The sequence below is a fragment of the Arthrobacter sp. YAF16 genome (genome assembly GCF_052113385.1).
GTDB lineage: Bacteria > Actinomycetota > Actinomycetes > Actinomycetales > Micrococcaceae > Arthrobacter.
On the sequence record NZ_JBFRDC010000002.1, the window covers coordinates 55,298 to 111,347 of the forward strand.

Annotated in this window: 51 protein-coding genes, 3 tRNA genes and 1 pseudogene (2 of these 55 cut by a window edge); 30 read left to right on the forward strand and 25 right to left on the reverse strand. The window is 68.2% G+C overall.

From position 1 onward, the window contains the following. From AB4Y91_RS07885 to AB4Y91_RS07920, 8 genes and pseudogenes are all read left to right on the forward strand, one after another. Positions 1-309, forward strand: partial view of a CoA transferase subunit A gene (locus AB4Y91_RS07885; RefSeq protein WP_441417938.1) — the final stretch only. 438 nt of this gene lie to the left of the window's left edge; the window shows 309 of its 747 coding nt (coding positions 439-747); its start codon lies beyond the left edge, outside the window; it ends in the stop codon at positions 307-309. A 43-nt stretch (positions 310-352) separates the two neighbouring features. Next, positions 353-1,054, forward strand: coding sequence for a CoA transferase subunit B (locus AB4Y91_RS07890; protein ID WP_441417939.1), 702 nt, complete (start codon positions 353-355; stop codon positions 1,052-1,054). Next, a complete protein-coding gene (locus AB4Y91_RS07895; protein ID WP_441417940.1) occupies positions 1,051-2,247 on the forward strand; it encodes an acetyl-CoA acetyltransferase in 1,197 nt (398 codons plus the stop codon). The genes AB4Y91_RS07890 and AB4Y91_RS07895 overlap by 4 nt, the downstream gene beginning before the upstream one ends. After that, positions 2,234-2,470 carry a hypothetical protein gene (locus AB4Y91_RS07900; protein ID WP_441417941.1) on the forward strand — a complete coding sequence of 79 codons (237 nt, stop codon included), beginning with the start codon at positions 2,234-2,236 and terminating at the stop codon, positions 2,468-2,470. Before AB4Y91_RS07895 ends, AB4Y91_RS07900 begins: the two co-directional genes overlap by 14 nt. Continuing rightward, positions 2,463-3,620: a PucR family transcriptional regulator gene (locus AB4Y91_RS07905; RefSeq protein WP_441417942.1), complete on the forward strand. Its 1,158-nt coding sequence runs from the start codon at positions 2,463-2,465 to the stop codon at positions 3,618-3,620. Before AB4Y91_RS07900 ends, AB4Y91_RS07905 begins: the two co-directional genes overlap by 8 nt. A gap of 169 nt (positions 3,621-3,789) precedes the next feature. Continuing rightward, positions 3,790-4,713: pseudogene (locus tag AB4Y91_RS07910) on the forward strand (MFS transporter); the annotation flags it as partial. Between the two features lie 43 nt (positions 4,714-4,756). After that, positions 4,757-6,289 (forward strand): class I adenylate-forming enzyme family protein, encoded by a 1,533-nt coding sequence (locus AB4Y91_RS07915; protein ID WP_441417943.1) that lies wholly within the window; start codon positions 4,757-4,759, stop codon positions 6,287-6,289. A 10-nt stretch (positions 6,290-6,299) separates the two neighbouring features. Further along, positions 6,300-7,103, forward strand: coding sequence for an SDR family NAD(P)-dependent oxidoreductase (locus tag AB4Y91_RS07920; RefSeq protein ID WP_441417944.1), 804 nt, complete (start codon positions 6,300-6,302; stop codon positions 7,101-7,103). 23 nt (positions 7,104-7,126) lie between these two features. On the opposite strand, the gene AB4Y91_RS07925 is transcribed toward AB4Y91_RS07920, so the two are convergent. Both AB4Y91_RS07925 and AB4Y91_RS07930 read right to left on the reverse strand, forming a co-directional pair. Further along, positions 7,127-7,987, reverse strand: a complete 861-nt coding sequence (locus AB4Y91_RS07925; protein ID WP_441417945.1) for a 3-hydroxyacyl-CoA dehydrogenase family protein — start codon at positions 7,985-7,987, stop codon at positions 7,127-7,129. 11 nt (positions 7,988-7,998) lie between these two features. After that, positions 7,999-9,213 (reverse strand): MFS transporter, encoded by a 1,215-nt coding sequence (locus tag AB4Y91_RS07930; protein ID WP_441417946.1) that lies wholly within the window; start codon positions 9,211-9,213, stop codon positions 7,999-8,001. A gap of 108 nt (positions 9,214-9,321) precedes the next feature. Between AB4Y91_RS07930 and AB4Y91_RS07935 the strand changes: the two genes are divergently transcribed. From AB4Y91_RS07935 to AB4Y91_RS07960, 6 genes are all read left to right on the forward strand, one after another. Continuing rightward, positions 9,322-9,894, forward strand: coding sequence for a TetR/AcrR family transcriptional regulator C-terminal ligand-binding domain-containing protein (locus AB4Y91_RS07935; protein WP_441417947.1), 573 nt, complete (start codon positions 9,322-9,324; stop codon positions 9,892-9,894). Between the two features lie 40 nt (positions 9,895-9,934). Further along, positions 9,935-10,990: a zinc-dependent alcohol dehydrogenase family protein gene (locus tag AB4Y91_RS07940; RefSeq protein ID WP_441417948.1), complete on the forward strand. Its 1,056-nt coding sequence runs from the start codon at positions 9,935-9,937 to the stop codon at positions 10,988-10,990. 93 nt (positions 10,991-11,083) lie between these two features. Beyond that, positions 11,084-11,398: a hypothetical protein gene (locus AB4Y91_RS07945; protein WP_441417949.1), complete on the forward strand. Its 315-nt coding sequence runs from the start codon at positions 11,084-11,086 to the stop codon at positions 11,396-11,398. 11 nt (positions 11,399-11,409) lie between these two features. After that, positions 11,410-14,145, forward strand: a complete 2,736-nt coding sequence (locus AB4Y91_RS07950) for a PEP/pyruvate-binding domain-containing protein (RefSeq protein WP_441417950.1) — start codon at positions 11,410-11,412, stop codon at positions 14,143-14,145. A gap of 103 nt (positions 14,146-14,248) precedes the next feature. Further along, positions 14,249-15,319 (forward strand): alpha/beta hydrolase, encoded by a 1,071-nt coding sequence (locus tag AB4Y91_RS07955; RefSeq protein WP_441417951.1) that lies wholly within the window; start codon positions 14,249-14,251, stop codon positions 15,317-15,319. A 58-nt stretch (positions 15,320-15,377) separates the two neighbouring features. Further along, the gene (locus tag AB4Y91_RS07960; protein WP_441417952.1) at positions 15,378-16,343 is read left to right on the forward strand and encodes an alpha/beta fold hydrolase; all 966 of its coding nucleotides are present in this window, start codon (positions 15,378-15,380) and stop codon (positions 16,341-16,343) included. On the opposite strand, the gene AB4Y91_RS07965 is transcribed toward AB4Y91_RS07960, so the two are convergent. Further along, positions 16,340-17,083: a glycosyltransferase family 2 protein gene (locus AB4Y91_RS07965; RefSeq protein ID WP_441417953.1), complete on the reverse strand. Its 744-nt coding sequence runs from the start codon at positions 17,081-17,083 to the stop codon at positions 16,340-16,342. The genes AB4Y91_RS07960 and AB4Y91_RS07965 overlap by 4 nt on opposite strands. 160 nt (positions 17,084-17,243) lie before the next feature. Here AB4Y91_RS07965 and AB4Y91_RS07970 point away from each other — a divergent pair, with 160 nt between their 5' ends. Continuing rightward, a complete protein-coding gene (locus AB4Y91_RS07970) occupies positions 17,244-17,447 on the forward strand; it encodes a cold-shock protein (RefSeq protein WP_013599688.1) in 204 nt (67 codons plus the stop codon). Between the two features lie 172 nt (positions 17,448-17,619). After that, positions 17,620-18,255, forward strand: coding sequence for a PAS and ANTAR domain-containing protein (locus AB4Y91_RS07975; RefSeq protein WP_441417954.1), 636 nt, complete (start codon positions 17,620-17,622; stop codon positions 18,253-18,255). A gap of 35 nt (positions 18,256-18,290) precedes the next feature. Here the strand turns inward: AB4Y91_RS07975 and AB4Y91_RS07980 are convergent, their stop codons facing one another. After that, entirely contained in the window at positions 18,291-20,267 is a 1,977-nt protein-coding gene (locus tag AB4Y91_RS07980) for an amino acid transporter (protein ID WP_441417955.1), read from the reverse strand. A gap of 169 nt (positions 20,268-20,436) precedes the next feature. On the opposite strand from AB4Y91_RS07980, the gene AB4Y91_RS07985 reads away from it, so the two are divergent. Genes AB4Y91_RS07985 through AB4Y91_RS08000 form a run of 4 tightly spaced genes read left to right on the forward strand, consistent with a single transcriptional unit; the run spans position 20,437 to position 26,208 of the window. Next, positions 20,437-23,121 carry a DUF4118 domain-containing protein gene (locus tag AB4Y91_RS07985; protein WP_441417956.1) on the forward strand — a complete coding sequence of 895 codons (2,685 nt, stop codon included), beginning with the start codon at positions 20,437-20,439 and terminating at the stop codon, positions 23,119-23,121. Next, positions 23,118-23,792 carry a response regulator gene (locus tag AB4Y91_RS07990; protein ID WP_441417957.1) on the forward strand — a complete coding sequence of 225 codons (675 nt, stop codon included), beginning with the start codon at positions 23,118-23,120 and terminating at the stop codon, positions 23,790-23,792. The genes AB4Y91_RS07985 and AB4Y91_RS07990 overlap by 4 nt, the downstream gene beginning before the upstream one ends. 29 nt (positions 23,793-23,821) lie before the next feature. Beyond that, positions 23,822-24,436 (forward strand): DinB family protein, encoded by a 615-nt coding sequence (locus tag AB4Y91_RS07995; protein WP_441417958.1) that lies wholly within the window; start codon positions 23,822-23,824, stop codon positions 24,434-24,436. Positions 24,437-24,447: 11 nt separating this feature from the next. Further along, positions 24,448-26,208, forward strand: a complete 1,761-nt coding sequence (locus AB4Y91_RS08000; RefSeq protein ID WP_441417959.1) for a sensor domain-containing diguanylate cyclase — start codon at positions 24,448-24,450, stop codon at positions 26,206-26,208. 51 nt (positions 26,209-26,259) lie between these two features. Here the strand turns inward: AB4Y91_RS08000 and AB4Y91_RS08005 are convergent, their stop codons facing one another. After that, positions 26,260-27,393, reverse strand: coding sequence for an acyl-CoA dehydrogenase family protein (locus AB4Y91_RS08005; RefSeq protein WP_441418173.1), 1,134 nt, complete (start codon positions 27,391-27,393; stop codon positions 26,260-26,262). Between the two features lie 292 nt (positions 27,394-27,685). On the opposite strand from AB4Y91_RS08005, the gene AB4Y91_RS08010 reads away from it, so the two are divergent. The 4 genes from AB4Y91_RS08010 to AB4Y91_RS08025 all read left to right on the forward strand — a co-directional run bounded on the left by AB4Y91_RS08010 (position 27,686) and on the right by AB4Y91_RS08025 (position 31,164). Then, entirely contained in the window at positions 27,686-29,419 is a 1,734-nt protein-coding gene (locus AB4Y91_RS08010) for an AMP-binding protein (RefSeq protein WP_441417960.1), read from the forward strand. A gap of 2 nt (positions 29,420-29,421) precedes the next feature. Further along, positions 29,422-29,928: a MarR family winged helix-turn-helix transcriptional regulator gene (locus tag AB4Y91_RS08015; RefSeq protein ID WP_441417961.1), complete on the forward strand. Its 507-nt coding sequence runs from the start codon at positions 29,422-29,424 to the stop codon at positions 29,926-29,928. Between the two features lie 57 nt (positions 29,929-29,985). Further along, positions 29,986-30,414, forward strand: a complete 429-nt coding sequence (locus tag AB4Y91_RS08020; protein WP_441417962.1) for a DUF1761 domain-containing protein — start codon at positions 29,986-29,988, stop codon at positions 30,412-30,414. Between the two features lie 117 nt (positions 30,415-30,531). Beyond that, the gene (locus AB4Y91_RS08025) at positions 30,532-31,164 is read left to right on the forward strand and encodes a class I SAM-dependent methyltransferase (protein ID WP_441417963.1); all 633 of its coding nucleotides are present in this window, start codon (positions 30,532-30,534) and stop codon (positions 31,162-31,164) included. A 10-nt stretch (positions 31,165-31,174) separates the two neighbouring features. Here the strand turns inward: AB4Y91_RS08025 and AB4Y91_RS08030 are convergent, their stop codons facing one another. From AB4Y91_RS08030 to AB4Y91_RS08050, 5 genes are read right to left on the reverse strand one after another with little or no spacing between them, the layout of a single operon-like run. Continuing rightward, the gene (locus AB4Y91_RS08030) at positions 31,175-31,729 is read right to left on the reverse strand and encodes a hypothetical protein (protein WP_441417964.1); all 555 of its coding nucleotides are present in this window, start codon (positions 31,727-31,729) and stop codon (positions 31,175-31,177) included. A 47-nt stretch (positions 31,730-31,776) separates the two neighbouring features. Next, the gene (locus tag AB4Y91_RS08035; RefSeq protein ID WP_441417965.1) at positions 31,777-32,553 is read right to left on the reverse strand and encodes an enoyl-CoA hydratase; all 777 of its coding nucleotides are present in this window, start codon (positions 32,551-32,553) and stop codon (positions 31,777-31,779) included. Then, entirely contained in the window at positions 32,550-33,530 is a 981-nt protein-coding gene (mmsB, locus tag AB4Y91_RS08040) for a 3-hydroxyisobutyrate dehydrogenase (RefSeq protein ID WP_441417966.1), read from the reverse strand. The genes AB4Y91_RS08035 and mmsB overlap by 4 nt, the downstream gene beginning before the upstream one ends. After that, the gene (locus tag AB4Y91_RS08045; RefSeq protein WP_441417967.1) at positions 33,523-34,629 is read right to left on the reverse strand and encodes an enoyl-CoA hydratase/isomerase family protein; all 1,107 of its coding nucleotides are present in this window, start codon (positions 34,627-34,629) and stop codon (positions 33,523-33,525) included. The genes mmsB and AB4Y91_RS08045 overlap by 8 nt, the downstream gene beginning before the upstream one ends. Then, a complete protein-coding gene (locus tag AB4Y91_RS08050) occupies positions 34,629-36,128 on the reverse strand; it encodes a CoA-acylating methylmalonate-semialdehyde dehydrogenase (RefSeq protein WP_441417968.1) in 1,500 nt (499 codons plus the stop codon). The genes AB4Y91_RS08045 and AB4Y91_RS08050 overlap by 1 nt, the downstream gene beginning before the upstream one ends. 157 nt (positions 36,129-36,285) lie before the next feature. Here AB4Y91_RS08050 and AB4Y91_RS08055 point away from each other — a divergent pair, with 157 nt between their 5' ends. After that, positions 36,286-37,092, forward strand: coding sequence for an exodeoxyribonuclease III (locus AB4Y91_RS08055; protein ID WP_441417969.1), 807 nt, complete (start codon positions 36,286-36,288; stop codon positions 37,090-37,092). 31 nt (positions 37,093-37,123) lie between these two features. Then, entirely contained in the window at positions 37,124-38,035 is a 912-nt protein-coding gene (locus AB4Y91_RS08060) for a hypothetical protein (RefSeq protein WP_441417970.1), read from the forward strand. Positions 38,036-38,092: 57 nt separating this feature from the next. Here the strand turns inward: AB4Y91_RS08060 and AB4Y91_RS08065 are convergent, their stop codons facing one another. From AB4Y91_RS08065 to AB4Y91_RS08115, 11 genes are all read right to left on the reverse strand, one after another. Further along, the gene (locus tag AB4Y91_RS08065; RefSeq protein ID WP_441417971.1) at positions 38,093-39,190 is read right to left on the reverse strand and encodes a LacI family DNA-binding transcriptional regulator; all 1,098 of its coding nucleotides are present in this window, start codon (positions 39,188-39,190) and stop codon (positions 38,093-38,095) included. Between the two features lie 96 nt (positions 39,191-39,286). After that, complete coding sequence (locus AB4Y91_RS08070) at positions 39,287-39,541, reverse strand: hypothetical protein (protein WP_441417972.1); 255 nt, start codon at positions 39,539-39,541, stop codon at positions 39,287-39,289. Between the two features lie 24 nt (positions 39,542-39,565). Continuing rightward, on the reverse strand, positions 39,566-40,456 hold the full coding sequence (locus AB4Y91_RS08075; protein ID WP_441417973.1) for a carbohydrate ABC transporter permease: 891 nt from the start codon (positions 40,454-40,456) through the stop codon (positions 39,566-39,568). Beyond that, a complete protein-coding gene (locus AB4Y91_RS08080; protein WP_441417974.1) occupies positions 40,453-41,490 on the reverse strand; it encodes a carbohydrate ABC transporter permease in 1,038 nt (345 codons plus the stop codon). The genes AB4Y91_RS08075 and AB4Y91_RS08080 overlap by 4 nt, the downstream gene beginning before the upstream one ends. Before the next feature lie 6 nt (positions 41,491-41,496). Next, positions 41,497-42,786 (reverse strand): ABC transporter substrate-binding protein, encoded by a 1,290-nt coding sequence (locus AB4Y91_RS08085; RefSeq protein ID WP_441417975.1) that lies wholly within the window; start codon positions 42,784-42,786, stop codon positions 41,497-41,499. A gap of 251 nt (positions 42,787-43,037) precedes the next feature. Further along, positions 43,038-43,649, reverse strand: coding sequence for a hypothetical protein (locus tag AB4Y91_RS08090; RefSeq protein ID WP_441417976.1), 612 nt, complete (start codon positions 43,647-43,649; stop codon positions 43,038-43,040). After that, the gene (locus tag AB4Y91_RS08095; protein WP_441417977.1) at positions 43,646-44,332 is read right to left on the reverse strand and encodes a hypothetical protein; all 687 of its coding nucleotides are present in this window, start codon (positions 44,330-44,332) and stop codon (positions 43,646-43,648) included. Before AB4Y91_RS08095 ends, AB4Y91_RS08090 begins: the two co-directional genes overlap by 4 nt. After that, positions 44,329-44,697, reverse strand: coding sequence for a hypothetical protein (locus tag AB4Y91_RS08100; RefSeq protein WP_441417978.1), 369 nt, complete (start codon positions 44,695-44,697; stop codon positions 44,329-44,331). The genes AB4Y91_RS08095 and AB4Y91_RS08100 overlap by 4 nt, the downstream gene beginning before the upstream one ends. Further along, on the reverse strand, positions 44,694-44,885 hold the full coding sequence (locus AB4Y91_RS08105) for a hypothetical protein (protein WP_441417979.1): 192 nt from the start codon (positions 44,883-44,885) through the stop codon (positions 44,694-44,696). The genes AB4Y91_RS08100 and AB4Y91_RS08105 overlap by 4 nt, the downstream gene beginning before the upstream one ends. Beyond that, entirely contained in the window at positions 44,882-45,340 is a 459-nt protein-coding gene (locus tag AB4Y91_RS08110) for an Asp23/Gls24 family envelope stress response protein (RefSeq protein WP_441417980.1), read from the reverse strand. The genes AB4Y91_RS08105 and AB4Y91_RS08110 overlap by 4 nt, the downstream gene beginning before the upstream one ends. A 111-nt stretch (positions 45,341-45,451) precedes the next feature. Next, positions 45,452-45,898, reverse strand: coding sequence for a hypothetical protein (locus tag AB4Y91_RS08115; RefSeq protein WP_441417981.1), 447 nt, complete (start codon positions 45,896-45,898; stop codon positions 45,452-45,454). Between the two features lie 722 nt (positions 45,899-46,620). Here AB4Y91_RS08115 and AB4Y91_RS08120 point away from each other — a divergent pair. From AB4Y91_RS08120 to AB4Y91_RS08130, 3 genes are all read left to right on the forward strand, one after another. Continuing rightward, complete coding sequence (locus AB4Y91_RS08120) at positions 46,621-48,039, forward strand: diguanylate cyclase domain-containing protein (protein WP_441417982.1); 1,419 nt, start codon at positions 46,621-46,623, stop codon at positions 48,037-48,039. Positions 48,040-48,473: 434 nt separating this feature from the next. Beyond that, the gene (locus AB4Y91_RS08125; protein WP_441417983.1) at positions 48,474-50,951 is read left to right on the forward strand and encodes a putative bifunctional diguanylate cyclase/phosphodiesterase; all 2,478 of its coding nucleotides are present in this window, start codon (positions 48,474-48,476) and stop codon (positions 50,949-50,951) included. 151 nt (positions 50,952-51,102) lie between these two features. Then, positions 51,103-51,789 (forward strand): hypothetical protein, encoded by a 687-nt coding sequence (locus AB4Y91_RS08130; RefSeq protein ID WP_441417984.1) that lies wholly within the window; start codon positions 51,103-51,105, stop codon positions 51,787-51,789. A 238-nt stretch (positions 51,790-52,027) separates the two neighbouring features. Here AB4Y91_RS08130 and AB4Y91_RS08135 read toward each other — a convergent pair whose 3' ends face one another. From AB4Y91_RS08135 to AB4Y91_RS08150, 4 genes are all read right to left on the reverse strand, one after another. Next, complete coding sequence (locus AB4Y91_RS08135; RefSeq protein WP_441417985.1) at positions 52,028-54,784, reverse strand: ABC transporter transmembrane domain-containing protein; 2,757 nt, start codon at positions 54,782-54,784, stop codon at positions 52,028-52,030. A gap of 370 nt (positions 54,785-55,154) precedes the next feature. Beyond that, positions 55,155-55,230 (reverse strand) — tRNA-Phe (locus AB4Y91_RS08140). Between the two features lie 48 nt (positions 55,231-55,278). Beyond that, positions 55,279-55,352 (reverse strand) — tRNA-Asp (locus tag AB4Y91_RS08145). 114 nt (positions 55,353-55,466) lie between these two features. Then, positions 55,467-55,539: transfer RNA gene (locus AB4Y91_RS08150), tRNA-Glu, on the reverse strand. Between the two features lie 195 nt (positions 55,540-55,734). On the opposite strand from AB4Y91_RS08150, the gene AB4Y91_RS08155 reads away from it, so the two are divergent. Next, a protein-coding gene (locus AB4Y91_RS08155) for a PHP domain-containing protein (protein WP_441417986.1) crosses the window boundary here: on the forward strand, positions 55,735-56,050 show its start. 728 nt of this gene lie beyond the right edge of the window; 316 of the gene's 1,044 nt are visible here — the first part of the coding sequence; it begins with the start codon at positions 55,735-55,737; its stop codon lies beyond the right edge, outside the window.

Consider the following 56,050-nt stretch of genomic DNA (forward strand, 5'->3'; position numbering starts at 1 on the left):
GCCATCAAGGCCGACGTCTCCCTGGTCCACGCGCACACCGCGGACACGGACGGCAACCTGATCTACCGCTACACCGCGCAGAACTTCAATCCCGTGGTCGCCACGGCCGGCATCGTCACCGTTGCGGAGGCCGAGGTGATCGTCGAACCCGGCGCACTCGATCCCAACCACATCGTCACCCCCGGCGTCTTCGTGCAGCGCCTGGTGCAGGCCAGCTACCGGGCCAAGGACATCGAGCAGCGCACCGTCCGGCCCCGCGCCGAAGCGGCCGAGACGGACAACGCTGCCGCCTCCGCCGTCACCGTCTAATCCGGCCTGAGCGCCGCCACCCACACTTTTCAGGAGAAACACCATGGCTTGGACCCGGAACGAAATGGCCGCCATCGCGGCCGAAGAACTCAATGACGGCGATTACGTCAACCTCGGCATCGGCATCCCCACGCTCGTCGCCAACAACCTGCGCGAGGGCGTCCGCGTGGTGCTGCAGAGCGAGAACGGCCTGCTCGGCATGGGTCCGTTCCCCTACGAGGGCGAGGAGGACGCGGACCTGATCAATGCCGGCAAGCAGACGGTCACCGTCCTGCCCGGCGGCAGCATCTTCGACTCGGCCACCTCCTTCGGCATGATCCGCGGCGGCCACGTCAAGGTCGCCATCCTCGGCGCCATGCAGGTCTCCGGCGCCGGCGACCTGGCCAACTGGACCATCCCCGGCAAGATGGTCAAGGGCATGGGCGGCGCCATGGACCTCGTGGCCGGCACCCCGCGCGTCGTGGTCCTCACCGAACACAACGCCAAGGACGGCACCGCCAAGATCGTGAAGGAATGCACCCTGCCGCTCACCGGGCTGAGCTGCGTGGACCGCATCATCAGCGACCTCGCAGTGTTTGACCTGGTGAAAAATGCAGAAACGGGCGTTCGCCAGCTCACGCTCACCCGCCTCGCCCCCGGCGCCACCGTGCCGGAGATCCGCGAAAAGACCGAAGCCGAGTTCGACGTCGATCCCTCCCTCGACGTCACCCGTGAAGCCGGCAGCCTGGAAGGAGCCACGGCATGAGCCTCAAGGACCAGTTCGGCAAGGATGTCCTGCTCACCGGCTGGGGCCACAGCCGCTTCGGCAAGCTCACGGAGGAGACCCTCGAGTCCCTGATCGTCCAGGTTGCCACCGAGGCGATCGGCAACGCGGGCATCGAGCCCGGCCAGATCGACGAGATCTACCTGGGCCAGTTCAACTCCGGGATGATGCCGCTGGCGTTCCCGTCCTCGCTCGCACTGCAGGTCTCGGAGCAGCTCGCCAACGTGCCGTCGACGCGGGTGGAGAACGCGTGCGCCTCGGGCTCGGCCGCGTTCCAGCAGGGCACCAAGTCGCTGCTGGCGGGTACCGCCAAGACGGTCCTGGTGATCGGGGCCGAAAAGATGACCCAGGCCGGCGCCGACGTCGTGGGCGCCGCCCTGCTCGGTGCGGACTACGACATGGCCGGCAAGCCCTCCAGCACCGGCTTCACGGGGCTCTTCGCCGAAGTGGCCAAGCACTACGAGAAGCGCTACGGCGCCAGCGCAGGGAACCTCTCCGACGTGCTCGGCACGATCGCCGCGAAGAACCACCGCAACGGCGTGGACAACCCCTACGCCCAGCTCCGCAAGGACCTCGGCGAGGAGTTCTGCCAGACCGTCTCGGACAAGAACCCGATGGTCGCCGACCCGCTGCGCCGCACCGACTGCTCCCCCGTCTCCGACGGCGCCGCCGCCGTCGTGCTCAGCGTTGCACCCACCGGCGGCGCCACCGCGCCGGTCCGGCTGGCCGGCTTCGGCCAGGCGAACGATTTCTTCCCGACCGACCGCCGCGACCCCACCGCCTTTGCCGCGACCCGCGCCTCCTGGCAGCGGGCCCTGGGCATGGCCGGCGTCGGGCTGGAGGACCTGGACTTCGCGGAGGTGCACGACTGCTTCACCATCGCCGAGCTGCTGATGTACGAGGCCATGGGCCTGACCGAGCCGGGCCAGGGCGCCCGCGCGGTCAAGGAAGGCTGGGTCTTCAAGGACGGCAAGCTGCCGGTCAACGTCTCGGGCGGACTCAAGGCCAAGGGCCACCCGGTCGGGGCCACCGGCGTCTCGCAGCATGTCATCGCGGCGATGCAGCTCACCGGCACCGCCGGGGACATGCAGCTGGCCGCCCCGCGACGTGCCGCGGTTCAGAATATGGGCGGCGTGGGCATTGCGAACTACGTCAGCGTGCTTGAAGCCGTCTGAGGCGCCGCCCGCGGACCTGGTACGGGTCACCAACTGGCTTGGCCTGGCGGCCGGCGCACCCGTGATGGTGCGCCGGCCCGGCCGTGTCCCGGCCGCCGCAACGGTGGAGCTCGCGACCCCGGACGGAAAGATCCTCTGGGTCAGGTACTGGACCTCGGCCGAGCGCGCCATGCTCCATAAGGCCGACGGGACCCAAGTGTGGTGTGAGGCGAACCTTGGCTGAGTCCAGCATTGAAAACGTGGCCGACCTGCTCTTCCGGGACCTGCAGTACCTGAAGGCCAGCAGCGTGGAGCGCTGCGTCACCGACGTGGCCGGGTACCGGGGCGTGGCCGAGACGGACATCAGCTCCTCGGTGGAACAAAACCTTCGGATGGCCATCCAGGCGGTGAAATCCGGGACCGTGCCGGAGTCATCGCAGCTCAGCCTCGAAGCCAGGGTGGCGCAGGTCCGGTTTCATCAGGGCCTGCGGATCGAGGACGTGCTGCGCGGTTACCGCCTCTCCATGGCCGTGATCCAGGACCGCTTCCTCGACATCGCCCAGGAGCTACGGCTCGGCGACCGGGAAGTCCTCGCCGCGCACCGGGTGCTCTGGGGCGTCAGCGATTCCTACACGGCGGCCCTGGTGCATTCCTACCGCGAAAGCAGCGTCCGGCAGGCCGTGCGCGACCACGAACTCCGGCAGGGCTACCTGCGCGCCGTGCTGGCCGGCACCCTCGCCGGCGCCGAACTGGTGTCCCGTTCCGCCGACTTCGGGATCGATCCGCGGCGCGAATTCCGCGCCCTGCGCGCACGTGCCAGGCCGGGGACGTCCCCGGACGAGCTTCTCGGCGAGCTGGTGGCGCCGCTGCGCAGCGGCGACGGGGTGTTGACCGTCCTGGCCGGCGACGTCGTCGGTTTCCTCGCCGCCAAACCCGCTGCCGGCAGCGCGGCAGCGACCGTCGCCGTCGGACCCCCGCGGCCCCTCACCGCCCTGGCTCAGTCCGACGCCGTCGCCGACCGCGTTTTTGCTGCCGCGTGGCGGCGGGCGGACCGGGGCTCCTATTGCCTGGAGGACCTGACCTGGCGCACCGCGGCCGGCGATCCGGACGTCACCGAGGTACTGCGCCGGCGTTACCTGGCGCCTTTCGCCGACGACGCCGAATTCGGCCGGATCGTGCTGGACTCGGTGCGGTCCTACCTGGCCAGCGACCGCCGGATATCCGCAGCCGCGCGGGCACTGTCCGTGCATGAGAACACGCTGCGTTACCGGCTGCAGAAGTTCGAGCAGCTCACCGGCACCCGGCTCGACGCGACCGGGACCCTCGTGGAGCTCTGCTGGGCATTCGAGGCCTGCCAGGACGGCCCAGACAGGCCCGTCGACGGCCCGTTGTAGGAATCCACAACCCCCGGTCCGTTCCCTTTGAGCTGGCTCCATGTTCGGGGCCGCGGCGCATCCGTAGCGTGGTCTGCATCACAGCCGGACGAACTGCTGACCCCTGTGCCCGACGGGCCGGACGATGCGGCACCCTTCGTCCGGGCCCATCGGATCTGGGAGTCACCGGATGAGCGTCATCACCGCAGCACCACCCGTCAGCAGGACCCGTCAACTCGCGGCCGCAACGGTCGGCAACATCGTCGAATGGTTCGACTGGTACGTCTATTCCATGCTGGCGCTGTACTTTTCCAGCCAGTTCTTTCCCAAGACCGGCGACCCCGTGGTCCCGCTGCTCAGCGCCATGGCGATCTTCGCCGTCGGCTTCTTCATGCGGCCGCTCGGCGGCCTGCTGGGCGGCATGGTGGCGGACCGCCTGGGACGGAAGAAGGCGCTAACCGCGACCGTCATGTTGATGGGCGTCGGCAGCCTGCTGGTGGCCGTGGCACCCACCTACGACCAGGTCGGCGTGCTCTCGCCGATCCTGCTGGTGGTGGCCAGGCTCCTGCAGGGCCTCTCCACCGGCGGCGAATTTGCTGCCTCCTCGACGTTCCTGGTCGAGTCGGCTCCGGAGGGCCGCCGCGGCTTCTTCTCCAGCTTCCTCTACATCGGCGCGACGCTCGGCAACGTGGTGGCGATCGGCTCCGTGGCGCTCCTCGTGGCCGGGCTCCCGGACGACGCCATGCACGAATGGGGCTGGCGCGTGCCGTTCGCCATCGGAACCCTCGGCGCGGTGGCCGGCCTGTTCATCCGCCGCTTCGCCGAAGAAACGCTGGCGCTCGACGACGCCGCCGATCCGTCCGTCCCGCCCGGTGCCAGGGCCGCCCGGCCCTCGGCCTTCGAGTTCATGCGCACCCACCCCAAGGAATGCCTGCTGGTGTTTGGCATCAACGCCGCGCCGACCCTGTTCTTCTACGTCTTCTCCTCCTACCTGCCTACTTACGCGCACATCACGGTGGGCTTCGACATGAAGAACGCACTTTTCGTTGGCCTGATCTCGCTGAGCTACTTCGCGGTCCTGCAGCCGCTGATGGGCATCCTCTCGGACCGGATCGGACGCAAGCGGCTGGAGCTGCAACCCGAATGGCGTCGCCTACGTGCAGGAAGAAACCGCCTTCACCTTCACCGAGGCCGGCGAACTGTCCTGCCGGATCGCCAACGCACTGCTGGACTCGGGCCTCTCCCCCGATGCCAAGATCGCGGTGCTCTCCCCGAACGATCCCCTCGCGTGGATCTGTGTGCTCGGCGTCTGGCGGGCGGGACTGACCTGGATCCCGGCCAACCCGGCGAGCCCGACCGGTGAAACGGCGCAGCTGCTGGCCGGATTCGACGCGGAACTGGTGATCTTCCATGCCGGCCTGGACGAGCCGGTCCGGCAGCTCCAGGACGGGCTGCCCGGGGTCCGTCACTGGATCCGGTTCGGGCCGGACGCCGCCGCCGAGGCCGCGGGTTCCGCCGCACCCGGGACGCCCGGGACAACCCCCTTCAGCCAGTGGATCGCGGCCCAGCCGGCGACCAAGCCGGCCGTCGACGCGGCCCCGGAGGACGTGGTCTCACTGGCCCCCACCGGCGGCACCACGGGTTTGCCGAAGGGCGTCATGAACACCAACCGGAGCCTGTCCGCGTTTGTGGCGCACCTGATGATGGCGGCCCACTACGGCTCGGAGGATGCCGTGGTGAACCTCGCCGCCGCGCCGATGACGCACACCGCGGGCCTGCTGAGCCTGGCCGCCACGGCCCGCGGCGGGACCGTGGTGGTCCTGCCCAAGGCGAACCCCCGCGCAGTCCTCGACGCGATCGAGGGGTACGCGGTGACGGACCTGTTCCTGCCTCCCACCGTGATCTACCGGCTCCTGGAGGTCCTCAAGGAACAACCACGGGACCTCTCCTCGCTGCACTACCTGATCTACGGCGCGGCCCCGATGTCGGTCGAGAAGCTGCGCCAGGCACTGACGGCGATCGGTCCGGTGATGATGGAACTCTACGGACAGATGGAGGCGCCGGCGTCGGTGACCTTCCTGCGCCCGGATGAGCACTTCGTGGCCGGCGCGATCGCCCCGGACTCCCGGCTCTCCTCCTGCGGCCGGCCGTATCCGCTGGTCGAGGTCGAGATCCGCGACGACGACGGCCAGGCGCTTCCGGCCGGGACCCCCGGCGAGATCTGCGTCCGCGGCGACCTGGTCATGAAGGGCTACTACAAGAACCCGGATCAAACGGCGCAGGCGCTGCGCGACGGCTGGCTGCACACCGGCGACATCGGCGTCTTCGACGAGGCGGGCTACCTGCACCTGACCGACCGGCGGCGGGACCTGATCATCTCCGGCGGCTTCAACGTCTACCCGAGCGAAGTCGAGCAGGTGATCTGGAGCCACCCGGCCGTGCGCGACTGCGCGGTCGTCGGCTCCCCGCACCCTGATTGGGGCGAGGCGGTGACCGCCGTCGTCGAACTGAACGAGGGCTGCACCGTCACAGAGGCGGAAGTCATCGCCCTGTGCAAGCAGGAACTGGGCAGCATCCGGGCACCGAAAGCCGTACACCTGGTCCCCGCGCTGCCGCGCAGTGTCAACGGCAAAGTCCTGAAGAAGAACATCCGCGAAACTTTTTGGCGCAACGAGAAATCCAAAATCTAGGAGAACACTGATGACGAAGAGACTGCAGGGAAAGATTGCCCTCGTGGTGGGCGCCGGTTCGAGCGCCCCGGGAATGGGCAACGGCAAGGCCACGGCCATCGCGTTTGCCCGCGAGGGCGCCACGGTGGTGTGCGCGGACGTCAACGAGGCGGCAGCGAAGGAGACGGAGGGCCTGATCCTGGCCGAGGGCGGCCAGGCACGGCATCTCGCCTTCGATGTGACGGACTCGGCCGCGGTGGGCCGCGCCGTCGCGTCCGTCATCGAAGAATTCGGCCGGATCGACGTCCTCGACAACAACGTCGGCATCGCCAAGGTAGGCGGCGTGGTTGAACTCGACGAGGCCGAGTGGGACCGGGTCCACGCGATCAACCTGAAGGGCCCGTTCCTGACCATGAAGCACGTCATCCCGCACATGGTTGCCCAGGGCGGCGGCTCCATCATCAACATTTCCTCGCTGGCGGGCATCCGCTGGACCGGCGTCCCGTACGCCACCTACTACTCCTCCAAGGCGGCGCTGAACCACCTGAGCCGCACCACCGCGGCGGAGTACGCGGCGAAGCACGTGCGGGTCAACGCCATCCTGCCGGGGCTGATGGAAACGCCCATGGTGACCGAATCCGCCGAGTTGGCCGGCGCCTACGCGGACGGGCAGCGCGAGGAGATGCTGAAGAAGCGGCACGCCCAGGTGCCCATGGGCCACATGGGCACCGCCTGGGACGTCGCCAATGCCGCAGTCTTCCTGGCCAGCGACGAGTCCGCCTACGTCACCGGGATCGAACTGCGGGTCGACGGCGGCATCTCACTGGGCTTCTAGGGCAACGATTAGGGCAACAAAGGTCAGGAGTAGTCGTTGTAGAAACCGCGGCCGCTCTTGACCCCCAGCCAGCCCTTTTCGATGTAGTCCTGCAACAGCGGCGCCGACTTGTTCTCCACGCCGGCCAGCCCGCAGTAGTGGTTTTCGATGTCGAGAACCACGTCCAGGCCCACCTGGTCCATGAAGCGGAACGGTGCGGTGTCGGCCTTGAACACGTCGAGGAACAAGGCGTCGACGTCTTCGGGTTCGGCAACCCCCTCCGCCACAACCAGCAGGGACTCGCGCTTGATCGCGGCCCAGACGCGGTTGAAGATGAAGCCGGTGCTCTGCTTGCGGACCAGGTGCGGGGTCAGCGCGTATTTCGGCAGCTCGGCCATCAGCAGCTCAATGATCGCCGGATCGGTGCGGCCGCTGGACATCAGCTCCACCGAGCGCACCGCCGGCGGCATGTAAAAGTGCAGGTTCAGGACGCGTTCCGGCGCGTCCACCCCGTCGATGAATTCGGCCGAAGCGAACGAGGAGGAATTGCTCGCCAGCACGGCGTCGGGCGCGGCCAGCCGGTCAAGATCAGCGAAGATCTTCTTCTTGAGTTCGAGCTTTTCCGGCACCGCCTCGACAACGAGCCAGGCGTCCCGGAGGGCTGCGGCAAGGTCATCGCCGGCCGTGAACCGCCCCTCGGCAGTGCCGCCGAACTCATCCGCGACGCCGGGACGCTCGGTTCCGATGTAGTCGACGGCGGCCTGGGCCACGGCAAGGTTCGTGTCGAAGACGCGCACCTCGGCGCCCCGGAGCGAGAGCATCAGCGCGATGCGGCGGCCCAGCGTGCCGCCGCCGATCACGGTGATGGGTCGGCCTGCAATGTCGGCCGGAAGGGTGAAGCTCATGTCAGTTCCTTTCAGGAGGCTGCTGACGGTCCAGCAACCGGGTTGATGGGGTTGTTGCGGGTCGTCGCCTTGGCGGTCAGCACCAGGGCGGGGACGGCGGCCAGCACCAGCGCGGCACCATAGATCAGCGTCGTCCCCTTCATCCCTGCCACGGCGACCAGCAGCCCGGCGGCCACGGCCGGGACGCTGAAGCCGAGGTAACAAATCAGGTAGATGCTGGAGAGCATCCCGATGCGCTCGTGCGGCCCGCACAGCGGCAGCGTCATCCGCATCGCGCCGAAGTAGCCGCTGCCGAATCCGACGCCGGCCACCATGGTGCCGGTGAAGTAGAGCGGCGCGGACCCCAGCTGCACGGCGAGGACTGTCAGGGATATCCCGGCGATCAGGGAGACGACGCCGGTCAGGAGCGTGTTCCGGTCGGACCAGCGGCGGACGACGAGGATTGCCAGCGCCCCCGGGACGAAGAGGGCGAACAGGGCCAGCCCGCCCACCAGCACGGAACTGTCCTTCGTGATCGAATGCGCAAGGGCAGGGCCGAGGGAGAGGTAGAAGCCTGCGAGCGCCCAGGTCGCGGCCGCCACCGGCATGGTCGCAGCCATTGTCTTGCGCGCGGAACTGGGGACCTTCGCCTCGGGAACCAGGGAACGGAGCCAGCCGGGGGCTTTCCGCCCCGCGCTCGGCAGCCACAGCAGGGCGGTCCCGAGAACCAGCAGCAGGGCCGCGAGGAAAAAGTACACGGTCTTGGTCGGTTCCGGCAGGAACCGGACAAGGGACGCCGAGCCGAGCGCGCCGATGGAGAGCCCGACCGGCGAAGCGGCACTGTTCACGAGGGAACCACGGCCCCGGCGGCCGGCGCCTTCGAAGGCCAGCAGAGCGGCGCCGGCCGCGCCCATGGCCGCGCCGGTAGCGACACCCTGCAGGGCCCTCGCCGCAAGGAGCATTTCCGGACCGGGAGCGAAGGCGAAGGTCATCATGGCCCCGATCTGCAGCGCCACGGCCCCCAGCAGCACGGGCCGCGTGCCGAGATGGTCCGCCAGCGACCCGACCACCAGCAGCGTCAGCAGCACGGCCACCGCGTACACCGCGAAGACGACCGTCACAGCGGCGGAGCCGAGCCCCCATTCCCGAGCGTAAAACTCGTACAACGGCGACGGCGCCGACGAGGCCCCGATAAAGACCGTCAGGAGCGCCGCGTGAAGCCAGAACGCGGTACCGGTGTTCTTCAATGCTTTCCCTGCCTGCCAACCAGATAACTAACGCACAATCTGTGCATTAAGAGACTAGCACCGGACGCCGCCACTAAAGCAGAAGTTGTGCCTTAGCATGGTGTGATGATGGCTACAGCGACTCCGCGACCCGGCGGCCGCAGCGCCCGCGTCCAGCAGGCAGTGCACCAGGCGGTCCGGGCGCTGCTGGAGGAGAACGACGGCGACCGCTCGGCCCTGTCGGTGCCGCTGGTGGCGGAACGCGCCGGCGTGAACTCCTCGACCATCTATCGGCGGTGGGGGGACCTGCCGCGGCTGCTCGCCGCCGTCGCGTCCAACCGGATGCTGCCCGAGCAGGTGGAGGACACCGGGTCGCTCAGGGGGGACATGGAGGCCTGGTTCGTCCCCTACGTCGAGGAATTTTCCTCCCCGCTGGGGCGGCAGGTGCTGCGGGACATGCTCGCGGACGGCGCCGTGACCCGGGACTACTTCGCTCTTATGCAGGGCCATGTCGAGGAGCTCCGGAGGCTGGCCGAAGCCCGCGGCGAAACCGCGCCGGCGGCCCGGGAGATTATCGACACCGTGGTGGCGCCGGTCATCTACCGCATCCTGTTCAACCATGAGTCCGCCCCGGAATTGAGGGTCCAGGACCGGATCAGCCGGCTGCTCCGCCCCGGGACCGCCACCGACGTCCAGGACTAGACTCGTTTCCACCCCATCCACGACCAGGCGAGGAGCCCCCATGCGCGCCACCATCATCCACGGCCCCGGCGACATCCGGGTTGAAGACCGCGACTACCCCACCGTCCAGCAGCCCACCGACGCCGTCGTCAAGGTCACCGCCTCCTGCGTCTGCGGCTCCGATCTGTGGCCGTACCGCGGCGTGCGGCCCACGCACGAGCCGCGTGCGATCGGCCATGAGTTCATCGGCCTGGTCGAAAGCATCGGCGACGCGGTGACCGATCTGGCCGTGGGGGACCTGGTGATCGCGCCGTTCGTGGTCAGCTGCGGCAAGTGCCCGCAGTGCCTCAACGGTGTCTCGGTCGCCTGCGACCACCTGGCCGGCTGGGGCGGCAAGGATGACGCCGGGCTGGCCATCGACGGAGGCCAGGGCCAGGCAGTCCGGGTCCCGCTCGCCGACGCCACCCTCGTCAAGGTTCCTGGCATCACCGAGCCCGACGACGCGCTGCGCGCCAGCCTGCTGACCCTCTCCGACGTCATGGCCACCGGCCACCACGCAGCCCTCGCGGCAAAAGCGGGACCGGGCCGGACCGTCGTCGTGGTGGGCGACGGCGCCGTGGGCCTCTGTGGAGTCCTGGCCGCCAAGCGGCTGGGCGCGGAACGGATCATCGCCATGTCCCGGCACGCCGACCGGCAAGCCATCGCCCGGGAGTTCGGCGCCACGGACATCGTCGCGGAGCGCGGGGACGACGGCGTCGCGAAGGTCCGCGAACTGCTCGGCGGAGTGCTGGCCGATTCCGTGCTGGAATGCGTCGGCACCAAGGAATCCATGGAGCAGGCGCTGCACAGCATCCGCCCGGGCGGCGCCCTCGGCTTCGTGGGCGTGCCGACCGGCGGCGCCCAGATTCCGCTGCGCTACCTGTTCGACACCAACATCTCGATCGGCGGCGGGATGGCTCCCGCCCGGACCTACATTCCGGAACTGCTCGCCGACGTGCTGGACGGCAGCATCAACCCCGGCCGGGTGTTCGACGTCGTCATGCCGCTGGAGGAGGCGCCGGAGGCCTACCGCGCCATGGACGAACGGCGCGCCATCAAGGTCCTGCTGACGCCCTAGCCGAACGGGCAGGGGATCGTGCGGCCCTTGCACTGCCGGGACGGCGGGTCTAGCGTGATGCGCATCAGCACCCGCAGCCGTCAAGGAGCCGTCATGGCCAGGTTTGTGCAGATCATCGAATACCAGTCGTCCCGCATTGAGGAGATCGAAGCGCTCGGCAGGCCCTCCCGGACCGAGGGTGAAACCGCCCCGACCTTCCGTCGGATCCTGAACACCGCGGACCGTGACCGGCCCGGCACGTACCTCACCATCGTCGAGTTCGATTCCTACGAGTCGGCGATGGAGAATTCCCGGCGGCCGGAAACCTCCGAATTCGCGGCGCGCATGGCGGCCCTGTGCGATTCGCCGCCGGTGTTCCGCAACCTGGACGTCCAGTGGGAGGACGCCGGCGACCCGGCGAGCGACTAGGCGCGCAAGCCATGCGCTCCGAAGCGGACGACGGTGAGCCGGACGCCGCTGCGCCGGACGAGTTCGTGCTGGACCTTGGCCGGACCGCCTCCGCTCCCCTGCGGTCGGTCGGCGGTAAGGCGCTGAACCTTGGCAGGCTCACCGCCGCGGACTTTCCGGTGCCGCGCGGCTTCTGCCTCACCACCGACGCCTACCGCCTCGCGGCCCCGCCCGCGCTGGCAGCCCTGGCCGCCCGGCTCGACGCGGCTGCCGACGGCGCGCCCGCCGACAGCGCTACCGGCGCAGCGGCTGGCCAGGCGGCCGGTCCGGGGCCGGCGGAACTGGACCGCCTGGCGGCCAGCGCCCGAGAGCTGATCCTGTCAGCGCCGGTTCCGCCCGGCGTCGACGCGGCGCTGCGGGAGGCCTACGGCTTGCTGGGCGCGCAGCCGGCCGTCGCGGTGCGGTCCTCGGCCACGGCCGAGGACCTGCCCTTTGCAAGCTTCGCCGGCCAGCAGGACTCGTTCACCGGCGTCAGCGGCGCCGACGCCGTCGTCGACGCCGTGCGGCGCTGCTGGGCTTCGCTATGGACCGACCGGGCGGTGGCCTACCGGTCCGCCAACGGGATCAGCCACCGCGAGGTGGGGCTCGCCGTCGTCGTCCAGCTCATGGTCGACGCCGCCACTGCAGGCGTGATGTTCACCGCCAACCCGGTGACCGGAACCCGGACCGAGACGGTGATCAACGCCAGCCCCGGCGCGGGGCAGGCTGTGGTGTCGGGCGCCGTAAATCCTGACCAGTTCACCGTGGACACCGCGACGGCGGCGGTCCTGGCCCGGGTTCCGGGCGACGGCGGTCCCGCACGCGGCTGGAGCCTGGCGGACGCCGAACTCACCGAACTGACCCGCCTGGGCGACGCAGTCCAGCGTCTCTTCGGCGCGCCGCAGGATGTGGAGTGGGTCATCGACGCCGCGGGCAAGGCCTGGCTGACGCAGTCCCGTCCGATCACCACGCTGTATCCGCTGGAGGATCCGTTCTCCAACACCCCGACCCCCATTGATCCGCCCTCGGCCGGGGCGCGCGTCTACCTCTGCGGCACCCTGTTCCAGGGGCTCACCCGACCGATCACGCCGATCGGGCTCGCGGCCCTCGGCCTGATGCGGAACCGCAAGGGCCCCTGGCGGTACGTCAACCCCGGGCTGCGAATGTACGTGGACCTCACCGCGATTGTGCAGAACAAGTGGGGCCGCCGCTACCTGACGCGGGTGCTGCCGCTGGCGGACGGCAGATCGGCCGCGATCTTCCCCGAACTGCTGGCGGATCCGCGATTCGCGCTCAGGCAACGCCCCCGGAAGGCCCTCCCCCGGCCCGCCCGGGCCACCGGCGGTGGGCAGGTCCAAGGCGCCGAGGCCAGCACCACCCTGGCCATGCTCCTCGGCCTGATCCCGGCGCTGTTTGGCGCCGCCCTCCGGCCTGAGGCCGAACTTCGCCGGGCCGAGGCCTACGGAAAACGCCTCGAAGCGGAGCTGGTGCTGCCCGAGCCCGCCACCGCCGTGCAGCGGCTCGACTACACCGAACTGATCACCAATCGGACCATTGACGGGCTGATCCGCGCCACCCTGCCCGGGCCATCCGTGGGCTACATCATGCTGGCCGTGGCACGGCGGCTGCTTCGCGGCATCGCCCCGCCGCGCGAGCTGGAGGCGGTACTGCGCGGGCTGCCGCACAATGTGACCACCGAGATGGACCTGGAACTCTGGCAACTGGCCGTCGGGATCGGCGCCGATCCCGACTCGCGGGACGTCTTCCTGGCGCAGGACCCGGCGCGGCTCGCGGCGGCATACCGCGCCGGCTCGCTTCCCGCGCCGGCGCAGGCCGGGGTCCGTGACTTCCTGGTCCGGTACGGCCACCGGGCGGTGGCCGAGATCGATCTGGGCATGCCGCGCTGGTCGGACCAGCCGGACCACATCCTGGGAATGATCTCCAACTACCTGCGCGTCGAGGACCCCGAGCAGGCCCCGAACCGGCAATTCCGCCGGGCCGCCGAGCACGCGGAGGAGAGGATCCGCAGTCTCGTGGAGCGCGCCGGCGCCCGGGGCCAGTGGCGGGCCCGGCTGCTCGAGCTGTGCCTGCGCCGGGTCCGGGAGCTGTCCGGCCTGCGCGAGCTGCCCAAGTTCCACATCGTCAAGATCCTCGGCGAAATGCACCGGCAGCTGTTGCTGGTTGGCGAAGAGCTGGTGCGTGCCGGGGTTATCGCGGCGCCCGACGATGTGTTCTTCCTGGACTTCGCCGAGCTCCGGGTGGCCCTGCGGGGTGCCGGAATGCAGCCTCTCGTCGCGAGCCGCCGCCGCCTGTACGACGTCGAACTGCGCCGCCGCCACATCCCGCGGGTGTTGCTCTCGGACGGGACCGACGTGGAGGCCGCCGTGATGGCGAAGCGTCCGGCCACCGGCGCCCTGTCCGGGACCCCGGCATCGGCCGGCACCGCCACCGGGCTGGTCAGGGTGATCCTGGACCCGGTAGGCGCCCGCCTCGAGCCCGGCGAAATCCTGGTGGCCCCTTCGACCGACCCCGGCTGGACCCCGCTCTTCATGACGGCCGGTGCCCTGGTCATGGAGATGGGCGGCGTCATCTCGCACGGGGCCGTGGTCGCCCGTGAGTACGGGATCCCGGCGGTGGTGGGCGTGCCGGATGCCACCACGAGGCTGCACACCGGCCAGCGGGTCACCGTGGACGGCGCCGCCGGCACGGTCCAGGAACTGCCGGACTGAGCTCAGCCGCACCCAGGCTGAGGCCCGGGGCGTAGCCCCGGGTGCCGCCGGGAACAGGCTGTCCTCACCGTGGTAGCACAGCCGTGCCAGCTAGAATGGCAGCATGACCCCGGCGGTCCAGCCCCCACCCCAGCAACCCTTCCCGCAGCAGCCCGTGCAATACCCTGCACAGCGGGCCGGCGGCGCCTTCGGCCTCGCACGCCGCGCGCGCGGCGTGCTCCGCCGGGTTCCGGTGTGGGCCTGGCGGGTCCTGATGCACTCGCTGGGCCCGAGCGAAAAGGCCCGCTTCAACGCCGACCCCGTCACCGGCGTCGACTACTTCCACGACATTGACTTCGTGGGCGACGGCATCAGGGCTCACCGCCTGGACGTCATCACCCCGTCCGCCGCTGGGGCCGCTCCTGCGGACGGCGCCGGGCCGCAGCCGGTCTATGTCTACTTCCACGGCGGAGGCTGGACCTCGGGCGACAAGGCCTCGCTGACCAAGTACTGCGCCAGCCAAGCGGAGGGCGGGATGGTCGCCGTCAACGTGAACTACCGCCGGGCCCCGCGCTTCCACATGGCCCACGTCCTCCAGGACGCCAACGCTGCGCTGGCCTGGGTCCGCGACAACATCGCGGGCTTCGGCGGCGACCCCGCCAGGATTGTCCTCGGCGGCGACTCCGCCGGCGGCCAGATCGCCGCTCTCCTTGCCGCTGCCAGCTTCCGTCCCGAACTGGCCGGCCATTACGCGCTGGCGCCGGCAACCCCCGCCTCAAGCCTGCGCGGGCTGGTGCAGCATTGCAGCGTCGTGGACTTCTCCGTGTTCTTCGACAAGGGCTTCGTCCTCAGCCTGGACTTCGTCCGGATGCTCCTGCCCCGGGCAGCGCGCCGCCCTGGCCGACGCCGCATCGCGGAGCTGCGCAGGGCGGCCGGCTTCCTGTCCCCGATCGAGTGGCTCGACGCCCGGTTCCCGCCGGTCTTCGTGACCACCTCGGAACGCGACTTCTTCTACGCCGCCAACCTGAACTTCATAGAGCGCCTGCGGAAGCACGAGGTGCACGTTGACACCCTGATTTACGGCTGGGACTCCCCAAACACCGAACACACGTGGCAGCAAGACTTCCGTTACCCGGAGTCGCAGGAGGTCTACCGCCGCCTGCACGCGTTCGTGCGCAGGGTGGCCGGCGCCTGAGGACCCCGGCGGACCGCCGTCCGGGAACCGCCCCCGCGCCGGGGGCAATGTTTAGTCCATGGCGTCAACAGGCCGCAACCTTCCGGGCACACCGGAACCGGACCCCGGGGTCTTCGGCTCGGGGCTCATCGACGAGGCCGCCCGGCTGGACGCCGCCCTGCCCGACGTCGACTGGTTCGCCCCGCCGTCGGGCTCTGTCCGCGGGACCTTCCATGCGCCGAGCGGTGAGCTGGCGACCTTGTCCATGGGCAACCCGGCCCATCCACGGGTGCTGATGGTCCCGGGCGCGACGGGGTCCAAGGAAGACTTCTCGCTGATGCTGCCCCGGCTCGCGGCCGCCGGCTACTTTGTGCTCAGCTGCGACATCGCGGGCCAGTATGAGTCCGCCGACGCCGGCCCCGAGCACCTCGACCCGCCGCGGGAGCACTACGACTACCAGCTCTTCACCGACGACCTGATCGCCCTGCTGGAGGACGGGGAGGGCGCCGCGCACGTCGTCGGCTACTCCTTCGCCGCGATCGTCGCGCAGGTGGCGTTCGCGCAACGGCCGGAGCTGTTCCGCAGCCTCACGCTGCTCAGCTGCCCACCCGAGCCCGGCAACAGCTTCCGGGGGGTCCAGCGGATCGGCCGGTTCAGCGGCTGGGCCAGCGCCAGGGTCGGCGCGGCGCTGATGATCGCGGGCATCCGCAGCAACGTGGTCCGCGTGGGGCAGAACCGGATCCGTTTCGTGAGATACCGCTTCCGCTTCACCCGCCGGAAGGCTGTGAACGACATTTTCGGGCTGATGCAGCACGCCCCGGACCTCCGGCCGGTCCTGGCCGCGGCGGCGCTGCCGAAGTTCGTCGCCGTCGGCGAACACGACCTCTGGCCGCTCGCACTGCACCGCCGCTTTGCGCAGGCGATCGGCGCGAAGATCTCCGTCTACCGCGGCGGCCACAGCCCCAGCGAAACGTCGCCGCACCAGATGAGCCGGGACCTGATCGCGCTCTACGCCGACGCCGACGGGGCGCCGCCAGGCAGCTAGCGCCGGTGGGCGCGTTCCCACCGCTTGCGGCGGCGGCGCCGGCGCAGCGGGCGCTCGGACCTGAACTCGACGCCGAACGTCGTCCACGCCATCGACAGCCGGCGCCCGACGGCGTGCCGGCTTTCGAACGGCCGGGCCGAGACGCCTACCCGCAGCGCCGGCTCCCAGAGCACGGACACCTCCGGCGGGATCTGGTAGGAAATGTCGAGGTCGTCGTGCACCGGCGGCCTGCCCCGGTGGACCGTGCCGCGGATCTTTTCCCAGACGTCGGCCCGCAGGGCGAAATTTGAGCCAAACAGCGGCGGATGCCCCAGCAGGAGACCGATGGCCCAGAAGTAACCGGCAATCCAGATGTTCCGGCCCACCCAGCGCGCAAACCGCGTCCCGCCGTAGAAGTTCCCGGGCCCGCTCACCGCGGTCAGCGGACCGGCCTTGTCCAGGATGGCTTCGACACGTTCCAGCCAGTCGGCGGGCGGGACGGAGTCGGCATCCAGGCGCGCGATGATTTCCGAGTCCGCCTCGTCGAATCCGCGGGCGGTAGCCGCCGCGATTCCGGGCAGGTCAACGACGATCCGCCGCGCCCCGGCGGCCGTGCAGACCGCGGCAGTGTTGTCGGTGCTGCCGTTGTCCACCACGATCACCTCGTCGGCGCGGCGGCTCTGCCTGCCGAGTGCCGCCAGGCACGCGGCGAGCATCTGCGCATCGTTCCGGGTGGGAATGACCACCGAGATTGTTGTCATGGTGAGCCGACTATAGCTCCAGCCCGGGATTAACTCCCGCACTCAGCCTCTTGCACCGCGGCCCTGCGCCCCGTACGTTGGGGACAGCGGACGAATGTCTCCGCAGCCGTTGGCCTTCCGTGGCCGCCGGAGATCAGCAGCATTTCAGAAGGATAAAGGCATGGCTACAGGCACAGTTAAATGGTTCAACGCCGAAAAGGGTTTTGGCTTCATTGCCCCGGATGACGGGTCGGCCGACGTTTTCGCCCACTACTCGGCAATCGCTTCCAGCGGCTACCGCTCGCTGGACGAGAACCAGAAGGTCGAGTTCGACGTCACCCAGGGTCCGAAGGGCCCCCAGGCTGAGAACATCCGCCCGCTCTAAGCTTTCAGGAAGGCCCGGCCTGCCGGAACACTTCTCCTAGAAAACATGAAGCCCCTCCGGAGTCACTCCGGAGGGGCTTTGTTTCGTTGTCAGACAGTGGCCCTGCGATATTCTGGACCTTTCAGGCCCAGACGCAGGAACGCCGGGCGCAGTACGTCGAACGGCCCGGCCCATGACATCAAAGAGCAAATATCCGGGGTCAGTCCCTGACCGGGCCCCCAACGACGACTTCCTCGACTGCCCCACCGGGCTGGTCGAGTACTACTTCGCCGACGGCGTTTTCCGCTGGTCTGACGGCCTCTACCGAATCTACGGGTATGAACGGGGCGAAGTGGTCCCGTCCATGGAAATGGTCTTCCCCCACCTCGAGCCCGAAGACCGGCCAAAAGTCCAGGCCTACTGGGAACGCGTGGCGGCCGTGGGCGGGCCATCGTCCATCTACGTCTCAATCCGCGACAAAAAGAACCGGCAGCACAAGTTGCTCTTCTCCGCGGACTACATCCTCGAAGGCAATACACCCGTCGGTGTCTGGGGCGTCATCGTGGACCTCACCCAATCAATCCATACTGACCGCCATCAACTCGCCACAGAAGCCGTCGCGGCATCCGCCCGCAACCGGGCGGTTATCGAACAGGCGAAAGGCATCCTCATGGGGCGCACGGGGGTCAACGCAGATGAAGCATTCGGGCTCATCAGCCAGTTGAGCGCCGACACGAACCGCAAGGTCACCGCCATTGCCAGCGAAATCGTCGAGCGCGCCACGGCCACGCCCAGGGAGGCGAAGAGCCAGGATCTTCCTACCCTGTAGCGCCCCCAGCCCGAGCCACTGGTTGCCGCCCAGTCCTAGCCGACGTGCACCCAGGGCCGCCGTGTGACATCGGGTTCGGCCTCGCGCAGCACCTCGCGGGTGACCGGCGCGATTTCTCCTTCGCCGAACGCGAGGAAGCGCAGCAGGTTGGTGAGCGGGTTCCCCTCGGTCCAGCGGAAATAGATGTGCGGCATCAGCCCGGTCACATCCCGGATGTGCAGCAGCACCGAGGCGATCGTGTTGGGCACCACGGGGCCGTGCACTTCAAGGATCCGGTAGCCGTGCCGGGTGATTCCGCGGACCTCCAGTTCGGTTTCGAAGTCCGAGGAATCATCCACGATGACCTCCAGGAACAGCGCCCGGTAGTCCAGCGGCAGGTGGCTGACCTCAATCGCGGACTCGAGTTTTTGCCGGTACGCCTCCGCGCTGAGGCGCAGCGGCTCGTGGGCGACGATCCGGAGCGGCCCTTCCAGCTCGTCGGACATGAACTCCAGCGCCTGCCGGTCCAGATGGACGTGCGTGGCATGCAGCTCGAAGGACCGGCGGGCGCGGGAGAGCAGGGAAATCACGATGATGCCCAGGATGAAGATCGACGCGATCCGGATGCCTTCGGGGCGTTCGATGATGTTGGCCACGGTGGTGTAGATGAACACGACGGCAATGACGCCGAAGCCCACGGTGCGCTTGCGTTGCCGCTGGCGGCGGGCCGAAAGGGTCACGGCCACGGCCGCCGAGGTCATCAGCACCAGCACGCCGGTGGCGTAGGCGCCGCCCTGCGCGTCGACGTCGGCGTCGAAGAGCCAGGTGATCAGGAACCCGATGAGGGTGAAGACCAGGACCAGGGGACGCACGGCCCGGGCCCAGCCGGGGGCCATCCCGTAGCGGGGCAGGTAGCGCGGCACGAGGTTGAGCAGCCCGGCCATGGCGGAGGCGCCGGCGAACCAGAGGATGGCGATCGTGGAGATGTCGTAGACGGTGCCGAAGCCCACGCCGAGGTGTTCGTGGGCCAGGAAGGCCAGGGCGCGCCCGTTGGCCTGGCCGCCGGGCTGGAACTCCTGCTCCGGAATCAGCACCACGGTGGTGAAGCTGCTGACGATCAGGAAGGTGCTCATGATCAGGGCGGCGGTGGTCAGCAGTTTGCGCGCGCCCTGGATCCGGCCGGCCGGGTACTCTTCGGTATCGTCGGCATGGCCCTTGATCTGCGGCATTACGGCGACGCCGGTTTCGAACCCGGAGAGGCCCAGGGCGAGCTTGGGGAAGACCAGCAGCGCGAACCCGACCGCCAGCAGCGGGTTTCCGTGCGAGGTGGAGATGGCCTGCCACCAGTTGTCCACGGCCAGCGGATGGCTCAGCACCTCCCAGAGCGACGCGGCGACGACCACGACGTTCAGGCCCAGATAGAGTCCGACGATCACGACGGCGACGCCGATCGCTTCCTTGAAGCCGCGCAGGAACACCGCTCCGAGGAGGGCCAGCAGGATCAGGGTGACGGGGACGTTTTGTCCCTGCAGCCAACCGGGCGCCACCGGGTTCTGGACCAGGTGGGCGGTGGCGTCAGCGGCGGACAGCGTCATCGTGATCATGAAGTCAGTCGCGGCGAAGCCGAGCAGGACCAGGACGAAGAGCTTTCCGCCCCAGCGCGGCATCAGCCGTTCCAGCATGGCGATGGACCCTTCGCCGCGGTGGCTCTCGCCGGCGACGCGGCGGTAGACCGGCAGCGCGCCGAGCAGCGTAATCGCCACCAGGACGAGCGTCGCGAGCGGCGAAATCACCCCCGCGGCGAGCGCGGCGATGGCCGGCTGGTAGCCCAGGGTGGAGAAGTAGTCGACGCCGGTCAGGCACATGACCTGCCACCAGGTGTGCTTCTTCTCCTGGGCCGTGGGCACGCCGCCGGGGCCCTGGTGCGCGCCCTTGCTGTCCTGCAGCCCCACCAGCAGCCAATTCCGCAGGATGGTCCGGCGGGCGGGCTTCGGCGCCGACGGGTCTACCGGCGGCCTGCTCAGGGTGGTCATCTCGTCCTTTCCTCACGGCGCCTCTCTCACGGGCGGGCGCCGCATTCTGCCCCTCAGTTGCGAAGCTAGCAGCGGCCGGGACTCCGGCAGCCCCCCTGGCGCGGATCTTGATGAATCCTTTACGCCGCGCTCCTCCGCCGGGGCTTGGTCGGAATGGAAGAATGGCTGCATGGCACGTGGAACGCTGCGCATCTTCCTGGGGTCCGCCCCGGGCGTGGGCAAGACCTACGCCATGCTCCGGGAAGGGCACCGGCTCCAGGGCGCCGGCGAGGATGTGGTCGTCGCCTTCGCCCGCGACCGGGGCCGCCGCGAGACCCGCGCACTGCTGGCGGGTCTCGAAGTGCTTGGGCCAAGCCGGGTGCCCATTGGCCGGCTCGACGTCGAGGAACTGGACCTGGACGCCGTCCTGCTCCGGGCGCCGGCCACCGCCCTGGTGGACGAGTACGCCCACTCCAACGCCCCCGGCAGCAGGAACCGGCACCGCTGGCAGGACATCGACGAACTGTTGGCGGCCGGGATCAACGTCCTGTCCACCCTCGACATCCACCAGCTTGCCTCCCTGGCCGACGTCGTCAGTGCGATCACCCAGGGCCGTCCCGCGGAAACCGTCCCCGACGGGGTCGTCCGGCGGGCCGACCAGCTCCAACTCGTGGACCTCTCCCCCGACCTCCTGCGGCAGCGTGTGGCGGCCGGCAAAATTGTGCCGCCGGACCGGGTGGACGCGGCACTGTCCAACTACTTCCGCCCCGGGAACCTGGCGGCCCTGCGCGAACTCGCGCTGTTGTGGCTGGCCGACCGGGTGGACGAGGGCTTGGCCAGCTACCGGGAGGGTAAGCGGATCAGCAACAGCTGGCCGGCCCGGGAACGGGTCGTGGTCGGACTGGCCGGGGGCACCGAGGGCGAGGCGCTGATCCGCCGCGGCGCCCGGTTGCTCCACCGCGTCAGCGGCATCGACCTGCTGGCCGTCCATGTCAGGGCCTCCGAAGGGATCGCGGACGAGTCGCCGCAGGCCCTTGAAGGGCAGCGGCAGCTGGTCCAGGACCTTGGCGGCAGCTACCACGTGGTCACCGGCGAGGATCCGGCTGAGGCGCTGCTGGAGTTCGCGCGCAGCGTCAATGCCTCCCAGCTGGTCCTTGGCGTCTCCCGCAAGGACCCTGCAGCCCGCCTGATGGCGGGCCTCCGTGGCGGGGGCACCACCGCCAGGGTGCTCCGCGCTTCCGCCGGCATCGATGTCCATCTCGTGCCGCAGGAGCGTGCCCCAAGCGGTGTGCGCCGGAACCGGCACAGGGACCTGGGCAGGCTCCGCGTCAGCGTCGGCTTCGGCCTCGCTGTTGTTGTTCCTGCGCTGCTCCAGCTGCTGCTGGCGGTCAATCCGGACAAGAACCTGGCCACGTCCATGCTGGTGCAGCTGACGGGTTCCGTGGCTGTGGCGCTGGTCGGAGGGCTGTGGCCTGCGATCTTCGCCGCGCTGTGGAGCAGCCTGCTGGTGAACTACTTCTCCACCCCACCGTTGGGCAACCTGACCATCAGCGACGCCCAGAATGTTCTCGCCCTGCTGGTCTTTGTGGGCGTGTCCGCCGCCGTCGCCGTCGTCGTCGACCTCTCCGCGCGGCGCTCCAAGGAGGCCGCCCGGGCCAGGGCCGAAGCAACTACGCTGGCCGAGTTGTCACGCGGCGCAGCGGGTTCCGAAGACACCGTCACGGGCCTGCTGGAACAGGCTCTGGACGTCTTCCAGGTCCGCGGCGCCGCCCTGTTCGGCCTGGCTGGCGGCGACGTCGACGCCGAGCCGGGACCAGCGCAGTGGCGGCTGCTGGCCGGCGTCGGCGACTTTCCACCCGTGGCAGCCCGCCAGGGCGGGGGCCCGTCGACCACTGACGGACCGTCCGGGGACAACGTCGAACAGATCAATGCCACCACCCGGCTGGTCCTTTCCGGGCGGGTGCTTCCGGCCAGCGACCGGCGTCTGCTTGGAGCGTTTGGCGTGCACCTGCTGGCCCAGCTGGAGAACCAGCAACTGCAGGCCAGCCGGAGCCAGCTGGCCCGCCTTGCTGAAAGCAACACGGTACGCACCTCGCTGCTCCGCGCCGTCTCGCATGACCTCCGCACCCCATTGGCCGGCATTAAGCTCGCGGTCGGGGGCTTGCGTCAGCCCGGTGTCCGCTACAGCCGGGAAGAGGAACAGGAGCTGCTGGCGACCATCGACGAGTGCTCCGACCGGCTCGATAGCCTGGTGGGAAACTTGCTGGACATGTCCCGGATCACCTCCGATTCCGTCACCCCCATGCTCCGGCCCGTGCGCTGGTACGAGGTGGTGGGCGGCGGCCTGCACGGAATCCCGGCCGGACGGGTCCGGGTGGAGCTGCCGGCGAACATGCCGGAGGTGGAGGCGGATCCCGGAATGCTTGAGCGTGTCATCGCGAACATCGTGGAAAATGCCGTGAAGTACGCCCCGGATTCGGACATTGTGCTCACGGGCAGCAGCGGCGGACTCAGTCCCGCAATGGTGGGTGGCCGGCCCGCCGGGGAGATGCGGATCATCGACCACGGCACGGGAGTCCCGGCGGAGAAGGTCGTGGAGATGTTCCGTCCCTTCCAGCGTCTGGATGACGCGAGCCGGGCCAGCGGCGTCGGCCTCGGCCTGGCCGTGGCTAAAGGGTTCACCGAGGCCATGGGCGGCCGGCTCAGCGCGGAGGCCACGCCGGGAGGCGGCCTGACCATGGTCATCAGCCTGCCGATCTCCGAGGGTGCACCCTTCCGGGAGGACCCGGACCAGGCGCCGCTGGAGCCCCAGTCCGCGCTGGCCCGGCGCCACCATGCACCGCCGATCCTCTCTTCCCCCACGGACGTGCCATGACCGCAGTGCTGGTGGTCGACGACGACCCCTACCTGTTGCGCGCCCTGCGGATCACGCTGCGGGCCCACGGCTATGACGTCATTGCGGCGTCGGATGGCCGGTCCGCGCTCCTGGCTGCGGCCCGAATCCCGCCCGCGCTGATCGTCTTGGACCTTGGCCTCCCGGACATGGACGGCACCGAAGTCCTCGCGAAACTGCGCAGCTGGAGCCAGGTTCCCGTGCTGGTGCTGTCCGCCCGCCATGGCTCGGACGACAAAGTCCAGGCCCTCGACGCCGGCGCCGACGACTACATCACCAAGCCGTTCGGGCTGGACGAGCTGCTGGCCCGGCTGCGCGCGCTGCTGCGCCGCAGCGCCGATCCGGAGCACGAACCGGTGGTCACAACCGACGCTTTCACCGTGGACCTCGGCAAGCGCCGGGTCACCCGCGACGGCGAGGACGTCCGCCTGACCCCAACGGAGTGGAAAATGCTGGAAGTGCTGGTCCGTAACCCGGAGAAGCTCATCACCCAGCAACAGCTGCTGTCCGAGGTATGGGGTCCGGCCTACGCGAAGGAGACCAACTACCTCCGGGTGTACATGGCCCAGCTCCGCCGCAAGCTGGAACCGGATGCCGCCGCACCCCGGCACCTGCTCACCGAGGCCGGGATCGGCTACCGCTTCCAGCCCTGAAGCGGGGGCGGCCCGGTAGGATTCCGGGCATGGACGAGAAGGAGATTCTGCACCGGTACCTGCGCCTGCGCCGCGCCGAACTGCTGGCCAAGCTGGACGGTCTGGATGAGTACGACGTCCGCCGGCCCGTGACGCCCACCGGAACCAACCTCCTGGGCCTGGTCAAGCACGTGGCCAGCGTCGAGATCGGCTACTTCGGCGAAGTGTTCGGCCGCCCCCACGCCCAGCCCCTGCCCTGGCTGGAAGAGGGTGCCGAACCGGATGCCGACTTGTGGGCGACCCCGGACGAGACCCGGGACCAGATTGTGGAACTGCACCACGCCGCCGCTGCCCACAGCGATGCCACCATCGAGGCCCTTCCGCTGGACGCCCCGGGCGAGGTTCCATGGTGGGCCGAGGACCGCCGACACGTCACGCTGCAGCAGATCCTGGTCCACTTGTGCGTTGAAACGGCGCAGCATCTGGGCCATGCGGACATCCTCCGCGAACTCATCGACGGGACGGCCGGGAAAGGACCCGGCGACCCAAACCTGACGCTGCGTACCGGCGAGGATTGGGCGGCCCACCGGAACAGGATAGAGACGGCCGCCCGGGCGGCCGCGCGGGCGGCAGCCCCGGTTTTCCGTCGGGAGCCGCCGCAATAGATACTGGGGCAATGAATATTCACAGCGCTCTCGCCCGGGAGAACGCACGGCAGCCGCCGCTGCCGGAGGTACCCGCCCAGCTGCGGGCCGTGCTCAACGGCATTCCGGCGATGGTGGGCTACTGGGACGCCGAGCTGCGCAACCGGCTGGCCAACGACGCGTACCGCGAGTGGTTCGGGGTCTCCCCCGAGGAACTGCACGGCATCCACATCCGGGATTTGCTCAGCGACGCTGTGTACGAGGCCAACTACCCCCACATTTCCAAGGTGCTCGACGGCGAGCCGCAGCTTTTCAAGCGCACGCTCACGGATGCCGCAGGTGCGACGCGTTTCGCCGAGGTCTCCTACATGCCGGACCTGAGCGACGGCGGGGTTCAGGGTTTCTTCGTGATGGTCACGGACATCACCGAGCGGGTGCTCGCCGAGCGCCGCCAGCAGCGCGACACCGACCGCTACCGGGCACTGGCGCGCAGTGTCCCCGGCGTCTTTGTCCTGCTCTTCGATTCGGAACTGCGCTACCTGATCGCCGAGGGCCAGGAGCTGGAGGCCTTCGGCTACCGCTCCGCCGAGCTCGAGGGCCGGCGGATCCACGATGTGCTCGACGGCGCCCTCGCCAACGAACTGGAACCCCGCTACCGCGCCGCGCTGTCCGGCCAGGAGGTTTCCTGGACCCGGCAGATCGGGCCCCGCACCTACCGGCTGAAGGCCGGCCCCGTTTACTCCGACGACGACGCCGCCACCGCCGGCATGGTGGTGGCGGTCGACGTCACCGATCGGCTCCGGCAGGAACAGACGTGGGCCGCGCTGCACGAGATCGCCACCGCCGTCGCCCGCAACGCCGCCCCGGCGGCCATCTCGGAGCAGGTCGCTTTCATTGTGCGGGACCTCTTCCAGGTGGACTCGGCCGCCGTCGTCCGTTTCACCGGCGCACTGTCAGCGGAAATCGTGGCGATGGCGCCGGCGTTGCCGCCCACCCTGAGCCGCACGCACGTTTTTTCGCCGACCGACATCTCGGCCACCGTCCGCGTCGCCGTAACCGGCAGGCCCGCCCTGGTGGTCTACGGCCCGGAAGGGGGCCCCGCCGCCGAGCAGATGCGGGCCGGAGGTTTCCAGTCCGCGGCGGGCGCCCCGATCAGGGTCCACGGCAGTTTGTGGGGCGTGGTTAACCTGACCTCGAAGTCCAGCACGGGCGTCACCGAGGTGATGCTGGAACGGCTGGCCCAGTTCGCCGAACTGGTGGAAATTGCCATCGGCAACACCGAGGCCCGGGCCAGCCTGGAGTTGCAGGCCACCACCGACCAGCTCAGCGGCCTGCCCAACCGGCGTGCCCTCGAGCAGCACCTCTCGCACGAGATTGAACTGGCGGCCACCCGCGGCACCAGCCTCAGCGCCGTCGTCCTCGACATCGACCACTTCAAGAAGGTCAACGACACCTTCGGCCACATCATCGGCGATGTGGTGCTCGCGGATGTCGCGGCCCGGCTCCGCGGCGTCGCCCGCCAGGATGAGATCGTGGCCCGCTTCGGCGGTGAGGAATTCGTCTGGCTGCTGCCGGGGACGGACGGCGCCGAGGCCCTGCTCGCGGCGGAACGGGCCCGTAAGGCGATCGAGTCGGAGCCGTTCGGCGAGGTCGGCTCCCTCACGGTTTCGGCCGGCGTCTGCGAACTCCGCGACGCCGGCAGCCACAGCCTGCTGGCCTGCGCGGACCGGGCGCTGTACGCGGCCAAGCACGCCGGCCGCAACCGCAGCGAACGCTACGGCGCCTCCCGCTAGGGCGTTCCCGGCTCGCGGCCGCGGCCGGCCGGAGCGCGGACGCGTCGGACTCTAGACGAAAGCGGACTTCCCGGTAACGGCCCGCGCCACGATCAGGGAGTTGATCTCGTAGCTCCCCTCGTAGGTGTAGAGGATCTCGGCGTCGCCGAAGAGCTTGCCCATCTCATAGTCGGTGCTGATCCCGTTGCCGCCCAACAGCGAGCGTCCCATCGCGACGGAGGCCCGCGCCAGCCGGGTGGTGGTGGACTTCGCCATGGCGGCCTGCACCATGTCCAGCTTGCCCTCCTGCTGGATCCGCGCCAGCTGCGCCATCAGCGCCAGCGAGACGCTGGCGTTGCCGAGGATCTCGGCCAGCTGCTGCTGCACGAGCTGGAAGCGCGCCAGCTCCTTGCCGAACTGCTTGCGTTCCAGCGAGTAGGCCCGGGCGACGTCGAACGCGGCCAGCTGGATGCCGGCGGCCTGCCAGCCTACCCAGGCGCGCGAGTCCCGCAGCAGCTCGTTGGCCCGCGAGAAGTCCGTGGCACCGGGCAGCAGGTTGGATTCCGGGATGCGGACCTCGTCCAGGACGATGTCAGCGTTCTGCATGATCCGCAGGCCGATCTTGTTCGCGATCTTGGTGGCGGTGTAGCCGGGCCGGTCCGTCTCGACGATGAAGCCCTTGATCTGCTGGTCCGCGACGTCGCGGGCCCAGACCAGGGCGAAGTCGGCGATGGTGCCGGCGCCGATCCAGCGTTTGGCTCCGGTGATCACCCATTCGCCGTTCTCCAGCCGCGCCGTGGTGGACAGTCCGCCGGCGATGTCCGAGCCGTGGTCCGGCTCGGTCAGGGCGAACGCGCCGAGCTGGGTGAAGGCGGTGAGCCCCGGGAGCCAGCGGGCCTTCTGCTCCTCCGAGCCGAGCTCGTCGATCATGCCGACGATCAGCTCATTGTGGATCCCCACCAGCGCCGAGAGCGAGACGTCGGCGCGCGCCACCTCGACATACATCAGCCCCTTGAAGAGCTTGGAGCTGCCGTCCGTCTGCAGGCCGCCGAGGCCGTGCTTGCCCAGCTCGGCGAGCAGGCCGAAGGGGAACTCCTCGCGGTTCCAGTAGTCGATCGATGCGGCGCGGATCCGGGCCTGCAGGAAATCCCGGATCCCCTGGTAGCGCTCCCGCTCGTCCGCGGGCAGGAGGTCCACGATGTACATCAGGTCTGCGTCCGGGAACGGCGGAGTTGCCGGGGCCTGGGCCGAACTTTCCGCGGCGCCGCCGCGGCTTGCCGTTGCCTGGCCTGCCATTGCCTGGACGGCGGTCTGTCCGCCGGCACTTCCTTGTGACTGCACGGGCACATATCCCTTCGTAATGTGCCGCGCATCGGCAGCAACATCGGCTCTTCCAAACCCTTGGATGTCCTAGTATATTGCACAGTGATGTGGATCACTAGGCCAGCGGCGGCCGCCACCGGACCGCCTGGCTGCGACCGGCTGCGAAAGGTGCACCATGACCGTCACTGAGGAATTCCGCGCCGCGAGGGACAGGCTGCTGGCCCTGCGCGGGGACTACGCCGCCGCCCGGCAGGAATTCAAATGGCCGCGCTTCCAGGAGTTCAATTTCGCCCTGGACTGGTTCGACCAGATCGCCGCCGATCCGGCCAAGGCGGACAAGCCCGCCCTGGTGATCGTGGAGCAGGACGGCACGGCCACGCGGCGCAGCTTCGCTGACCTTTCGGCGCGCTCCGCGCAGGTGGCCAACTGGCTCCGGGCCCAGGGCGTGCGCCGCGGGGACCGGATGATCATCATGCTCGGCAACCAGGTGGAGCTGTGGGAGCTGATGCTGGCCGGCATCAAGCTCGGGATCGTGATGATCCCCACCACCACGCTGATGGGTCCGGCCGACCTGCAGGACCGGGTGGAACGCGGCGGGGCCAGCTGGGCCGCCGTCGGAAGCGCCAACATCGACAAGTTCACCGGCGTCCCGGGTGACTACCGCCTGATCGAAATTGGCGCCGCCGGCAACGCCGAAACCAACACAGCGGCACTTCAGTACAGCGAGGCCGCGGGCGCGGCGGAAGACTTCAGCCCGGACGCGCCGACCCTGGCCGACGAGACCCTGCTGCTCTACTTCACCTCCGGCACCACCTCGAAGGCCAAGCTCGTGGAGCACACCCACACTTCCTACCCGGTGGGCCACCTGTCCACCATGTTCTGGATCGGGATGGAGCCGGGCGATGTGCACCTGAACGTCGCCTCACCAGGCTGGGCCAAGCACGCCTGGTCCAACGTGTTCACGCCCTGGATCGCCGAGGCCTGCGTGTTCATCTACAACTACGAGCGTTTCGACGCGAAGGCGCTGATGGAGCAGATGGACCGCGAGCGGGTGACGAGCTTCTGCGCCCCGCCCACGGTCTGGCGGATGTTGATCCAGGCCGACCTGACCCTGCTCAAGAACCCGCCCACGAAGGTGGTTTCCGCCGGCGAGCCGCTCAACGCCGAAGTGATCGACCAGGTCCACCGCGCCTGGGGCCAGACCATCCGGGACGGCTTCGGACAGACCGAGTCCACCGTGCAGATCGCCAACACCCCGGGCCAGCCGATCAAGATCGGCGCGATGGGCCGGCCGCTGCCCGGCTACGACGTCGTCCTCGTGGACCCGGCCACCGGGGAGGAGTCCGACGACGGCGAGCTGTGCCTGCGCCTGGACCCGCGGCCCGTCGGGCTGATGAAGGCCTACTACGGGGACCCGGAAAAGACGGCCGAGGCCTTCCGCGACGGCTACTACCACACCGGTGACATGGCCAGCCGGGACGAACGCGGCATCATCACCTACGTGGGCCGGGGCGACGACGTCTTCAAGTCCTCCGACTACCGGCTCTCCCCGTTCGAGCTGGAGAGCGTGCTGATCGAGCACCCGGCGGTGGCGGAGGCCGCCGTCGTCCCCTCCCCCGACGCGCTCAAACTGTCCGTGCCCAAGGCCTTCGTGGTCCTGGCGGCCGGCCACGAACCCGGGCCCGAGCTGGCCGAGGACATCCTGCGCTACTGCCGCGAGCACCTGGCGCCGTTCAAACGGATCCGCCGGCTGGAGTTCGCCGAGCTGCCCAAGACCATTTCCGGCAAGATCCGGCGGGTGGAGCTTCGGCACAGCGAGGAACTGCGGCATGGGGCCGGCGGCGTGCCGGAGGGCCTCGGCACAGAGTACTCGGAGGCGGACTTCCCCGGGCTGAAAGGGCAGGGCTAGGCATGGGCACCCCGCTGCCGCGTGATCCGATCGCCGACGCCCAGCGGAACTGGGAACGGCACGGCTGGGCCGACGTCGCCGCCCCGATGGCTGCCATCACGGCCGTCATGCGGACCCAGCAGATCCTGCTGGCACGGATCGAAAGCGCGCTCAAGCCTTTCGGGCTGACGTTCGCGCGCTACGAACTGCTGGCCCTGCTCAGCTTTGCCCGCAGCGGGGCGCTCCCTATGAACAAGGCGAGCGCCCTGCTCCAGGTCCACCCTACGTCCGTGACCAACGCCGTCGACCGGCTGCAGGAAGCCGGGCTGGTGCTCCGCTCCCCGCACCCCACCGACGGACGGACCACGCTGATCGAGCTCACCTCGGAGGGGCGCACCCTGGCCAAGCGGGCGACGGCGGTGCTGAACTCGGAGGTCTTCGGCCAATCCGGCTTCGAGGAGCAGGATGTGGAGCAGCTGATCCGGATCCTCGGTAACTTCCGGCGCAATGCCGGGGACTTCAGCGGCTAAGCCGTACACTTCGTTTGCGGGCCGTCGGCCGGACGGCCAGGAGGTGAGGAGAGCCCCATGATTCCGGAGATCAACATCTGGGCGGTACTGCTGGCCACGCTGTCCAGCATGGTGGTCGGGTCCGTCTGGTACACGCCCAAAGTGTTCGGCAACTACTGGATGCGCATCGCCAAGGTCAGCCCCAGCGGGGACGCCAGGGACGCCGTCAAGCCCATCCTGATCACCTTGGTGGTCAGCTTTGTCAGCGCCTGGGTGCTGGCTGGCTCCGCCGCCATCTCGCAGCATTTCTACGGCGGAAACTTCCTCGCCAACACCCTGGTTACCGCCCTGATCCTGTGGGCCGGGTTCACGGCCGCCCGCTTCATCACGCACGACGCGTTCGAGGGCCGCCCCGTTGGCCTGACCGTGCTGAACTGCGCCCATGAGCTCGTAACCCTGATGGTGATGGCTCTGATCATCGGTTTGTTCGGGATCAGCGCCGCGTAGCCTTTCAGCAGCGGCAGGCGCTGCCATTCCGCGCCGCCCCGGGGACGGGCGGGCGTGCCTAGACTGGATAGGCGGCAGGCGCCCTGCCGCACGGCACGGGCACCGGAGGAGAGCTGCATGGAATTCGACGAATCGTTCTGGGACGAACGGTACCGCCAGCACGGCCAGCACGGCTCAGTGTGGAGCGGGCAACCGAACCCCCAGTTGGTCGCCGAGGTGGCGGACCTGGCGGCCGGTTCCGCCCTCGACGTCGGCGCCGGAGAAGGCGCCGACGCCGCCTGGCTTGCCCGGCGCGGCTGGCGGGTGACGGCGGTGGACATCTCGTCCGTGGCCCTGGCCCGGGCGGCCGCCGCCCTCGAAGACGACCCGGAGACCGCCGCCCGCATCACGTGGCAGCACCAGGACCTCACGGCCTCGCCGCCGCCGGCCGGGACCTTCGACCTGGTCTCCGCCCAGTACCTGCACCTGCCCGCCCCGCAGCGCGACAGCGTCTACAGCCGGCTCGCCGCGTCGGTGGCACCGGGCGGGACGCTGCTGATCGTCGGCCACCACCCCTCGGACCTGGAGACCAGCGTGCGCCGGCCCTCCGCCCCGGGGTTGCTCTTCACCGCCGAGCAGCTCGCGGCGGAGCTCGATCCGCACGAGTGGGAGATCGTCACCTGCACGTCCCGGCCGCGGGCCACCGCAGATTCCGACGGCGCACCGGTGACGGTCCGGGATTCGGTGCTCCGCGCCAAGCGCAAGGCCTAGCGCGGCCGCGTCACCCCCGGGTGCCCAGCCTTTCCCGCAGCCCGGCCGCGAGTCCGGCGATGGTCAGGAGATCGAACAGGCCCCCGCCGAGTTCCACGAGTCGTCGGCGTCTAACGCCGGCGAGCCGGAGCCGCAGGTGCACCCGAGTCCCGGTTGCCGCGCCCGACGACGGTCGCAGCACTATCGCCCAGCTGATGGTGAGCGCACCGCGCTGCGAGCGGTGCACCAGCGCCCTTGGCGGGTCCACCTCGACGATTTCGAAGCTGGCATTGGGGCCGCCCCAATCAGCAATGACGTCCCCGGCGCTGAGGTCCTGGAGTGCGGGATCAATGGTCCGCAGGGCGCGGCGCCGGGCCGGAATGAGGGCTTCCGCCCAGCCAGGCAGGTACCAACCCGAACGTTCCTTGCCCAGCTGGACGATCCACGGCCAGACGGCGTCGGGCGGGGCCGGCAGCCCGAAGCCCCGGTCCATCACCACATCCGGGACCGGGACCAGCCCGTCGCCGGGAAGCACGGCCCGGACCTCCTCCGGCGTCGCCCCTACCCCCAGAAAGCCTGCGTGCATGGCCGCCTCGCTGTCGGAACTGGATCGCTGCGGCAAGCAGGCGCCGCTTAGCGGTGGGTGAAGTCGGGTTGCCGCTTTTCGCTGAAGGCCGCCATGCCTTCCTTCTGGTCCTCGGTGGCGAAGAGCGAGTGGAACACCCGGCGTTCGAACAGCACGCCCTGGGCCAGCCCGGTTTCGAAGGCCGCGTTGACTGCTTCCTTGGCCACCATGGCCACCGGTTTGGACTTGGAGGCAATCACCTCGGCGGCCTTGACGGCTTCCTCCACGACGTCGGCGGCCGGAACCACGCGGGACACGAGCCCCGCGCGCTCGGCTTCCGCGGCGTCCATGAAGCGGCCGGTGAGGATCATGTCCATCGCCTTGGCCTTGCCCACCGCGCGGGTGAGCCGCTGCGAGCCGCCCATGCCGGGGAGCACGCCGAGGTTGATTTCGGGCTGGCCGAACTTGGCGTTGTCCCCCGCAATGATGAAGTCGCACATCATCGCCAGTTCGCAGCCGCCGCCCAGGGCGAAGCCGGAAACCGCCGCCACCACGGGAATGCGGAGCCGGGTGAAGTCCTCCCAGCCGCGGAACCAGTCGGCCGCGTACATTTCCATGTAGCCCTTGGACTGCATCTCCTTGATGTCCGCGCCGGCAGCGAAGGCCTTGGCCGAGCCAGTCACCACGACGGCGCCGACCCCGGGGTCGGCGTCCATCGCGGACACGGCGGCCACGAGTTCGTCCATGGTGGCTTTGTTCAGGGCGTTCAGCGCCTCTGGCCGGTTGAGCGTCACGAGCCCCACGCGGCCGCGGCGGTCCACCAGAATGTTTGCGTAGTCGGTCATGCCTGTCCCCTCGGCTGATGTTCGGATTTGTCCCGGATGTCGGTGATGATGCCGGAGAAGTCCCGGCCGGCACCGCCTTCCGCGGCAAAGGTATCGTAAATTTCGGAGGCCAGCGGGCCCAGCCGGGCGGCGACGCCGGTGCTTTCGAGCGCGTTGAGCGCGAGCTTCAGGTCCTTGGCCATCAGCGCCCCGGCGAACCCCGGCTGGTAGTCGCGGTTGGCGGGACTGGTGGGGACCGGGCCGGGCACGGGGCAGTTGGTGGTCAGCGCCCAGCACTGCCCCGACGCGGCGGAGGCGACGTCGAAGAGCGCCTGGTGTGTCAGCCCGAGCTTCTCGCCGAGCACGAAGGCCTCGCTGACGGCGATCATCGAGACGCCCAGGATCATGTTGTTGCAGATCTTGGCCGCCTGCCCGGCGCCGTGCCCGCCGCAGTGGACCACGCGTTTACCCATCACCTCAAGCATCGGTTTGACGGCCTCGAAGTCCTCCTCCAGCGCGCCAACCATAAACGTCAGCGTTCCGGCTTCGGCTCCGACCACGCCGCCGGAAACCGGGGCGTCGACGGCCCGGTGGCCGGCCGCCACCGCCAGGGCCGAGGCCTCGCGGGCCTCGTCCACGTTGATGGTCGAGCAGTCCAGGAACATGGTCCCCGGCGCCGCGGCAGCCAGCAGGCCCGGCTGTCTGTGCTGTCCCGGCTCGCCGGGGGTGCCGCGGTAGGCGTCCAGCAGGTGTTTGCCGCTGGGCAGCATGGTCAGCACGACGGCGGCGCCCGCGACGGCTTCGGCGGCCGTGTCCGCGGTCGCGATCCCGTGGGCCCGCGCGGCTTCCAGCGCCGCCGGCACCACGTCGTAGCCGGTCACCGTGTAGCCGGCCTTGACCAGGTTGACGGCCATCGGGCCGCCCATGTGGCCCAGGCCGAGGAAGGCGATGGCGCCAAGGGCGGGTGCAGCGGTTTCCGGCGCAGCGGTCTCAGACATTGTTCTTCTCCATGTTCGTCTCTGAACTCTTCGCCTGCGGCGACAGCTGCAGTTCACGCTCCCCCAGCGGCGCGAAGTAGGCCTCGACGTCGTCGCCGCTGACCTCGGCCAGGCTGGCCGGCTGCCAGTGCGGCGTCCGGTCCTTGTCCACGACCTGGGCGCGGATGCCTTCGCGGAAGTCGGGCCCGGCGAGGAACCGCAGGCCCACCCGGTACTCCTGTTCCAGGGCTTCGGCCAGGCTCAGGCCGTGGGCGCGGCGCAGCGAGGCGAGCGCCACCTTCACGGCGGTGGGGGACTTGCCCGTGATGGTCTCGGCGACGTCGGCGGCCTCGCCGCCCACGGTGCGGAGCCGGTCCAGGATCTCTTCGGCGTCGTCGGACGAGTAGCAGGCGTCAATCCATTCCTGCTGCGCGGCGAGGACCGACGGGGGTGCTTCCCCGGCGAAGCGTGCGACGGCGGCGTCCACGGGTTCGGTTTCCAGCGCCGCGGCCAGTTCAGCGAGCTCTGCAGAGGGCACGAAGGTGTCCGCGAGGCCCAGGAACAACGCGTCGGCGCCGCTCAGATGCGCCCCGGTGAGGGCCGCGTGGGTGCCGGTCTCGCCGGGCGAGCGGGACAGCAGGAGCGTCCCGCCGACGTCGGGCACGAAGCCGATGGTGGTTTCCGGCATGCCCATCCGGGTGCGTTCGGTGACGATCCGGACCGAGCCGTGCGCGGAGATTCCCACCCCGCCGCCCAGGACCAGTCCGTCCATGAACGCCACGTAGGGCTTGGGGTAGTCCGAGATCAGCAGGTTCAGCCGGTACTCGACGGCCCAGAAATCCGCCGTCGCGTCGCCGCCGTCGAGCATGTCCCGGTAGATCGCCACGATGTCCCCGCCCGCGCACAGCCCCCGTTCGCCGGCGCCGCGGACCAACACGGCGGCGACGGCGTCGTCGTCGGCCCAGAGGGTGAGCTGGTCCAGCATCGCCGCCGCCATGCCGGCGGTCAGCGCGTTGACGGCCTTGGGCCGGTTCAGCGTGATGACGCCGAGCCGGCCGCGGCGCTCAAAGAGGACCTCGGCGGATTCTTCGGCGGTCTCATCGGAGGGCCGGGCCGCCATCAGCTGCCTTCCGGCATCACGAAGCTGGCGCCCTGGCGGATGCCGGAGGGCCAGCGGGTGGTGACCGTCTTGGTCTTGGTGTAGAAGCGGAAGGCGTCGGCGCCGTGCTGGTTGAGGTCGCCGAAACCGGAGGCCTTCCAGCCGCCGAAGGTGTAGTAGGCGATCGGCACCGGGATCGGGACGTTGATACCCACCATGCCCACCTGGACGCGGCTGGCGAAGTCGCGGGCGGCGTCACCCTCGCGGGTGAAGATCGCCACACCGTTGCCGAATTCGTGTTCGCTGCAGAGTCGCAGGGCCTCGTCGTAGTCCTCGGCGCGGAGCACGCTGAGCACCGGGCCGAAGATCTCCTCCTGGTAGATCTTCATGTCCTTGGTGACGTTGTCGAAGAGGGTCGGGCCTACCCAGAACCCGCCGTCGTAGCCCTCCACCTTGAGGCCGCGGCCGTCCGTAAGCAGGCTGGCGCCTTCCTCGACGCCGGAGGCGATGTAGCCCTCGATCCGTTCCTTGGCGGAGGCGGCCACGACCGGCCCGAAGTCCGAGTCCTTGGCGAGGCTGTGGCCCACCTTGAGGTCCGCGATCCGTTCCTGCAGCTTTGCGACGAGTGCGTCGCCGGTGGCCTTGCCCACCGGGACGGCCACCGAGATCGCCATGCAGCGTTCGCCGGCGGAGCCGAATCCGGCGCCGATCAGGGCGTCCGCGGCCATGTCCAGGTCCGCGTCCGGCATGATCACCATGTGGTTCTTGGCGCCGCCGAAGCACTGGGCGCGTTTGCCGTGCGCGGCGGCGGTGGCGTAGATGTACTGCGCGATCGGGGTGGAACCGACGAAGCCGATGGCCTGGACGCGGGGGTCCTCCAGCAGCGCGTCCACGGCCTCCTTGTCGCCGTTGACCACGTTGAACACGCCGTCCGGCAGCCCGGCCTCGGTGAACAGCTCGGCCAGCCGCAGCGGCACGGAGGGGTCCCGCTCGGAGGGCTTGAGGATGAAGGAGTTGCCGGCGGCCAGGGCCGGACCGGACTTCCAGAGCGGGATCATGGCCGGGAAGTTGAACGGCGTGATGCCGGCGACGACGCCGAGCGGCTGCCGCATCGAGTGGACGTCGACGCCGGTCCCGGCACTGTCGGAGAACTCGCCCTTGAGCAGGTGCGGGGCACCGGCGGCAAACTCGACCACTTCGATGCCGCGCTGGATGTCGCCCTTGGCATCCAGGAAGGTTTTGCCGTGCTCGGAGGACAGCAGGGTGGCGAGCTCGTCCATGTTCTGGTTGACCAGGTCCACGAACTTCAGCAGGACCCGGCCGCGGCGCTGAGGGTTCATCGCAGCCCATTCCAGCTGGCCCTTCTCCGCATTGGCGACCACGTTTCGGACTTCTTCGGCGCTGGCCAGGGGAAGCCTCGCCTGGACCTCGCCGGTGCAGGGATCGTAGACGTCGCTGAAGCGCCCCGAGGTGCCCTCCACGTGTTGTCCTCCGACGTAATGGGAAAGCTCACGAACCATGATGGAATGCTCCTTTGCATGTGACCTAGATCATCTCTGCACCCGAATATACTCGGACTTCCTACTAATCTCCAGAGTGCCCGGCCGCAGCGGCCTGCCCTGTCCGGCGCGTACTTGCCGCACCGCCGCCGGGCCAAGGAACGGTAAGTTAGGAACTGTGAAGATTGCTACCTGGAATGTGAACTCGCTCCGTGCCCGTGCCGACCGCGTTGAGGCCTGGCTGCAGCGCACCGACTGTGACGTCCTGGCCATCCAGGAAACCAAGTGCAAGGACGACAACTTTCCCTGGGAATTGTTCGAGCGGATGGGCTACGAGGTCGCACACTTCGGCCTGAGCCAGTGGAACGGGGTGGCCATCGCCTCTCGGGTGGGGCTCGACGACGTCGAGCGCACCTTCATGAACCAGCCCGTCTTTGGCAAGGGCGGTAAGGACGAAGTGCAGGAAGCCCGCGCGATCGGTGCGACCTGCGGCGGGATCCGGGTCTGGAGCCTCTACGTCCCTAACGGCCGGGCGCTCGATGATGAGCACATGCCGTACAAGCTCAGCTGGCTGGACACGCTCCGCGCCCACGCCGAGGGCTGGGTCCGGGCCGACCCGGAGGCGCAGATCGCGCTGATGGGTGACTGGAACATCGCCCCGCGGGACGAGGACGTGTGGGACATCGACTACTTCCGCGCCGAGGGCCTGACGCATGTGAGCGAACCGGAACGCGCGGCCTTCCACGCCTTCGAAGACGCCGGGTTCACCGACGTCGTCCGCCCGCACGCGCCCGGGCCGGGCGTGTACACGTACTGGGACTACACCCAGCTGCGTTTCCCGAAGAAGGAGGGGATGCGGATCGACTTCGTCCTCGCCTCCCCCGCGCTGGCTGCCCGGGTCTCGGGGGCCTCGATCGACCGCGAGGAGCGCAAGGGCAAGGGCGCCTCGGACCACGCCCCGGTCATCGTGGAGCTGGCCGACTGATGGACGCCCGCCAGGGAAGCGCAGGCCCGCGATGACGGGCAACCTCTACCGTGGCCAGGCCGGATTGCCGTTCTCCTCCACGCTCCGGGTCTACGAGCCGCTGGAGGCCTTCCCGGCCGAGCAACAGGCGGCCCTGCGGACCGCCGGTGCCCGCGCGGAGTCCCGCGCCGCGGTGGAGAACGCCGAGCTGCTGGCCTCCCTGGGCCGCATCACCCGCCCCGGCGGGGATCCCTTCCCCACCGGACAGACCGACCTGGTGCGTGTGCTGGCCGTCAGCGGTTCCGCCGCCGCCCGCAACGACGCTGCCGGCAAGGGGGAGGAAATCGGCGACGGCGAAGTCCTGCCGGCCAGGCTGCTGTACTGCCCAAGCCAGCTGGTGCTCCGCGCCGGTCTGGCCGCCAACGCGTTGATGGAGGGGATCCACGGCCCGCTGGCGCAGCTGCTGATCCCCGAGGAGCAGCGGGACCGGCACCAGGAACGCATCGACCAGGTGAAGGCGCGCGAGGGGCTTGGCCGGGTGCACACCCGCGCGTCGACCTGGGGCATTCCGTTCAGCTGGTTCTGCCTCTTCCAGGAATCCGATCCCACGGACGTGGTGGAGTCCGACGGCCGGATCGTCACCGTGCGCATCCGGGCAACGATCGCCGCCGCACTGGAACGGGTCCGGCATGCCGTCGCGCATCTTGCCCTCGCTGCCCCGGACCTGGACATGCTGGAGGACCTGACCCAGCTCACCGAGTGGCTCGAACTCTTCCACCCCGAGTCGGTCGTGGAGCTTGATTACGGCGCGGTGGCGGACAAGGTCTACCCGGACGAGTCCCCGATGGACGTGCGGCTGGGGATCGAGTGCCTTGCCGAGGGTGACATGACCGGAGCGGCGGCCGCCTACCGGCGTCTTGCATCCCGCTGGATTCCGATCCGGCAGCTGGCCCGCGCCTCCTGAGCCCGTACCGCCGGCGCCGAAGCCCGTACCGCCGGCGCCGAAGCCTGGTCCCGCCGCCTAAACCCGCCGGGATCCCTGGCCGGAAGCCGGGGCGAGCGGCACGGCAAGCAACGGGGCCGCCGTCGTGTCCCGCACGATCAGCCGGTGCGGAGCCACCGTGGAACGCACGGCCCCGGCAATCCCGTCGAGCTCATCGAGTAGCATCTTGGTACCGAGCTCGGCCTGCTCGTCGGGGCGCTGGCCGACGGTGGTGAGGCCGACGGCGGCGGAGAATTCGTGGTCATCGATCCCCACCACGGACAGGTCCTCCGGTATCCGGACGCCCGCCCGGCGGGCTTCGAACAGGACCCCCATGGCCATCTCGTCCGAGGCGCAGAAGATCGCGGTGGGCTTCGGTCCGGGCCGGTCCCAGAGCCGCTTGAACGCGTCCTGGCCGCTGCGGACGGTAAAGTCGCCCCACTCGTCCCATTCGGGCCGGACATCCAGCCCGGACTGGGCCATGACATCCTGGAACGCCTTGATGCGTACCCGCGGAACGTCGAAGTTCAGGTCTGTTTCGTCGTCGCCGTGCAGCAGCGCGATGTCCTTGTGGCCCAGGCCGATGAGGTGGCGCACCGCGGTGGAGGCCGCCTCGTAGTCGTCGATCCCGATGTAGGCGCAGCCCTCGACGTGGCCGCCCACCACGACGAGCGGGATGTCGATTTTTTGCAGGTGCTCGAGTTCCTCGCGGCTCAGGGCCATGCAGAGGACCAGGAGCGCATCGATCTGCTTGTAGACCATGGTCTTGCTGAACAGCCGCTCGCGGTGGCTCCCGTGACCGCCCAGGTTGAAGAGCGAGAGGTTGTACTGGCGGCCGTGCAGCTCCCGGTCCGCGCCTTCAATGGCCTTGGAAAAGAACCAGCGGCTCACGAACGGGGCCAGCACCCCGATGGTCCGGGTGCGGCCGGTGGCCAGGCCCGACGCCGAGGAGGAGGCCACGTAGCCCAGGGCCTCGGCGATTTCGAGGATCTTTTCCCGGGTCGCGGGAGAGACCCTGGGCAGCCCCCGGACGGCCCGGGAGACGGTGGCGGTGGAGACGCCCGCGGCGGCCGCCACATCCTCGATGCTGACGCCGGAGTGGCCGCCGCGTTGCGCCCTGTCTGTTGTCCGTGCCACCGTATCCCCTTGTCGGCTACCCGCAGAAGCGCGGCTAGCGTGCCGCCCCCACGGCGCCGGTCCTTCCTAGTTTCCGATCCGCCCCAGCGCGCGCCCTCAGCGCCGCCGGGTGGCCGTCCGGCCGGGCAAACGCCGCCGGAGCCGGATCATTCCGTACAGGGCCAGCAGCGTCGCCAGCAGCCCGAGCGCCCAGCCGACGGCCGGCTGGGCGGTCACCTCCATCCAGACGGTGACCGCCAGCAGGACCAGCGCCCAGAAGCCCAGGAACCCGATGATGATGTCGAAGTCCTCGCCCGAACGCACCCTGCGGTGCGTGGGGTGGATTTCGCCCTGGTTCTGTCCGCGTGCCATCAGTAATCCGCCATCAGGAAACCGTCACTTGACGGCGCCGGCCGTCAGCCCGGCCACGATCTTGCGCTGGAACACCAGCACCAGGACCACGAGCGGGATGGTCACGATGGTGCCAGCCGCCATGATCGCCGTGTAGGGAATCTGGTTGGGCTGTGCGCCGGCGAAGCTCGCGATGGCGACGGTGACCGGCTGGGTCGCGTCGGACGAGAGCTGGCTGGCGATCAGGAATTCATTCCACGAGGAGATGAACGCCAGGATGGCCGTGGTGAAGATGGCGGGAGCCGCGAGCGGCATGATCACCTTCCGGAAGGCCTGGCCCTGCGTGCAGCCGTCCACCCGCGCCGATTCCTCGAGCTCCCACGGCATTTCGCGGAAGAACGACGTCATCGTGTAGACGGTCAGCGGCAGCACGAACGAGATGTTCGGGATGATCAGGGCCTGGTAGGTACCCATCCAGCCGATGTTGGTGAACAGCTGGAACAGCGGGGTGATGAGGGCGACGCCCGGGAACATCGAGGCCCCCAGGATGAAGCCCAGCACAAGGAACTTGAACCGGAAGTTCAACCGGGCCAGGGCGTAGGCCGCGAAGACGCCGATCAGCAGCGAGACCACGGTCACCACGACGCCGATGAACACACTGTTCAGCAGCGCCTGGCCGAAGTGGTTCCCGAAGGACGTATCGAACGCGGTGTTGAAGTTGTCCAGCGTGACGTGCGTCGGCAGGATCGAGGTGTCGTAGGTGAACCCGACGTCGCGGAAGGCGGTCACCACCATCCAGTAGGCCGGGGCGAGGCACCAGATGAGGATCACCAGGGCACTGATGTAGGTCCGGCCCTGGGCCCACTTTTCCCGGTTCTGGGCGACCTTGCGCCCCCGGTCCTGCTGCGCGCGCAGCTCGGTCGCGGCGGTGGTCATTTCTTCCCCTTACTAGCGCCGGTCTGCTGCTCCACCACGTTCGCGCCAAGGAAGCGCACGAAGATGAAGGCGACAAGGAAAATGATGATGAACGTAATGGTGGACAGTGCCGCCGCCACATTGAAGCCCTGCCTGATCTGGTTGATCACCAGGATGGACAGCGTGGTGGTGTTGTTGGCCCCGCCGGTCAGGATGTACGGCAGGTCGAACATGCGCAGCGCGTCGAGGGTGCGGAAGAGGATGGCCACCATGAGCGCCGGCTTCACCAGCGGCAGGGTGATCATCCGGAACCGCTGCCAGGCCGAAGCGCCGTCAACCTTGGCTGCCTCGTACACCTCGGCAGGAATCATCTGCAGGCCGGCCAGGATCAGCAGCGCCATGAACGGCGTCGTTTTCCAGACGTCGGCGATGATGACCGCCCACTTGGCCGGCCACTCGCTGCCGGTCCACAGGATGGTCGTGTTGAAGAGCTTGTTGGCGATGCCCTCAAACGCGAAGATGAACAGCCACAGCTTGGCAGTGACGGCGGTGGGGATGGCCCACGGCACCAGCACTGCGGCGCGGACCAGGCTGCGTCCCTTGAAGGTGCGGGCCATGATCATGGCCATCCAGAAGCCGAGCACGGTCTCCAGGGCCACGGTCACAACGGTAAAGAAGAACGTCGTGGCGGTCGCGGACCAGAACTGGGAACCCAGGGTCCCCGGCGGGCAGGCGACTGTGCCGCCGTCCGGCGACGTGCACTGCTGGGCGATCCAGTTGACGTAGTTAGAGAAGCCGGCCGGGCCGCCCTCGGTGAAGAGGCCGGTGGCCGGATCCAGGCCGGCGTCGGCCTGGAAGGACATCACGATGGCGCTGATAATCGGGTAAACGATAACGACAGCCAGCGCGATGATGGTGGGGGCAAGCAGCCAGGACGCCCACCTGCCCTGGCTGGCGATCACGTTGTCCTCCCCCACCCCCTTGGGTGCGTGGTGGAGCTCGGTCCCGCCCGACGCCGGCTTCTTAACCGGCGTCGGGCCCAATTCAGTTGCCATTTTGGACTACTTTGACTGGGTTTCGATGGACTTCTGCATGTCCGACAGCGCTGCGTCCACTGCCTTCTCGCCCTTGATGGCCGGGTATGCGTTGTCCTGGATGGCCTTGGTAACGGCCGGGTAGAACGGGGTCACCGGGCGCGGGACGGCGTTCTCAATCGAGGTCTTCAGCACCGGCAGGTACGGCAGCTTCGCAACCAGTTCCTTGTCATCGTAGAGCTTGGTCAGCACCGGAGCCAGCGAACCCTGCGTGGCGAAGAACTTCTGCGTTTCTTCCGTGGTGAGGAACTTCAGGAAGTCCAGCGCGGTGGCCTTGTTCTTGGAGTAGACGCTCATGCCGGCGCTGTGGCCGCCGAGCGAGGAGGCGCCGGGGCCGTCCTTGCCCGGGAGTGCGGTCATGCCCAGCACGTTCTTGACCTTGGAAGATCCTTCGGTGGTGGCCAGGTTGTAGACGTACGGCCAGTTGCGCAGGAACAGGAGCTTGCCGTCCTGGAAGGCCTGGCGGGATTCCTCTTCCTTGTACGTGATGGCTTCCTTCGGGATGTTGCCGTCAGCGTAGGCCTTGGCGAGGTTGCTGAGGCCGGTCTTGGCTTCCTCCGTGTTCAGGCTCGGCTTGCCGTCCTTGTCCAGCACGGAACCGCCGAAGGAGTTGATCGCCTCGGAGGCGTTCACCGTGAGGCCCTCGTACTTCGAGAACTGGCCGGCGTAGCAACCCATGTTCTTGGCCTTGGCGATCGAGCACATGCCCATCATTTCGTCCCAGGTCTTGGGCGGCGTGGGAACCAGGTCCTTGCGGTAGTACAGGATGCCGCCGTCGGAAGACTCCGGCGCGGCGTACAGGGTGCCCTTGTAGGACGCGGCGTCGAGGGTTGGCTTCAGCATTCCGGCGGTGTCGAGCGCCATCTTGTCCTTGAGCGGCTGCAGCCAGCCCTTCGCCGCGAATTCGGCGGTCCAGACGACGTCAACGCTGACCACGTCGTAGTTGGCGTTCTTGGCCTGGAAGTTCTGGACGAGGTCATCGTGCTGCTGGTCGGCCTGGTCGGTCTGCTCCTTGAACGTCACCTTCTCGTTCGGGTGCGCAGCGTTCCACTTTTCGATCAGCGGCCGGACCACGTTGCTGTTGTCCTTGCCCTGCACGTACGTGATGGGGCCGCGCCCGTCCAGGTTGGCTGCCGCGTCGCCGCCGCCGCCACCGCCCGTGGTGCCACCGCCGCCTCCCCCGCCAGCACAGGCCGAGAGGGAGAGGGCCAAGACACCGGCCGCGGCTACGGGAAGTAGGTAATTACGGGATTTCATACAGGTGCTCCTCGCTGAGTACCGGCTGGACCGGTGGTGCAGTTGGTGTGGTGACCATCACACTAGCGACCCGGCGGTGAGGAATGCAAGCGTTTACATTAAACCTTTACGCAATGGAGACCGCCTGCGGCGGCGGTCATTCCGCGCGTTGCCGCGGCGGTGCGGGGTTGCCATCGGGCTGGGGCCTGCGTTTCCGGTGGGGCAAATGTGTCCAAGACCTCACCGTCAGCCGGCCGAAGCCCGGCGTCGGCTCAGCGGACGCGTTCGGCGCGGCCGAACCTGGACCGAGCGCCGGAGCCGATGTGAATCAGCACGGGTGTGCGCTTCCCGATCACGGCATCCAGTGCCTCCACCAGGGCCGAGACCTCCGCAGCCAGGATGTGCGGGGCGACGCCCTGGCGCGGTTGTACCCGGATCCGCAGGGCCGGCTCGCCGGCAAACTCGTAGGTGGCCACCGTGGCGCCTGCCAGGTCAGGCCGGTCGGCCAGTGCCGCCCTTAGGGCCTGTTCCGCCACACCGCCGCCGATCCGGACATTGCCGGGCACTTCGCCGGCGTCGTCCTCGGCGACGAGCAGGTTCGCGCGGCCTTTGCCCTGTTGCGCCAGCCAGGCCACCATGACCCCGATGACGAGCAGCAGCAGGACCACTATGACGATCCACAGCCAGCTCTCGGTCCCCCCGGGGAAGCGGGTGCGGTCGAAGAGTCCGCGGGCGCCGGCCCATACCCCCGCCGACCAGTACTGCCACCAGCGGCCGACGGCGGGGACGGTGGCCAGCAGGATCAGCAGGGCCCCGATGACCAGGAGCTTGGCGCCGAGGATGCCGATCAGGATCCGGTTGAGGATCCGCGGGGTACCGTTCACGCGCCGATCACCCCCGAGGAGGCCAGGTTGACCCGGACCTCCGGCAGGGGCGAGAGCGCCATGTCTCGGAGCTCCGCCTCCACGGCGGACTGGACGTCCGTTGCGCGGAGCGGCACACCGGAGGTGGGCCGGACGTTGACCAGCACCTGCCGCCGGGACACCACCACCATCACCTGCTCCTGCGTCACGTTGGCGGCGAGCCGGGCGCGCCGCGCCAGCGCCGAGGCGATCACCTCGTCATCGACCACGACGGCGGCCCGTGCGTCGGCGAGCACGTGCCGGGCCCGCCGTCCGGGCAACACCGCGTTGAGGAAGAAAAAGAGCCCGGCCGCGAACAGCACCGCGCCGACGACGCCGAGCAGGAGCGGCGGGACTCCGGCCGGGAGGGCGATGACTTTCTCGGCGGCGGTCTGCGGATCGATCAGCCACGGCGGCTGCCCCACGGCCCGCACCGCCGTTTCCAGCAGGGCGTAGACGCACAGCCCGATCACCAGGACTGCCGCGATGACGGCGGCGGACGCCCGGGACGAGCTGGTCTCGCGGGCCAGGACCCGCTCGGTTACGGCGTCGCCTGAGTCTGCCCCGGGACTCGCGGCGGGACCGGATCCGGCTGGGTGGGTGCCCGTGGCAGCGGCCTCCGGGGACCCGGCGCCGCCGTAGGGGCGTTCGGCGGCCTGGCTCACCGGACCCGCCCTCCGTCACTGACGCTGGCCCCGCTGATGCGGATGTCCACCCGGCTCAGCTGCGCACCGCTGAGCTCCGTCACGCGGCGCAGAATCTCCGCCTTCGCGGCCACCGCGCGGTCCCAGATGGGGCCGCCGAAGGATGCCACGCGGGCCGGGTCCCGGAGCACCGCGGTGAGCGACGGGACGGCGATAGGCGTGACGAGGGACAGGGCCAGCAGGCCGTCGTCGTCGGCCCAGTCGGCCCGGACGTCCTGCGGCGGCACACCGAGCGCCTCCGCAGTTGCGGCCCGCGCCACGCTCGTGAGGGCCTGGGTGCTGATCCGGTTGTGTCCGGCCAGCAGCCGTCCGGCGGTGGAACTCATGAGGAGGAACGCCGGCCCGTGAGGGCATCGACGACGCTGCGCAGGTCCAGTTTCCCTTCCGCCGCACGGCCCAGCAGGGCTCCGACGGCCATGAAGAGCAGGGAGCCGAGGAAGCCCCAGGCCCCGAACGTGAAGGACATGAAAGCCAGGAAAGCGCCGGCCGCAATGCCGACTACGGTCAGGTTCACTGCAGGGCCTCCCTCGTGGGTCGTGCCTCGCCGGAGGCCGCGGGCTTGGGCGGACCGGGGACGAAGACGTCATGGATCTCGATATTGACTTCAATGACCTGAAGGCCGACGAGTTCCTCCACGGCGGCATAGACAGCCGCCCGGATTTGGTCCGCCAGGGCATGCAGCGGGGTGCCGTAGAGCGCCACGAGGTCAATGTCCACGGCCACCTGGGTCTCGCCGACCTCGGCGCGCACCCCGGCAGCGTGGTCCGAACTGCCGACCGCGTCGCGGATGGCGCCCAGGGCGCGGGAAGGCCCGGTGCCCAGGGAATACACGCCGGGAACGGCGCGGGCGGCGATGCCGGCAACCTTGGCGACAGCGGCTTCGGAAATCACGGTGCGGCCGGTCGCGGCACGGGCCGCCGCCGGCAGACCCACCCCGGGATCCGCGGACTGAGGATTCTGGTACTCCATCTGGCACTCCCCCTTCTCTTTGACACCACCCTAGCCCTTAGGGCCGACGGTGGGGCCACATCGCCTGGATTTCCGAGCCGCTTCAGACCCGGGAGCCATGTGCCCGAGGAGCTACTTGCAGTTGGCGGCAATCCAACCGGTCACGGGAGCCATGGCGTCTTGGAACTTGCCGCTGGAATAGACGGTCTGGTCGCTCAGGCCCGCGACGGCGACCTCGTTGAGTTTGGCGAAGTCGGCCTTGAGGCTGTCCGGGACGCGTTCGGCCGTGCGGCTGAGTTCGGCCTTGAGCTGCTCAAGTTCGGCGGTTTTGCCCTGTGCCGCCGAGAGCGGGAACAGCGAGGCGCCCGTGGCCTGCTCCGAAATCGTCTTGCAGGCCTCGGCCGCCGTCGGGAAGTCGCCATAGGGGCCGGAGGACTTGGTGGGGCTGGGCGTCGCGGAGGCGGACGGTGCGGGGGCCGACGACGACGGCGGGGCCGCGGCTTCCGGCGCAGAGCAGGCGGTTAGCGCCAGGGCGGCGAGGAGGGCGGTCACGGTCAGCGGGCGTGCAGTTTTCGTCAAAATCACTCTTCTGGTCGGGCGTGCGCCGCGGATCCGTCCAGGGACTGTCCGCAGCGATGGCGTTCTTCCCCAGCGTGCGAGTCTAGCCGGGAGTGCCGGCGTGTCCCCAACCCTGGTCACGGCGCCCGAACCCGGTGGATGGCGGGACGACTCCTGAAAATGCCACAATTTGATGGACGGGCGAGTCTGGGACGACGCCGCACCGCGGCCGTTGGTGCGGCATTGCTGGCGTGCACGGTAGCCGGTCAGTCCCCGGCATTCGCTTCGGACGCCCCCGTGGGATTGGGGACGGCGACCGCGTACTCCGACCTGCAGCCACCCGGCGTGGGGTTGAATACCACAGGACAGCCCCGCCCACGAGATGGACGGGTGTCCCAATAGCTGCACTCTCCGTTTTACATTGGACATCTCATCGGGCACTCTTCGTTGGGAAGGGCGGGCGCATCAGCTTTTCAGCGAGGTGTCTCCGACCCTGAAACCGCTAGCTCCCATCCAGCTTGCTTTCCGTCTGCGAGGACGCCCCAGCATTCAAATGCGTCCGATACCGCGAGGCCCCGTTGATAGCCCGTGACCCGTGACCCGTGACCCGTGACCCGTACAAAGGAGTAGCAGTGATCCGCCAGTGGCTAAGCACGGTGGAGATGAGTATCCCGAGGGGGTCACAGCTCCCAGAGGGGGCTAAAGCCTTTCGACACCGAAAAATCGTCTCGTTCTGCTTGATCATGGCAGCGGCCGTCACCGTTTTCGCGCTCCTCCTCGGCGAACCGCCTGCCCATGCCATCGGCGAGGGCCTCATCCCGACCTTGATAGCCGCGGCGGCCTGGATGGCCCCGCTCCCGTATCGGGCACGCACCGTCATGGCCGCAGTGTGCCTTATGGTCATCGCGGCAGAAACTGTCCACATTTCCGGAACTGTCGAAGCCCACTTCCTCTTCTTCATCATGGTCCCAGTCGTGGCACTATACGAAGACTGGGCACCCATCGCCGCGGCCGTTGGCACAGTCCTCATCCATCACACGGTCTTAGGTGTTCTCGCTCCTGCGGATCTGTTGGGACACTCGGGGACAGCGGACCAGGCAGCGGGCTGGGTATTCGTGCACGTGGCGTTGTTCCTGGCGAGCTGCATCACCAGTGTCATGCACTGGAGCATTCATGAGCGTGCGAGAGCGGAGGAGCGAATTCTTCTGGACCGCCTCGCAGTACTCGCCAAGCACGATCCCCTGACCGGCCTGGCAAACCGATCATTGCTTCAGGAAAGGTTAGAGGCCGCCGTGAGTGGAGAAGTATCTACGCTCGTGATCGCGGTGGATATCGATGGCTTCAAGCCCGTCAACGACTCCCACGGCCACGCAGCCGGCGATGCCCTGCTGGTCGAAATAGGCCGGAGGCTCAAGACCTGCATCAGAGAAGGAGACACCGCGGCCCGGACCGGCGGAGACGAATTCACACTCATTTTCCCAGGTTCCTCAGCGGAACGGGGCCACAGGCTAGCCCGGCGAATTCTCGAAGCTATGGCTGCACCTTTCGCCCTGGACGGAAGGCATCTCACTGTCAGCGCCAGCATCGGGATCGCCGTTGGACCACGCCACGCTAGCCCCCGGGTGCTCCTGGAACAAGCAGACTCGGCCATGTACTCGGCCAAACTCAGCGGCCGTGCAACATTCGCGTTCTATGGGGAGGCGGCTGTTCGCGAATCGGTGCGGACTCTGATCGTTGACGCAAGACATGCCAGAAACTGGGCGGCATACACCAAAGACTTGCGCCGCCAGATCTCCCTTGCCAAGGACGCGGGGACGCTGCCGCTCCAGACCAGAGGCCCGGAATCGACCAGGCGGACCCTCGAATCCTTACTGGCCGCCATCGACATGCTTCCACAGCAGCCCGGTCAGGCGCCGCTGTCTCTCCCGGGCGCCACCGCACTGGAAGAATTCGTTTTCCATCACGATCTCGTGCAGGAATGGACAAAGATGCTGGATGAAAAGCACATCCTCGAGCTGGACTGGTCCGATGGCGCAGCGGCGTTCTGGAGTCAGCTCACGAAGGCCGTGGTGTCCGGAGACAGCGGCCGCGCCGGATCTAGGACGAAGGGGCCTCTCGCGCAAGACCACAAGGATTCCCTCGCCGCGGAAGACCATCTCTAACCACAGAGGGGGGTTGCCGCGACCACCAGAAACCGGGGTCAACGGTATCGCGCACTGCTCCTGTGAGACTGGCTGTCATCACGGTGCCCCTCGGGCGGCGGCCGACGGCGGCGCCTGTGGCGGCGGGGAATCAGTCTTCCCCAGAGCGGGTGCGGCGCCCCGGCTAATGGCGACGAGTACAAAGCACAGAGGGCAGGATTTCGTACCCGGACAAACTCCGGCTCTTCGAGGCCGCCGCAGTCGAGCTTGACGATCCCAGAATCGGGCTGCGACTGGGGCCGGCATCCGCCCTGGAATCTGACCTGGAGCCTTGGCCGAAACTGCGGGCAGCTGGTTCCCCGGCTGCGGCCTTCCGTGGCATCTCCCGGATCGCCACACGTTACGATTCTGCCACCGTGTACAGGTGCGAACGGACAGAGGAAGGATCAGCCACGGTGGCGAGGAAGGTGCTCGCCCCGTATCATCCCAATCGCATTGACTGCGACTACGCCATAGGCTTTCTAGCCCAAATTCCTGCCTCTTTCGGTCTGCCCCCAGCGCGGGTGGACCATGGGGAATTTTGTCAGGTCGACGGCGCACCCGAATGCCTGTACGTCGTGTCGTGGAGCATAACCCCGCGACAGCACCTGGCCCGGATGCTGCGGAAACGCAAACGGGTCGATCCGCCAACGAACAGAAGTTCAACAGCAGAGCACCGGCTCCGTATCCTGGAAGCGGCCGCATCGGACCTGATCACCAGCTCGCCGCTGGGGGACGTACTCGACCAGATCCTGACCCGCGCAGACAGTGCCGTGCACGCCCCGGGGCACCTTCTCGCAGTCCGGACCCCCGCCGGCGAACGTCACGTGCGCGTCCGCGGCATTGGCAAAGTGCTGGAGGCCGCACTCGACGAAAGAGAAATGGTACTGTCCCCTGAATCCAACGCGCTGGCGGACCGGCCGGTACTGAGCGTACCTGTTGCTTCCGCTACGCACTTCTATGGCGTCATGGCGGCTGTGGCGCATCCAGGGCAGGAATTCTTCCCCGAAGACACGGACGCCCTGGCCTCATATGCACGCCACGCGGCAGTAAGCCTCGCCATCGCCGAAATTATTGACGAAGCACGGGAACACGGAGAAACAGCGCAACTACTCCTCGATGTCTCCCGTTCCCTCGCGCAGCACCGCACCGTGCAGGCCCTTGCCACTTCGATTGCCGACGCGGTGCCCTCTCTGTCGGACGCCGACCGGTCCGCCATTGCCCTTTGGGACACACAGGCCGGCAGCCTCCAAATTGCTGGCATGAGCGGCTGGCACGGCGCGCAGGCCGATCAACTGGCCGCCTACATGACGACCCAGCAGGAAAGCCCCGAGCTTGCACAGCTACTCGCCACCGGTGCACCGGTACTGGTGGACCGCAATGGCTCGGACTGGGCGCGAGGTATGCTCGCTGATTTTGCTATATCGGGCCTCGCGGCCATACCGATCATGGCCGGGGGCGAAGTATCAGGCATCGTGCTGGCGCACTGGGCCGGGCGGCCGGCACCGGAAAAACTCGAGGGCTCACTCATCGAGCGACTCTCCGGGCTCGCTGCTCTAGCCGCCGTCGCATTGGAGAATATCCGTCTCCTCGAGGATGCCAGGCGGCAGGCCTTCCACGATCCGCTCACCGGACTTCCCAACAGGGCACTCTTCGAAGATCGGCTTGAAACCTCATTGACCCATACCGGCGGCGGCGTCGGCCTACTCTTCTGCGACATCAACCGGTTTAAACGGATCAACGATGGACTCGGTCATAGCGCCGGTGACAACGTCCTGCGCCATGTCGCCGCCCAGATCAAAGCCGCTCTTCACGACGGGGACACTGTCGCACGGTACAGCGGTGACGAGTTCGTCGTCCTGCTGCCCAACATTGGGGCTCCTGACGAAGTCGATGACATCGCCGCGTCGATATGCTCCCGGTTCGCGGAACCCATCGACATCGACGGCAAGAAGATCTTCGTCGAAATTGCCATAGGCACCACCTTCCGAAAAGCCCTTCCCCCCGGTGACCCTGAGACCCGCTCCGATGCGGCACGACGGCTCGTCGAACAGGCCGATTTCGACATGTATCGCGCGAAGGCACGGGCGCGCGGACACACGCTTCCGACGGTGCAACGCAAGGACTACCTTCGACTCGAAACGGACCTCCGCGGCGCTGCCGCCCGCGGGGAACTGCGGGTCCAGTTTCAACCTCAAACCGACCTCGCAACCAACGAAATAGTCGCTGCCGAGGCGCTCGTACGATGGCAACATCCCGAACTCGGACTCGTTTCGCCGGGCGAGTTCATTCCCCTGGCTGAAGACAGCGGCCTGATCGCCGAAGTAGGCGCGTTTGTTCTTGACGAAGCCTGCACAGCCGGCGCACGCTGGCATGCGGAAGGGAACGAACTGGAAATCGCCGTCAACGTGTCGGCCTTCCAGCTAAGTGGCGCGGAATTTCCGGAAGTAGTCCGGAAGACCCTGCAACGAACCCAGCTCCCGGCCCGTGCGCTGACCGTCGAAGTCACTGAGTCGCAGGCCATGTCCGAATCCCCTGTCAACGACGACAACCTTCGTGAGTTCCGTTCCATTGGCGTAGGCATCTCGATCGATGACTTCGGGACCGGCTTCTCGTCCCTGGCCCAATTGCACCGATTGCCTGTCACCGAGGTCAAAATCGACAGATCCTTCACGACCCGGCTCGGCGTGGACGGATCGGCCGCCTTCGTTGCCGGAATTGTCGGACTTGGACACGGCCTCGGGCTGCGCGTCGTCGCCGAAGGCGTGGAGACCACCGACCAAATGAACGCACTGCAAGCCATGGGCTGCGACCGCGCGCAAGGCTTCCTGTTCAGCAAGCCTGTTGACGCCGCCGAATTCGAAGAACAGCTCCGCGCCTCCAAGCGCCCTTGATTGCCGGTCCCACCGCTGAACGCGGCGTTGCGACTCCAACGCCGCGTCGACCCCCATCCAGCCATCCAGCTGGGCCGAGGGTCCCCAACGCCGCACATGCCCACGTGGGGACCCGCAAGCACCACGCACAGACGACGACCAGAGGAACTTCATGACTGTCCCCAGCAAAGTCCAGTGGACGATGCTTACCGATGCTGAGGAGGCATTTCCACTTATCCACCAAGCCGCCGTCGATGCCGGATTCAAAGCAGGATCCCTCAATGCACTTGAGACGGTCGTCGATGTGCCTCGGTCTATGATCCTTCGGCGCCGGCACGCACGCCTGACGGGCTCCGCATCGCCCCTGGGACGAAGAACCGCAATCGTCTGGACATCGGACAGCCCCTATCCAGAGCTCTATGCACACCTGACCGCCATTGAGGAAAGCCTCCCCCAAGGCGTCATCTACCTCCACGGCCTGCAAGACGCCGCCGACAGGGCAGGTCTCTATTTCGATGCCAAGAATCGGCGCGGCATTGTCCGCCACTTGTATCGAGACGAATTGGTCCGGGCCGCGGGGAAAGGGGAACTCGGCGCAGAACAGGGTTTCGCCGTGTTCACCGACCGACGGCTACTGTTTGTGACCGACGCCGCCAATTCCTCGGTGCTGACCTTGGACATGCCTGATGGGACAATCGAGAGGCTCACTCTAAGCAAACGAATCTCCGGCGAGATCCTCGTCGCCACGGCTGCCGGCAAAACAATTGAGATATCAAAGCTGGGCCACGGCGAAGGACACGGCATCGTTAGCTGCTTCCGAAATGCCGTCAAAGAACGAGCTCGGATCCAGCCTGCCTGACGACTCCGCCGACTGCCGGGCTCCCGGGTGAACTCTCATCGATGCTCGTGGGCCCGCAGGCCCGAGGGGCCTCGGGGCCTCGGGGCCTCGGGGCCTCGGGGCCTCGGGGCAAGAATGAGCATGGTCGGCGGTGATCTTCACAATTCACTCCCCTCGCCGGCCACTCAATGTCCACCCACGGGGCCCTCGCCTTGAGGATCCAAGAACGTGCAGCGCGCTCCCGCGCGGCGTTGGACAGCTAATTGTTGGTCGCGCGCTGTTCGGGCAGGCGGACCGCCTCGGGCATGGGGAGATAATACGCGCCGGTGTAGCGTGACGTGTCCCCGGTCAGGGCCCAGACCGAGCCGCGCCGGCGGCCGGCGCGGCTGTCGAGGGTTGTCCGGTCGCGCGCGGCCAGGCGGTCCAGGACCGAGGCGATGACATCCTCATGCGTGCACAGCACGGTCCCCGTGCCGCGGGCGTTGTCGACGAGCCGCATCGCCCGTTCGATGCGGCCATCGGAAAGATCACTGGCCACTTCCACCGTCAGGGATGCACGGCGTGCCAGCGGTTCAACAGTGCCGATACACCGGGCGGCCGGCGCGGAGAGGATCCGGTTTATTTCGAAGAACGAGCCGAGTCCTTCGAGGGAGCGGGCTGTCGTGCGTCCTTCGTGGGCCAGCGGCCGGGTGAGTTCGGAGTGGTCCCACAGCTGGCGGGGTGTTGCCGTGGCCCCGCGGATAAGCAGCAGCATCCTGTCCCGGGCCGGCACCGCACGGATCCCAAGTTCCCGCTCCAGGACGCCGCCCAGTGCGAGAAGCACGGGCCGTTCGCGTGGTTCGCTCAGCGTGCGCAGCGCCGCCGGAATGCTGAACCAGCGGGCCTCGTCCACTTCATCGTTGGCCGAGAAGACGCCGCCCTGGGCCTCCGCGGCCCAGTAGCGCACCGTCTTGAGGCGCCGGCGGCGGTCCAGATAGGTCACCTGCGGCAGCTCCGCACCGGCCCGGCAGACGAGACCCGTCTCCTCGCCCACTTCCCGCAGCGCACATTCCTGGTCCGTCTCGCCCGGTTGGGCTTTTCCCTTGGGGATGGACCAGTCCTGATGACGGCGCCGGTGGACCAACAGCACCTCCAGCGCGCCCTCCCTTCCGATCCGCCAGGGGAGGGCTCCCGAGGTCGCGGGCCTCGCCGGCGTTCCCTCGCGGATCGCGCCCCGCGCAGGCAGCGGCAAGGCTGGAGGATCTTGGGCCCCCTGCAGCCCGTCGAGCCGGCTGTAGAGACCGCCGGCTGCGAGGAGTTGCCGGTGGTTACCGCTTTCCACAATCCGCCCGTGGTCCAGCACGTAGATCTTGTCCGCGCGCCGGAGAGTGGAGAGGCGGTGCGCGATCACGATGACAGTCCGCCCGGCCATCAGCCGGTCCATTCCCTCCATCACGTATTGTTCGGAGATGGCGTCCAGGCCGGAGGTGGGCTCATCGAGGATGACGATCGGTGTATCGCGGACCAGGGCCCGGGCGATCGCGATGCGCTGGCGTTGTCCGCCGGAGAGGCTGACGCCCCGCTCGGCAACCGGGGTGTCATAGCCCAGCGGCAGCTGATCAACGAATTCATCGACATGCGCGGCGTGGGCTGCGGCGAAAACCTGTTCCGGAGTGACGTTGTCCGATCCGTAGGCGATGTTGTCGTAGATGGTGCCGTGAAACAGGATGGATTCCTGCAGGACCATCGAGATCTGCTGGCGCACCGAGGCCAGCTGCAGTTCGCGGACGTCCACGCCGTCGAGGAGAACAGCGCCGCCCGTCACGTCGTAGAGCCGCGGAATAAGGCTGACCACCGTTGACTTGCCCGCACCGGTGGGCCCGGTCAGCGCAATCATCCGGCCCGGCTCCACACGGAGGTTAATCTTGTGCAGCACCTCGGAATCGTCGTAGTGGAAGTCGACATCTCGCAGCTCCACCGCGCCCGCCAGCCGCGGCGCCGGCGGGGCACCGGGCGGGTCCGTGATTGCCGGGGCGGTGCTGAGGACGTCCTGGAGCCGCTCCGCGCTGACCTGGCCCCGGCTCATGACCGTCGTCAGCTTGGAAAGTTCCTTCATCGGATCGTAAAGGGCTTTGAGGTACGCCAGAAAGACCAGCAACAGTCCCAGCGTCATTGAACCGTCCAGCACCCGCTGCACGCCCGCCCAGAGCACGACGACGGTGCCGAGTGTGACGATGACATCCACCAGCGGGGACAGTGCTGCCTGCAACCGGACCAGCCTCAGGCCCGCATTCATCCGCGCGGCATTGCGGAGCTGGAAATCGGCCTCATGGCGCGCCTCGCTGGAAGAGGACTGCATAACCCGCACCGAGGAGAAGGTCTCCGCCATCGTGGAGGCAATGTCGCTGTCCCTTCTCCGCGCGGCCCGGGACGCAGCCTTGATGCGGGGGCGGTACATCAGCACCGTAGCGAACAGCACCGGTGAGACCGCCAGGGCAATCATGGCGAAGCCCGGATCAACCACCACGCAGATCGTCGTGATGAAAGCCAGAATGAGGATGTTGGGTACCAGGACAGCCAGCATTGAGATGATCATGGCGCGCACGTAATCGACATCCGTGGTCGCCCGCGTCACCAGATCCCCGAGCCTCTGCTTGTCGTGGAAGGACAGGGAGAGCCGCTGGAGGTGGGTGAACACCTCGGAGCGGACGGATGCCATTACCCGCTCTCCGACGCCGTTGAGCAGCCGCGCCCCAAAATAGTTGGCCGCCGCATTCGCCAGGGTGAACACCAACAGGCACGCAACTGCCACCACCAGCAGCTGCTGACCTTCCAGCCCGGCCGCACCGAACGTTCGCAGGAACTCGTTCTTGCTCGCAGCGCCCGGGGTCTTGAGCACATCGTCGACAATGACTTTCAGGGGCCACGGCAGCGCCACCTGCAGGGCAGCCGCGAGGACCACCAGGGCAGCTCCGGCGGCCAACGCCGCGGCGCGTGGTGCCAAGGCGCGGCGAAACCGCCAAAAAGTCACAAACATCTGCGCGCCCTTTGCCCGGCGAAGCGGCCGCTCCGACGGCGCCGGGCGAGGCGGCCGCAGGCAGCGGGGTTGAAGCGGGCCCCTGCACACGGACACTTCCCAACGGTGTCCGTCTCCTGCAGATCCGAGCTGTCGGCGATCTCCACTGAGCGTCCTCCCCTCTACGCCATGGGTTCGCTCAATGTCTACCCCCTGCGCCGCGTCCTGTCTATCCGTAGCCTCTGCGTAGTGCCTGCAGGTTCGGACCGAGCTTCCGGGCATCCTCGATTGCTCCAGAGGGGCCGTTTCACGCCGCAATAGGGCCATTACGGAGCGGCGGGTGGGTTAAAGAAGAAAAGCACCAGTTCGTTTATGAACTGATGCTTCCCAGTGGTGGCTCCGACCGGCGTCGATCCGGTGACCTTTCGATTTTCAGTCGAACGCTCTACCAACTGAGCTACAGAGCCTAGGTGACGTGTCACCATGACGGCCGGAATTTCTTCTGGCAATCAGAGCGACCCTGACGGGACTTGAACCCGCGACCTCCGCCGTGACAGGGCGGCGCGCTAACCAACTGCGCTACAGGGCCTTGCTTTTACTGCTTGTTTACTGCTGTTTCTTGCTGCCTGCAGTATCGCTACTGCAATTTTTCAAGGCCTTTAGCCTACCAGACTTTTTCATCCGGCTTGACCAGTTTCTTGCGTACCCCCAACGGGATTCGAACCCGTGCCGCCGCCGTGAAAGGGCGGTGTCCTAGGCCGCTAGACGATGGGGGCCAGGACGCCATCCGGTAAACCCACTGAACAAGGGCAAAAATTAAGGACCGAAGCCTTCCGTTTTTGTTCCCTTCGGGTTCCTCCGAACTGGACCTATAAAACTATAGGGCCAACTTCCGGAATCTCCAAAATCCACTCCACAACCCGGGAATAAGCTCTGGACAGGGCCCATGCGGCTGTGCGGATGATGGTCAGATGGACGCCACCGCTGCCCTCAATGAGATCGCTTTCTGGCTCGAACGCGAACGCGCCACCACCTTCAAGGTCCAGGCGTTCCGCAAGGCGGCCGAACTCATCGGCGGCTTCTCCCCCGGGGAACTGGCCGCACGGACGGCGGACGGCCGGCTGAAACGGATGAAGGGGATCGGCGACCGGACCTTCGAGGTGATTGCGCAGGCGGTCGACGGCGGCGTCCCCGACTACCTCGCGGGCCTGCGGGAACGTGGCGCCGAGCCCCTCGCCGCCGGCGGCCATGAACTGCTGGCGAACCTCCGCGGCGACCTGCACACGC

Excerpts from the sequence above, each read along its gene's own strand:
- AB4Y91_RS08130 (WP_441417984.1), top strand. The coding sequence starts at position 51,103 with ATGACTGTCCCCAGCAAAGTCCAGTGGACGATGCTTACCGATGCTGAG.
- AB4Y91_RS07955 (WP_441417951.1), top strand. The coding sequence starts at position 14,249 with ATGACCCCGGCGGTCCAGCCCCCACCCCAGCAACCCTTCCCGCAGCAG.
- AB4Y91_RS07890 (WP_441417939.1), top strand. The coding sequence starts at position 353 with ATGGCTTGGACCCGGAACGAAATGGCCGCCATCGCGGCCGAAGAACTC.
- AB4Y91_RS07970 (WP_013599688.1), top strand. The coding sequence starts at position 17,244 with ATGGCTACAGGCACAGTTAAATGGTTCAACGCCGAAAAGGGTTTTGGC.
- AB4Y91_RS08100 (WP_441417978.1), bottom strand. The coding sequence starts at position 44,697 with ATGAGTTCCACCGCCGGACGGCTGCTGGCCGGACACAACCGGATCAGC.
- AB4Y91_RS07975 (WP_441417954.1), top strand. The coding sequence starts at position 17,620 with ATGACATCAAAGAGCAAATATCCGGGGTCAGTCCCTGACCGGGCCCCC.
- AB4Y91_RS08025 (WP_441417963.1), top strand. The coding sequence starts at position 30,532 with ATGGAATTCGACGAATCGTTCTGGGACGAACGGTACCGCCAGCACGGC.
- AB4Y91_RS08000 (WP_441417959.1), top strand. The coding sequence starts at position 24,448 with ATGAATATTCACAGCGCTCTCGCCCGGGAGAACGCACGGCAGCCGCCG.
- AB4Y91_RS07995 (WP_441417958.1), top strand. The coding sequence starts at position 23,822 with ATGGACGAGAAGGAGATTCTGCACCGGTACCTGCGCCTGCGCCGCGCC.
- AB4Y91_RS07920 (WP_441417944.1), top strand. The coding sequence starts at position 6,300 with ATGACGAAGAGACTGCAGGGAAAGATTGCCCTCGTGGTGGGCGCCGGT.
- AB4Y91_RS08085 (WP_441417975.1), bottom strand. The coding sequence starts at position 42,786 with ATGAAATCCCGTAATTACCTACTTCCCGTAGCCGCGGCCGGTGTCTTG.
- AB4Y91_RS07990 (WP_441417957.1), top strand. The coding sequence starts at position 23,118 with ATGACCGCAGTGCTGGTGGTCGACGACGACCCCTACCTGTTGCGCGCC.
- AB4Y91_RS08030 (WP_441417964.1), bottom strand. The coding sequence starts at position 31,729 with ATGCACGCAGGCTTTCTGGGGGTAGGGGCGACGCCGGAGGAGGTCCGG.
- AB4Y91_RS07950 (WP_441417950.1), top strand. The coding sequence starts at position 11,410 with ATGCGCTCCGAAGCGGACGACGGTGAGCCGGACGCCGCTGCGCCGGAC.
- AB4Y91_RS07925 (WP_441417945.1), bottom strand. The coding sequence starts at position 7,987 with ATGAGCTTCACCCTTCCGGCCGACATTGCAGGCCGACCCATCACCGTG.
- AB4Y91_RS07980 (WP_441417955.1), bottom strand. The coding sequence starts at position 20,267 with ATGACCACCCTGAGCAGGCCGCCGGTAGACCCGTCGGCGCCGAAGCCC.
- AB4Y91_RS08135 (WP_441417985.1), bottom strand. The coding sequence starts at position 54,784 with ATGTTTGTGACTTTTTGGCGGTTTCGCCGCGCCTTGGCACCACGCGCC.
- AB4Y91_RS07895 (WP_441417940.1), top strand. The coding sequence starts at position 1,051 with ATGAGCCTCAAGGACCAGTTCGGCAAGGATGTCCTGCTCACCGGCTGG.
- AB4Y91_RS08005 (WP_441418173.1), bottom strand. The coding sequence starts at position 27,393 with ATGTACATCGTGGACCTCCTGCCCGCGGACGAGCGGGAGCGCTACCAG.
- AB4Y91_RS07940 (WP_441417948.1), top strand. The coding sequence starts at position 9,935 with ATGCGCGCCACCATCATCCACGGCCCCGGCGACATCCGGGTTGAAGAC.
- AB4Y91_RS08010 (WP_441417960.1), top strand. The coding sequence starts at position 27,686 with ATGACCGTCACTGAGGAATTCCGCGCCGCGAGGGACAGGCTGCTGGCC.
- AB4Y91_RS08015 (WP_441417961.1), top strand. The coding sequence starts at position 29,422 with ATGGGCACCCCGCTGCCGCGTGATCCGATCGCCGACGCCCAGCGGAAC.
- AB4Y91_RS08120 (WP_441417982.1), top strand. The coding sequence starts at position 46,621 with ATGGCAGCGGCCGTCACCGTTTTCGCGCTCCTCCTCGGCGAACCGCCT.
- AB4Y91_RS08060 (WP_441417970.1), top strand. The coding sequence starts at position 37,124 with ATGACGGGCAACCTCTACCGTGGCCAGGCCGGATTGCCGTTCTCCTCC.
- AB4Y91_RS07935 (WP_441417947.1), top strand. The coding sequence starts at position 9,322 with ATGGCTACAGCGACTCCGCGACCCGGCGGCCGCAGCGCCCGCGTCCAG.
- AB4Y91_RS08050 (WP_441417968.1), bottom strand. The coding sequence starts at position 36,128 with ATGGTTCGTGAGCTTTCCCATTACGTCGGAGGACAACACGTGGAGGGC.
- AB4Y91_RS08045 (WP_441417967.1), bottom strand. The coding sequence starts at position 34,629 with ATGGCGGCCCGGCCCTCCGATGAGACCGCCGAAGAATCCGCCGAGGTC.
- AB4Y91_RS08070 (WP_441417972.1), bottom strand. The coding sequence starts at position 39,541 with ATGGCACGCGGACAGAACCAGGGCGAAATCCACCCCACGCACCGCAGG.
- AB4Y91_RS07965 (WP_441417953.1), bottom strand. The coding sequence starts at position 17,083 with ATGACAACAATCTCGGTGGTCATTCCCACCCGGAACGATGCGCAGATG.
- AB4Y91_RS07960 (WP_441417952.1), top strand. The coding sequence starts at position 15,378 with ATGGCGTCAACAGGCCGCAACCTTCCGGGCACACCGGAACCGGACCCC.
- AB4Y91_RS08075 (WP_441417973.1), bottom strand. The coding sequence starts at position 40,456 with ATGACCACCGCCGCGACCGAGCTGCGCGCGCAGCAGGACCGGGGGCGC.
- mmsB (WP_441417966.1), bottom strand. The coding sequence starts at position 33,530 with ATGTCTGAGACCGCTGCGCCGGAAACCGCTGCACCCGCCCTTGGCGCC.
- AB4Y91_RS08035 (WP_441417965.1), bottom strand. The coding sequence starts at position 32,553 with ATGACCGACTACGCAAACATTCTGGTGGACCGCCGCGGCCGCGTGGGG.
- AB4Y91_RS08020 (WP_441417962.1), top strand. The coding sequence starts at position 29,986 with ATGATTCCGGAGATCAACATCTGGGCGGTACTGCTGGCCACGCTGTCC.
- AB4Y91_RS08080 (WP_441417974.1), bottom strand. The coding sequence starts at position 41,490 with ATGGCAACTGAATTGGGCCCGACGCCGGTTAAGAAGCCGGCGTCGGGC.
- AB4Y91_RS08110 (WP_441417980.1), bottom strand. The coding sequence starts at position 45,340 with ATGGAGTACCAGAATCCTCAGTCCGCGGATCCCGGGGTGGGTCTGCCG.
- AB4Y91_RS07945 (WP_441417949.1), top strand. The coding sequence starts at position 11,084 with ATGGCCAGGTTTGTGCAGATCATCGAATACCAGTCGTCCCGCATTGAG.
- AB4Y91_RS07985 (WP_441417956.1), top strand. The coding sequence starts at position 20,437 with ATGGCACGTGGAACGCTGCGCATCTTCCTGGGGTCCGCCCCGGGCGTG.